The organism is Bacillus sp. FSL M8-0166 (assembly GCF_038008825.1).
Taxonomy (GTDB): domain Bacteria; phylum Bacillota; class Bacilli; order Bacillales; family Bacillaceae; genus Bacillus; species Bacillus safensis.
Genome location: NZ_JBBOZZ010000002.1, coordinates 1 through 56,927, shown reverse-complemented (window position 1 = coordinate 56,927; position 56,927 = coordinate 1). Strand labels below are relative to the sequence as shown.

Annotated in this window: 61 protein-coding genes and 3 pseudogenes (1 of these 64 running past the window's edge); 28 read left to right on the top strand and 36 right to left on the bottom strand. The window is 41.3% G+C overall.

All coding sequences use genetic code 11. The features are described from left to right. Both NSS92_RS18830 and NSS92_RS18825 read right to left on the bottom strand, forming a co-directional pair. A protein-coding gene (locus NSS92_RS18830) for a hypothetical protein (protein ID WP_340870202.1) crosses the window boundary here: on the bottom strand, positions 1 to 118 show its 5' portion. The gene continues 35 nt to the left of window position 1, outside the view; only the first 118 of its 153 coding nucleotides appear in the window; it begins with the start codon at positions 116 to 118; its stop codon lies off the left edge, out of view. Further along, on the bottom strand, positions 115 to 378 hold the full coding sequence (locus tag NSS92_RS18825; protein ID WP_340870198.1) for a helix-turn-helix transcriptional regulator: 264 nt from the start codon (positions 376 to 378) through the stop codon (positions 115 to 117). Before NSS92_RS18825 ends, NSS92_RS18830 begins: the two co-directional genes overlap by 4 nt. Before the next feature lie 159 nt (positions 379 to 537). On the opposite strand from NSS92_RS18825, the gene NSS92_RS18820 reads away from it, so the two are divergent. The 3 genes from NSS92_RS18820 to bioB all read left to right on the top strand — a co-directional run bounded on the left by NSS92_RS18820 (position 538) and on the right by bioB (position 2,653). Further along, on the top strand, positions 538 to 915 hold the full coding sequence (locus NSS92_RS18820; RefSeq protein WP_267586516.1) for a helix-turn-helix domain-containing protein: 378 nt from the start codon (positions 538 to 540) through the stop codon (positions 913 to 915). A 240-nt stretch (positions 916 to 1,155) separates the two neighbouring features. Beyond that, positions 1,156 to 1,506, top strand: coding sequence for a hypothetical protein (locus NSS92_RS18815; protein ID WP_048237272.1), 351 nt, complete (start codon positions 1,156 to 1,158; stop codon positions 1,504 to 1,506). 151 nt (positions 1,507 to 1,657) lie between these two features. Then, the gene (bioB, locus tag NSS92_RS18810) at positions 1,658 to 2,653 is read left to right on the top strand and encodes a biotin synthase BioB (RefSeq protein ID WP_340870269.1); all 996 of its coding nucleotides are present in this window, start codon (positions 1,658 to 1,660) and stop codon (positions 2,651 to 2,653) included. Between the two features lie 35 nt (positions 2,654 to 2,688). On the opposite strand, the gene NSS92_RS18805 is transcribed toward bioB, so the two are convergent. The 4 genes from NSS92_RS18805 to NSS92_RS18790 all read right to left on the bottom strand — a co-directional run bounded on the left by NSS92_RS18805 (position 2,689) and on the right by NSS92_RS18790 (position 5,894). Beyond that, a complete protein-coding gene (locus tag NSS92_RS18805) occupies positions 2,689 to 3,162 on the bottom strand; it encodes a stress protein (protein WP_340870195.1) in 474 nt (157 codons plus the stop codon). A 170-nt stretch (positions 3,163 to 3,332) separates the two neighbouring features. After that, positions 3,333 to 4,166, bottom strand: coding sequence for an undecaprenyl-diphosphate phosphatase (locus NSS92_RS18800; RefSeq protein WP_267586518.1), 834 nt, complete (start codon positions 4,164 to 4,166; stop codon positions 3,333 to 3,335). A 127-nt stretch (positions 4,167 to 4,293) separates the two neighbouring features. After that, on the bottom strand, positions 4,294 to 5,436 hold the full coding sequence (locus NSS92_RS18795; RefSeq protein WP_024423275.1) for an AI-2E family transporter: 1,143 nt from the start codon (positions 5,434 to 5,436) through the stop codon (positions 4,294 to 4,296). Between the two features lie 65 nt (positions 5,437 to 5,501). After that, a complete protein-coding gene (locus NSS92_RS18790; protein ID WP_340870191.1) occupies positions 5,502 to 5,894 on the bottom strand; it encodes a DoxX family protein in 393 nt (130 codons plus the stop codon). A 197-nt stretch (positions 5,895 to 6,091) separates the two neighbouring features. Between NSS92_RS18790 and NSS92_RS18785 the strand changes: the two genes are divergently transcribed. Continuing rightward, on the top strand, positions 6,092 to 7,084 hold the full coding sequence (locus NSS92_RS18785; protein WP_340870188.1) for a Gfo/Idh/MocA family protein: 993 nt from the start codon (positions 6,092 to 6,094) through the stop codon (positions 7,082 to 7,084). A gap of 72 nt (positions 7,085 to 7,156) precedes the next feature. Here NSS92_RS18785 and NSS92_RS18780 read toward each other — a convergent pair whose 3' ends face one another. The 8 genes and pseudogenes from NSS92_RS18780 to NSS92_RS19490 all read right to left on the bottom strand — a co-directional run. Continuing rightward, positions 7,157 to 7,681: a type 1 glutamine amidotransferase domain-containing protein gene (locus NSS92_RS18780; protein WP_340870185.1), complete on the bottom strand. Its 525-nt coding sequence runs from the start codon at positions 7,679 to 7,681 to the stop codon at positions 7,157 to 7,159. Between the two features lie 90 nt (positions 7,682 to 7,771). Beyond that, positions 7,772 to 9,760: a methyl-accepting chemotaxis protein TlpB gene (gene tlpB / locus NSS92_RS18775; protein WP_340870184.1), complete on the bottom strand. Its 1,989-nt coding sequence runs from the start codon at positions 9,758 to 9,760 to the stop codon at positions 7,772 to 7,774. Between the two features lie 326 nt (positions 9,761 to 10,086). Further along, the gene (locus NSS92_RS19515; protein ID WP_410972996.1) at positions 10,087 to 11,034 is read right to left on the bottom strand and encodes a methyl-accepting chemotaxis protein; all 948 of its coding nucleotides are present in this window, start codon (positions 11,032 to 11,034) and stop codon (positions 10,087 to 10,089) included. Next, a pseudogene (locus NSS92_RS19510) lies at positions 11,026 to 11,922 on the bottom strand (HAMP domain-containing protein); the annotation flags it as partial. The gene NSS92_RS19515 and the pseudogene NSS92_RS19510, both read right to left, overlap by 9 nt. A gap of 314 nt (positions 11,923 to 12,236) precedes the next feature. Next, positions 12,237 to 13,187 carry a methyl-accepting chemotaxis protein gene (locus NSS92_RS19505; protein WP_411353418.1) on the bottom strand — a complete coding sequence of 317 codons (951 nt, stop codon included), beginning with the start codon at positions 13,185 to 13,187 and terminating at the stop codon, positions 12,237 to 12,239. Then, a pseudogene (locus NSS92_RS19500) lies at positions 13,182 to 14,072 on the bottom strand (HAMP domain-containing protein); the annotation flags it as partial. The pseudogene NSS92_RS19500 and the gene NSS92_RS19505, both read right to left, overlap by 6 nt. 281 nt (positions 14,073 to 14,353) lie before the next feature. Continuing rightward, positions 14,354 to 15,181, bottom strand: coding sequence for a methyl-accepting chemotaxis protein (locus NSS92_RS19495; protein WP_445661657.1), 828 nt, complete (start codon positions 15,179 to 15,181; stop codon positions 14,354 to 14,356). Between the two features lie 114 nt (positions 15,182 to 15,295). Beyond that, positions 15,296 to 16,162, bottom strand: a pseudogene (locus tag NSS92_RS19490) (cache domain-containing protein); the annotation flags it as partial. A 339-nt stretch (positions 16,163 to 16,501) separates the two neighbouring features. Here NSS92_RS19490 and NSS92_RS18755 point away from each other — a divergent pair. Next, positions 16,502 to 17,242 (top strand): protein-glutamine gamma-glutamyltransferase, encoded by a 741-nt coding sequence (locus NSS92_RS18755; RefSeq protein ID WP_034282523.1) that lies wholly within the window; start codon positions 16,502 to 16,504, stop codon positions 17,240 to 17,242. A gap of 21 nt (positions 17,243 to 17,263) precedes the next feature. On the opposite strand, the gene NSS92_RS18750 is transcribed toward NSS92_RS18755, so the two are convergent. From NSS92_RS18750 to NSS92_RS18725, 6 genes are all read right to left on the bottom strand, one after another. Continuing rightward, a complete protein-coding gene (locus NSS92_RS18750; protein ID WP_340870176.1) occupies positions 17,264 to 17,512 on the bottom strand; it encodes a hypothetical protein in 249 nt (82 codons plus the stop codon). 24 nt (positions 17,513 to 17,536) lie between these two features. Beyond that, the gene (locus NSS92_RS18745) at positions 17,537 to 18,568 is read right to left on the bottom strand and encodes an NAD(P)H-dependent flavin oxidoreductase (protein WP_340870173.1); all 1,032 of its coding nucleotides are present in this window, start codon (positions 18,566 to 18,568) and stop codon (positions 17,537 to 17,539) included. 16 nt (positions 18,569 to 18,584) lie between these two features. Further along, positions 18,585 to 18,986 (bottom strand): secondary thiamine-phosphate synthase enzyme YjbQ, encoded by a 402-nt coding sequence (locus NSS92_RS18740; protein WP_340870171.1) that lies wholly within the window; start codon positions 18,984 to 18,986, stop codon positions 18,585 to 18,587. Positions 18,987 to 19,123: 137 nt separating this feature from the next. Further along, positions 19,124 to 20,416, bottom strand: a complete 1,293-nt coding sequence (locus NSS92_RS18735) for a hemolysin family protein (protein ID WP_044332481.1) — start codon at positions 20,414 to 20,416, stop codon at positions 19,124 to 19,126. Between the two features lie 48 nt (positions 20,417 to 20,464). Continuing rightward, complete coding sequence (locus NSS92_RS18730; protein ID WP_024423288.1) at positions 20,465 to 21,139, bottom strand: zinc metallopeptidase; 675 nt, start codon at positions 21,137 to 21,139, stop codon at positions 20,465 to 20,467. Positions 21,140 to 21,219: 80 nt separating this feature from the next. Further along, complete coding sequence (locus tag NSS92_RS18725) at positions 21,220 to 21,444, bottom strand: hypothetical protein (protein ID WP_340870166.1); 225 nt, start codon at positions 21,442 to 21,444, stop codon at positions 21,220 to 21,222. 126 nt (positions 21,445 to 21,570) lie between these two features. On the opposite strand from NSS92_RS18725, the gene NSS92_RS18720 reads away from it, so the two are divergent. Then, complete coding sequence (locus NSS92_RS18720; RefSeq protein ID WP_340870164.1) at positions 21,571 to 22,557, top strand: potassium channel family protein; 987 nt, start codon at positions 21,571 to 21,573, stop codon at positions 22,555 to 22,557. On the opposite strand, the gene NSS92_RS18715 is transcribed toward NSS92_RS18720, so the two are convergent. The 5 genes from NSS92_RS18715 to NSS92_RS18695 all read right to left on the bottom strand — a co-directional run bounded on the left by NSS92_RS18715 (position 22,554) and on the right by NSS92_RS18695 (position 27,254). Beyond that, positions 22,554 to 22,955, bottom strand: a complete 402-nt coding sequence (locus tag NSS92_RS18715) for a YugN-like family protein (RefSeq protein WP_024423291.1) — start codon at positions 22,953 to 22,955, stop codon at positions 22,554 to 22,556. The two genes, NSS92_RS18720 and NSS92_RS18715, sit on opposite strands and share 4 nt — an antisense overlap. Positions 22,956 to 22,984: 29 nt before the next feature. Beyond that, positions 22,985 to 23,203, bottom strand: a complete 219-nt coding sequence (locus NSS92_RS18710) for a hypothetical protein (protein WP_267586533.1) — start codon at positions 23,201 to 23,203, stop codon at positions 22,985 to 22,987. A gap of 112 nt (positions 23,204 to 23,315) precedes the next feature. Then, positions 23,316 to 24,671 carry a glucose-6-phosphate isomerase gene (locus NSS92_RS18705; protein ID WP_323650615.1) on the bottom strand — a complete coding sequence of 452 codons (1,356 nt, stop codon included), beginning with the start codon at positions 24,669 to 24,671 and terminating at the stop codon, positions 23,316 to 23,318. 126 nt (positions 24,672 to 24,797) lie between these two features. Continuing rightward, positions 24,798 to 25,970, bottom strand: coding sequence for an iron-containing alcohol dehydrogenase (locus NSS92_RS18700; protein WP_340870158.1), 1,173 nt, complete (start codon positions 25,968 to 25,970; stop codon positions 24,798 to 24,800). A 120-nt stretch (positions 25,971 to 26,090) separates the two neighbouring features. After that, complete coding sequence (locus NSS92_RS18695; protein ID WP_267586536.1) at positions 26,091 to 27,254, bottom strand: iron-containing alcohol dehydrogenase; 1,164 nt, start codon at positions 27,252 to 27,254, stop codon at positions 26,091 to 26,093. Positions 27,255 to 27,398: 144 nt separating this feature from the next. Between NSS92_RS18695 and NSS92_RS18690 the strand changes: the two genes are divergently transcribed. Beyond that, positions 27,399 to 27,635, top strand: a complete 237-nt coding sequence (locus tag NSS92_RS18690) for a DUF378 domain-containing protein (RefSeq protein ID WP_003212952.1) — start codon at positions 27,399 to 27,401, stop codon at positions 27,633 to 27,635. Between the two features lie 69 nt (positions 27,636 to 27,704). Here NSS92_RS18690 and yugI read toward each other — a convergent pair whose 3' ends face one another. The 3 genes from yugI to NSS92_RS18675 all read right to left on the bottom strand — a co-directional run bounded on the left by yugI (position 27,705) and on the right by NSS92_RS18675 (position 29,990). Further along, positions 27,705 to 28,097, bottom strand: a complete 393-nt coding sequence (yugI, locus tag NSS92_RS18685) for a S1 domain-containing post-transcriptional regulator GSP13 (protein WP_007500519.1) — start codon at positions 28,095 to 28,097, stop codon at positions 27,705 to 27,707. A gap of 198 nt (positions 28,098 to 28,295) precedes the next feature. Next, entirely contained in the window at positions 28,296 to 29,489 is a 1,194-nt protein-coding gene (locus tag NSS92_RS18680; protein WP_340870153.1) for an aminotransferase, read from the bottom strand. Beyond that, the gene (locus tag NSS92_RS18675) at positions 29,490 to 29,990 is read right to left on the bottom strand and encodes an Lrp/AsnC family transcriptional regulator (RefSeq protein ID WP_003213765.1); all 501 of its coding nucleotides are present in this window, start codon (positions 29,988 to 29,990) and stop codon (positions 29,490 to 29,492) included. 175 nt (positions 29,991 to 30,165) lie between these two features. Between NSS92_RS18675 and NSS92_RS18670 the strand changes: the two genes are divergently transcribed. Then, entirely contained in the window at positions 30,166 to 30,990 is an 825-nt protein-coding gene (locus NSS92_RS18670; protein WP_041107616.1) for an alpha/beta fold hydrolase, read from the top strand. Here NSS92_RS18670 and NSS92_RS18665 read toward each other — a convergent pair. Further along, the gene (locus NSS92_RS18665; protein WP_041107617.1) at positions 30,987 to 31,247 is read right to left on the bottom strand and encodes a YugE family protein; all 261 of its coding nucleotides are present in this window, start codon (positions 31,245 to 31,247) and stop codon (positions 30,987 to 30,989) included. The two genes, NSS92_RS18670 and NSS92_RS18665, sit on opposite strands and share 4 nt — an antisense overlap. A gap of 83 nt (positions 31,248 to 31,330) precedes the next feature. On the opposite strand from NSS92_RS18665, the gene NSS92_RS18660 reads away from it, so the two are divergent. Together NSS92_RS18660 and NSS92_RS18655 are read left to right on the top strand one after the other, a co-directional pair. Further along, complete coding sequence (locus NSS92_RS18660; RefSeq protein WP_340870148.1) at positions 31,331 to 32,506, top strand: MalY/PatB family protein; 1,176 nt, start codon at positions 31,331 to 31,333, stop codon at positions 32,504 to 32,506. Between the two features lie 133 nt (positions 32,507 to 32,639). Next, positions 32,640 to 33,932: an ATP-binding protein gene (locus tag NSS92_RS18655; protein WP_267586539.1), complete on the top strand. Its 1,293-nt coding sequence runs from the start codon at positions 32,640 to 32,642 to the stop codon at positions 33,930 to 33,932. Here NSS92_RS18655 and NSS92_RS18650 read toward each other — a convergent pair whose 3' ends face one another. Continuing rightward, on the bottom strand, positions 33,933 to 34,112 hold the full coding sequence (locus NSS92_RS18650; RefSeq protein WP_034282549.1) for a hypothetical protein: 180 nt from the start codon (positions 34,110 to 34,112) through the stop codon (positions 33,933 to 33,935). A gap of 90 nt (positions 34,113 to 34,202) precedes the next feature. On the opposite strand from NSS92_RS18650, the gene NSS92_RS18645 reads away from it, so the two are divergent. Beyond that, entirely contained in the window at positions 34,203 to 34,595 is a 393-nt protein-coding gene (locus tag NSS92_RS18645; RefSeq protein ID WP_095409449.1) for a kinase-associated lipoprotein B, read from the top strand. Here the strand turns inward: NSS92_RS18645 and kapD are convergent. After that, complete coding sequence (kapD, locus tag NSS92_RS18640) at positions 34,592 to 35,209, bottom strand: 3'-5' exonuclease KapD (RefSeq protein WP_095409450.1); 618 nt, start codon at positions 35,207 to 35,209, stop codon at positions 34,592 to 34,594. The genes NSS92_RS18645 and kapD overlap by 4 nt on opposite strands. 218 nt (positions 35,210 to 35,427) lie before the next feature. Between kapD and NSS92_RS18635 the strand changes: the two genes are divergently transcribed. The 3 genes from NSS92_RS18635 to NSS92_RS18625 all read left to right on the top strand — a co-directional run bounded on the left by NSS92_RS18635 (position 35,428) and on the right by NSS92_RS18625 (position 39,044). Beyond that, entirely contained in the window at positions 35,428 to 36,606 is a 1,179-nt protein-coding gene (locus NSS92_RS18635; RefSeq protein ID WP_269466388.1) for an MFS transporter, read from the top strand. Between the two features lie 107 nt (positions 36,607 to 36,713). Next, positions 36,714 to 38,615, top strand: a complete 1,902-nt coding sequence (locus NSS92_RS18630; RefSeq protein WP_340870143.1) for a transglycosylase domain-containing protein — start codon at positions 36,714 to 36,716, stop codon at positions 38,613 to 38,615. A gap of 18 nt (positions 38,616 to 38,633) precedes the next feature. Then, positions 38,634 to 39,044: a thiol-disulfide oxidoreductase DCC family protein gene (locus tag NSS92_RS18625; RefSeq protein ID WP_024423304.1), complete on the top strand. Its 411-nt coding sequence runs from the start codon at positions 38,634 to 38,636 to the stop codon at positions 39,042 to 39,044. A 42-nt stretch (positions 39,045 to 39,086) separates the two neighbouring features. On the opposite strand, the gene NSS92_RS18620 is transcribed toward NSS92_RS18625, so the two are convergent. Beyond that, positions 39,087 to 39,644: a YufK family protein gene (locus tag NSS92_RS18620; RefSeq protein WP_024423305.1), complete on the bottom strand. Its 558-nt coding sequence runs from the start codon at positions 39,642 to 39,644 to the stop codon at positions 39,087 to 39,089. 185 nt (positions 39,645 to 39,829) lie between these two features. Here NSS92_RS18620 and malK point away from each other — a divergent pair, with 185 nt between their 5' ends. The 7 genes from malK to NSS92_RS18585 all read left to right on the top strand — a co-directional run bounded on the left by malK (position 39,830) and on the right by NSS92_RS18585 (position 48,813). Next, positions 39,830 to 41,428 (top strand): malate sensor histidine kinase MalK, encoded by a 1,599-nt coding sequence (gene malK / locus NSS92_RS18615; protein ID WP_340870138.1) that lies wholly within the window; start codon positions 39,830 to 39,832, stop codon positions 41,426 to 41,428. Then, positions 41,421 to 42,128, top strand: a complete 708-nt coding sequence (locus NSS92_RS18610) for a response regulator (protein WP_024423307.1) — start codon at positions 41,421 to 41,423, stop codon at positions 42,126 to 42,128. The genes malK and NSS92_RS18610 overlap by 8 nt, the downstream gene beginning before the upstream one ends. Before the next feature lie 394 nt (positions 42,129 to 42,522). After that, a complete protein-coding gene (locus tag NSS92_RS18605) occupies positions 42,523 to 43,605 on the top strand; it encodes a BMP family lipoprotein (RefSeq protein ID WP_234107340.1) in 1,083 nt (360 codons plus the stop codon). A 159-nt stretch (positions 43,606 to 43,764) separates the two neighbouring features. Next, complete coding sequence (locus NSS92_RS18600; RefSeq protein ID WP_340870132.1) at positions 43,765 to 45,300, top strand: ABC transporter ATP-binding protein; 1,536 nt, start codon at positions 43,765 to 43,767, stop codon at positions 45,298 to 45,300. Continuing rightward, positions 45,293 to 46,339 carry an ABC transporter permease gene (locus NSS92_RS18595; protein WP_095409459.1) on the top strand — a complete coding sequence of 349 codons (1,047 nt, stop codon included), beginning with the start codon at positions 45,293 to 45,295 and terminating at the stop codon, positions 46,337 to 46,339. Before NSS92_RS18600 ends, NSS92_RS18595 begins: the two co-directional genes overlap by 8 nt. Further along, positions 46,340 to 47,299, top strand: a complete 960-nt coding sequence (locus NSS92_RS18590; RefSeq protein WP_048237319.1) for an ABC transporter permease — start codon at positions 46,340 to 46,342, stop codon at positions 47,297 to 47,299. It begins immediately after the preceding gene. Positions 47,300 to 47,475: 176 nt separating this feature from the next. Beyond that, positions 47,476 to 48,813 (top strand): 2-hydroxycarboxylate transporter family protein, encoded by a 1,338-nt coding sequence (locus NSS92_RS18585; RefSeq protein ID WP_024423312.1) that lies wholly within the window; start codon positions 47,476 to 47,478, stop codon positions 48,811 to 48,813. A 74-nt stretch (positions 48,814 to 48,887) separates the two neighbouring features. On the opposite strand, the gene NSS92_RS18580 is transcribed toward NSS92_RS18585, so the two are convergent. Then, complete coding sequence (locus NSS92_RS18580) at positions 48,888 to 49,097, bottom strand: hypothetical protein (RefSeq protein WP_024423313.1); 210 nt, start codon at positions 49,095 to 49,097, stop codon at positions 48,888 to 48,890. Positions 49,098 to 49,316: 219 nt separating this feature from the next. Between NSS92_RS18580 and NSS92_RS18575 the strand changes: the two genes are divergently transcribed. From NSS92_RS18575 to mnhG, 7 genes are read left to right on the top strand one after another with little or no spacing between them, the layout of a single operon-like run. After that, the gene (locus tag NSS92_RS18575; protein ID WP_041107625.1) at positions 49,317 to 51,722 is read left to right on the top strand and encodes a Na+/H+ antiporter subunit A; all 2,406 of its coding nucleotides are present in this window, start codon (positions 49,317 to 49,319) and stop codon (positions 51,720 to 51,722) included. Beyond that, positions 51,719 to 52,150 (top strand): Na(+)/H(+) antiporter subunit B, encoded by a 432-nt coding sequence (locus tag NSS92_RS18570; protein WP_267586546.1) that lies wholly within the window; start codon positions 51,719 to 51,721, stop codon positions 52,148 to 52,150. The genes NSS92_RS18575 and NSS92_RS18570 overlap by 4 nt, the downstream gene beginning before the upstream one ends. Next, positions 52,150 to 52,491 (top strand): Na(+)/H(+) antiporter subunit C, encoded by a 342-nt coding sequence (locus tag NSS92_RS18565; protein ID WP_024423316.1) that lies wholly within the window; start codon positions 52,150 to 52,152, stop codon positions 52,489 to 52,491. The genes NSS92_RS18570 and NSS92_RS18565 overlap by 1 nt, the downstream gene beginning before the upstream one ends. Continuing rightward, positions 52,484 to 53,962, top strand: coding sequence for a Na+/H+ antiporter subunit D (locus tag NSS92_RS18560; protein ID WP_340870122.1), 1,479 nt, complete (start codon positions 52,484 to 52,486; stop codon positions 53,960 to 53,962). The genes NSS92_RS18565 and NSS92_RS18560 overlap by 8 nt, the downstream gene beginning before the upstream one ends. Positions 53,963 to 53,968: 6 nt before the next feature. Next, positions 53,969 to 54,448: a Na+/H+ antiporter subunit E gene (locus tag NSS92_RS18555; protein WP_340870120.1), complete on the top strand. Its 480-nt coding sequence runs from the start codon at positions 53,969 to 53,971 to the stop codon at positions 54,446 to 54,448. After that, a complete protein-coding gene (locus tag NSS92_RS18550; RefSeq protein WP_024425942.1) occupies positions 54,448 to 54,729 on the top strand; it encodes a Na(+)/H(+) antiporter subunit F1 in 282 nt (93 codons plus the stop codon). The genes NSS92_RS18555 and NSS92_RS18550 overlap by 1 nt, the downstream gene beginning before the upstream one ends. Next, positions 54,713 to 55,087: a monovalent cation/H(+) antiporter subunit G gene (gene mnhG / locus NSS92_RS18545; protein ID WP_142945429.1), complete on the top strand. Its 375-nt coding sequence runs from the start codon at positions 54,713 to 54,715 to the stop codon at positions 55,085 to 55,087. Before NSS92_RS18550 ends, mnhG begins: the two co-directional genes overlap by 17 nt. Positions 55,088 to 55,185: 98 nt before the next feature. Here mnhG and NSS92_RS18540 read toward each other — a convergent pair whose 3' ends face one another. The 3 genes from NSS92_RS18540 to NSS92_RS18530 all read right to left on the bottom strand — a co-directional run. Continuing rightward, positions 55,186 to 55,575 (bottom strand): hotdog fold thioesterase, encoded by a 390-nt coding sequence (locus tag NSS92_RS18540; protein ID WP_095409463.1) that lies wholly within the window; start codon positions 55,573 to 55,575, stop codon positions 55,186 to 55,188. A 23-nt stretch (positions 55,576 to 55,598) separates the two neighbouring features. Continuing rightward, on the bottom strand, positions 55,599 to 56,240 hold the full coding sequence (locus NSS92_RS18535; RefSeq protein WP_252056613.1) for a response regulator transcription factor: 642 nt from the start codon (positions 56,238 to 56,240) through the stop codon (positions 55,599 to 55,601). A gap of 80 nt (positions 56,241 to 56,320) precedes the next feature. Next, on the bottom strand, positions 56,321 to 56,927 hold a 607-nt coding region (locus NSS92_RS18530), incomplete at its 5' end, for a sensor histidine kinase (RefSeq protein ID WP_340870117.1).

The window sequence follows — 56,927 nt, the reverse complement described above, 5'->3', positions numbered from 1 at the left end:
CCTCCAAACTGTCCTCAATTTCTGTTTGGTATCCATATCGTTTCATGTCATATAACCAACAGCTTTTTGGATAGCCAAAGTCATTCATCTGTGTCACTATTGGATGTTCAATATTCATTCTGCTCGTCTCCCCTTTTCTAAGAACCGATCTTCTTTCAAGTAATTACTCTTTTCGTGTAACTTTTGGCCAAAAAAAAGCTCTTGAACACCGATATTCAGCAGATCTGCAATATGCTTTGCCATTTCTAAGCTAGGCTTTGTTCTGCCCATTTCGATATTCGCATAGCCGCTTGTGTACTTATATCCCAATTTTTTCGCCATATAGGTTTGTGTTTTTCCTTGCAATATGCGCTCTTCTCGTAAATTTTCAAGTTTCATCTTTCCACCTCTTACTCAATATGTGTAAGTTATATTCATTATGATAATATACACGAATCGAGTAAGTCAATCACATTTTTATTCTTTTTGTGTATTTATTTATCTTTTCCGTGTAATTCATGATAAAATTTACTCATAACATGAAAAAAGGTGTATCCGATGGATAATTTAACTGGGAAGATTTTAACTGAATTAAGAGAGAAGCATGGATGGAGCAAGTCAACAGTTGCTAAAAAACTCGGATTAAAGGCGATGTCCACCTATGCAAACTGGGAATATGGCTTGAGAAAGCCCGACGGTGAAATGATTGTGAAAATTGCCGAGTTATATGGAGTCTCAACCGATTATCTTCTCACAGGTAAGGACAAAGACAGGCCCGCCCATGATCTTGCAGACGATCCTGATTTGCAAATTGCGTTTAAAGCAGCCTCAGATTTTTCCGAAGAAGCACGAAGACAAACCATCGATTTTATTAACTACATTAGAGAGAAAGAGAAGCAAAAAGGCCGTCAGCCAAAACAGCGAGACGACCATTGATCATCTCTTTTCATCATGATTTACGTTGCTGGGATGATCCCAGCTTTTTTTATACCTCTTTTTTCCCCTAAAAAAGAAAAAGCATATGAATAAAAAATCATATGTTTTTTTAATATCATGCTTTTCCCAACATAATATATGACAATTTTCACCACAATTACTCTTTTTTCACATATTTTAATTGACATATAATTCTATTAATATTAATATATGTATATACCAAAAAAAGGAGTGTTACCGATGAAAAAATTCATGAAAGTCTGTACATTGTCTTTAGCTGCTTTAGGTGCTCTTACGTTCTCCCAAACTGAAGGTGCTCATGCAGCTGCACAGCCAAAAGAACCAGTCATAGCAAAAGCTCCTATTATGAATAAAGTAATTACGGTGAACCGTACGCTTTCTGTAGGTTCTTCAATCGCCGTCTCTCTTCCAGCAAGCCAAATTTCTGTGTCGGGTGCAACGTATGCGATTCAATTAGATCAAACAGCTCCAAACTTCACTTGGATTCGCGCTGTACAACGCGGTTCTGTGACAGTTTCCTACTATAATTCACTAGGCGAGCTTGTGATTAACTATATTACTGTTCGATAAACAATCTAGCTTTACATATCTAAAGGCGATGACATGAAGTCATCGCCTTTTGGTGTTTAGAGTTGGTTTCATCCGAATCATGATTGCCAACATCCGCCCAATATGTTAACTTTTAATAAAAATAAGTTAACATATTAAGGGGGCATTAATGATGAGAGAGCAGCTGTCTTTGTCTTGGGAAGCAATAGCGGAGAAGGCGATGAAAAATGAACCAATCACGGCGCAAGAGGGTTTAGACATTCTTGAAGCTGACGATAGTGAATTGTTACCTATTATGCATGCAGCCTATCAAGTACGATTTCATTTTTTTCAAAAAAAGGTGAAATTAAATATGATTTTTAACGCAAAAAGTGGATATTGCCCTGAGAACTGTGGATATTGTTCACAGTCGATGATTTCAAAAGCACCAGTTGAAAGATATACAATGCTTGATCAAAAAACCATTGTGGCTGGCGCGCGTGAGGCACTCAATAGAAAAGCCGGAACTTATTGTATTGTGGCAAGCGGGAGAGCGCCTTCTCATAGGGAATTAGATGAAGTCACTGCAGCAGTCAAGGAGATCACTGAAACGATGCCTTTGAAAGTGTGTGCCTGTCTTGGATTATTAAATGAAGACAAAGCGAAGCGGCTGAAGGAAGCGGGTGTTCATCGGTATAATCACAATATCAATACACATCATGATCATCATGCTCAAATTACGACAACTCATACATACGATGACCGCGTGTCGACCATTGAGCAGGTCAAACAGTCTGGCATGTCACCTTGCTCAGGAGTCATTATTGGAATGGGTGAAACCAATCAGCAAATCGTTGAAATGGCCTTTGCGCTTAGAGCACTTGATGCGGATTCAATTCCAGTCAACTTTCTTCATGCCATCGAAGGAACACCGCTTGAGCACCAAAAACGAACACACCCGATCAAAGCATTGAAAGTGCTGGCAATGATGAGATTTGTCAACCCAACAAAGGAAATTCGAGTATCCGGAGGCAGAGAGTTTAATTTACGGACGCTCCAGCCGCTCGCACTTTATGCGGCAAATTCCATTTTTGTTGGTGATTATTTAACAACAAAAGGCCAGCAAGTCCAAACGGATCATCACATTATTGAAGATTTAGGGTTTGAAATAGAAGAATGTGCGTTATAAAAAAAGTCTGCCGATTCACCGGCAGACTTTTAAGATTAGAATCTTTTATGAAAATCGACAGTTCCACTTCCATCTTCTCGATCAAAGCTGCCAACAAACGTCCAGTTAATATATCCACCGTCACCATTGTTAACAAACGTACCATCTTCAAATACCCAAATACCAAATGTAATACCGTCATATTCAACACTATCATAGTAGACAACATTGTTCAGACCGCTAAAATCATGATCTTGGCTTAAGTTTTGGACAACAACGTTGTAGTTTTGACCTGCTTCATAGAATGCACTGTACGCCGCGTTTTTAACGAATCCATCACGATTTTGAGATGATTTTACTGCTTGTTCAATTTTATCGGCAATGGCTACTGGATCAATAGAGACACTTCCATCAACACCTGTTGTTGTAGCAGCTTCAGCCGTTTGACCAAAAATCGTAAGAGATAGAGGGGCAGCAATCATTGACGTAGCGATGACAGAACCAACAAACATTTTGCTTGTTTTTCTCATTATTTCTAACTCCTCCTTTAATTGGTATGTTTATGTACTACCCCTTTCTCTGTCTCTTAAACACTAATTTATGAAAAAAATTCTTATTCTACCAATTAAGAGGGCATTTTTACTGTTTAATTAGGCGAAATAACAAAAAAACTACTCTTATAAAAGAGTAGTTTATAGTATTACATGAACAGGATAAATAAAATCACACCTAGGATAATTCGGTATATCGCAAAAGGCACCAGTTTGATTTTATTGATTAGTTTTAGGAAGAATCGAACAACAAAGAGAGCCACAACAAACGCACTCACAAAGCCGACGATAAAGAATGGCAGCATGTCTGTTGTTAAATATTCGGCATTTTTCACAAGGGTTAACAAGCTTGCTCCCGCCATAATCGGCATCGCCATGATAAATGTAAAGTCTGCCGCAGCACGGTGATTCAAACCAAGAATAACCCCGCCTGCAATCGTCGAACCTGAGCGCGAGAAGCCTGGCCATAATGCCAAACATTGAAACAGTCCGATATAAAGCGCCTGACTGTAAGTCATGTTATCGACAGAGCTTGTTTCTGTTTTACGTTTATTGATCCAGTCAGCGACAAGCATCAGCACTGCCCCTAAAATCAAACCGACAGCGACCGTTCTGACGTCAAACAGGTATTTATCAATATAATCTTCAAATAAGAATCCTAAAATGACGGCTGGAACAAGTCCAACAGCAATTTGGGCAATGGTCAGTTTATGCCCGCTGCGCTTTTGTTCTTCGGTGATATTTTTCTTTAAGCCCAATAAGTTTAAAATACGATCTTTAAACACGATCATGACAGCTAAAATAGAGCCTAACTGAATCACGACTTTAAATGTGTTAGCCGCTTCTGGCGTAATAATTTCCTTTGATTTTAACCAAAGATCATCGACAATAATCATGTGACCTGTAGATGAAACAGGTGCGTACTCTGTTAATCCTTCGACAATTCCTAAAACCAGTGCCACGAATAAATCCCATAGATTCATGATTTTCTTTCCTTTCAATTCTGATCTTTTGAACACGCCAAACATCTATGTCCACATAAAGACAAGCTTCCTTCATCGAAAGCTCGTCTTTATGATACTATATTTTTTTCAAAAAAAGATTATGACATCAAACCTTTTCTTCTTTATACAAATTGGACCGCATTTTGAACCAATCAAATAAGTGAGTCGTGATGACCTTCAGAACGGCATACGTCGGAATAGCGACAATGATGCCGACCACGTTGAACAATTTACCGGCTGTTAATATAACAAAAATAATCGTAATGGGATGAATATGAAGGTTTTTCCCCATCACCTGAGGAGAAATGAATTTCCCTTCAACTAGCTGAACCACTGTCCAGACTATAATGAGTTTTAACAGCATTACTGGTGACGTCACAAGTGCAATCACAATCGCTGGTGTAATCGCAATTGTTGGACCAAGGTAAGGCACTATGCTTGTACATGCAGCAATGATAGCGAGCAGCAGCGCATAGTCAAGTCCAATGATCATATAACCGATTAACAGAAGAACACCGATACAGAAGCTGACAATGATCTGTCCGCGAATATACGAGCTCAGACGGTGGTTCATTTCGTGAAGCATGATATGTGTATGTTCCCTCATTTTACTTGGAAAAAATTTCAATAGATAGTCAGGCAGCTTTTTGCCGTCTTTTAATAGATAAAACAGAATAAATGGCACAGTCACGATCGAGATGATGACTTCTGTGAGCGCCCCTAAGAATGTTCCTACACCGGTAAAGGTGCTTTCCAAAATCTTCGTCGCTTGACTGGATGCTTTACTTACCAATTCAGACACGTTAAAGTTCATCGAGTTTTGCACTTGATTAATAAAGTTACTTCCTGTTAATTGTCTAATTTGATCTTCTACCGTATCGACGTATTTCGGAAGATTATGAAATAGACTCATGGTTTGAGCTTGTAAAAAAGGAATAATGGACACGATGGTCACTGTAATAATCCCAATAATGACAATATATAAAAGCAAAATGGAATAGATCCGCTTGATTCTTGCTTTCTCTAACAAGTTGACAATTGGATTTAATAAATAATACACGACCCCCGTTAAAATAATCGGTAAGGCAATGGTTTTGACGAGTACAATGAGCGGTGTGAAAATAAATGATGTCTTCATGAAAACAAGGATATTCAATCCAATTAATAACAGGACGAGTAAAAAGAGAACAAACTTGTTATCAAGAAAAAATTTTCTAAATCGACTGCTCCACATTTGCATAGAGTTCATATCGTTCCTCCAAACACGGGCTATTTTATGAGTAAATTGTACACTACTTGATCATGATATGGTGATCATTGTTTCAGCTTTTTTTCCCATTTTGCAATAGACATCGCCCATACAATGAGAATCGGCTGTCCAATAAGCCTTATCCATAGCAAGGCTTGTTCTGTATTTTCTTGACCTGGAAATGGTATTCCCTCACGAGCAGCAAATAAGTTTGCAGGGAAAATGAGTACAAGATAGACAGCAATGGATTTTGCCGCTGCAATCCTGACATTTGGCAAAAGCAGCAGCATGGCCAGCAGCCATTCAAGACATGCAGTTGCATAGACCATTACATATGGAAATGGCCAGCCTGGCATCATGCGGGCAAAGCCGCTCGGCTCTATCACATGAAAAATACCAGCCACTATGAATAAAAGCGCAAAGGTGTATGTACTTCCTATATGCAGGACGCGCTTCATGTTTCCTCCTCTCCCTTCTATCCTGAGTATTACCCGAAGAAGGAAGAAACTACCCACTTTTCGTACATTTATATCCTTTATGTAAGACGCATCAGCCTATATAAAGGTTTCATCGGCTTTTCAATAAAAAGAATATTCTTTCATACAAACGCTTTCAAAGCATGTATAATCAGAGAAAAGCAGAAGGAGGGAATGACATGATTCGATTTGCTGTCATCGGAACGAACTGGATTACAGATCGATTCTTACAGGCTGGTGAAGGAATTGCTGATTTTACATGTACAGCCGTCTATTCACGGTCCGCTGAAAAAGGACAGGCCTTTGCCGAAAAATATGGGATTGATACAGTTTTTACAAACTTACAACAAATGGCGGAAAGTGATACGTTTGATGCCGTGTATATTGCGAGTCCAAATGCACTTCATAAAGAGCAAGCCATGTTGATGATGGAGCATCAAAAACATGTTTTATGCGAAAAACCATTCGCCTCTCATCGAAAAGAAGTGGAAGAAATGATTGCCGCAGCGAAAAAACATCAAGTGTGTTTGATGGAAGCGATGAAAACGACATTTCTGCCAAACTTTCTTCAAATCAAACAGCATCTTGATCAGCTTGGACCTATCAGGCAAGTGGTCGCGCATTACTGTAAATATTCCTCAAGATACGATGCCTATCGAAACGGCGAGCTTCCAAATGCCTTTAAGCCTCAGCTATCCAATGGTTCTTTAATGGATATCGGTGTGTACCTCGTCTACCCAGCCATATACTTATTTGGTCTGCCGAATCAAATCAACGCGAAAGGCTATAAGCTTTCTTCTGGTGTGGATGGGAACGGTTCAGTCCTTTTACAGTATGACGGGCATCAAGCACTTCTTTTTCATTCTAAAATTTCAACGTCTCATTTATCTGCTGAAATTCAAGGCGAGGATGCCACGATGGTGATTGATCAATTCCACCGTCCTTCACGAATCACGATACATGACCGTGACGGACATCAAACTGACGTCTCTCTCAAAGATGATCAGCCAGCTATGTCTTATGAAATCAATCATTTTATTGAGTGTATTCAGCAGGGAATGGGGCAGTCTCCGGTCAATACTTTTGCGCTATCTGTTCAAACCATGTCCGTCATGGATGAAGCGAGAAGACAAATGGGCGTGATGTATCCTGCCGACAGACAAAATGTATAGGACATGAAATGATGAACAAAGGGCGAAATTTGTTTGTTCGCCCTTTGTTTTTTTACGTTTCGTGTCAGTCGTTTATTTTGCCGCTAACACATCCGCAAATGCTTTCACATACGGCGGAAGGTCCGGCGGACGTCTGCTGGAGATGAGGTGGCCATCTGTGACCACTGCCTCATCGAACCATTCCGCACCAGCATTTGTCATATCATCTTTAATACCAGGTGTACTTGTCACTTGTCTGCCTTTCAGGATTCCTGCTGAAATCAGCACCCAGCCGGCATGGCAAATCTGCCCGATTGGTTTTGCCTTCGCATCAAATGTACGGACGATCTCTAATACTTCTGGATAGCGGCGCAGTTTATCAGGCGCCCATCCGCCAGGGACTAGCACAGCATCATAATCATCAGCTTGGATGGAATAAAAATCTGCATCAGATACCGCCGGCACACCATACTTCCCGATGTACTCATGATTTGCTTTTTCACCTACAAGATGGACAGTCGCCCCTTCTTCTCTTAAACGCAGAACCGGATACCATAGCTCTAAATCTTCAAAATCATCACTGACAAACGCAATGACCTTCTTATCTGATAAACGCATACTATCTCTCCTCTTCTTTTGATTACCTCTATTGTACGAGATGACCTCTTAAAAAGAAAAGCGGTTCCCCTTGAGGAGAACCACTTAACCTTATTCGCTGATCTTGAATTTTTTAATTAAATCACGTAATTCTTCCGCCATTTGGGAAAGAGTCGTGGATGAAGAACTAATCTCTTCCATAGAAGCAAGCTGCTCTTCAGCAGATGCTGCGATATCTTGGATACTTGCTGAACTCTCTCTTGATACATCTGCAATTTCATTCACTGCTTTAGAAATTTGCTCAGATCCTTTTGAAAGCTCTCGCACCGTTGTATTCATTTCATTCATTCTTGCTGCGATTTCCGATGTTTGCTCATTTATTTGTGAGAAGCTTTCTTTCGTTTGATCTGTAATAGTAAGACCATTCTTCACTTCTTCATTCACTGCTTTGAACATATTTTGAGATGTTTCAATTTCAGAGACAATTTCATTCACAAGCTTTTCAATCTCTTTTGCTGAATCCGATGATTGAACCGCTAGTTTACGCACTTCTTCCGCAACAACAGAGAAGCCTCTGCCTGACTCGCCTGCACGCGCTGCTTCTATGGCAGCATTTAGTGCAAGTAAATTCGTTTGATCCGCAATGCCGTTAATCACACCTAGGATGTTTGTAATATCTTTTGATTTATGCTCTAGTCCGTTGATCACGCCTTCAGCTTCTTTCACTGAATGGTCAATCGTCTTCATTTGGCCAACAGTTTGCTCCACAAGCTGTCCGCCTGTTTCCGCGACTGTTTTTGATTGAACAGATGACGCTGTGATGACATCAGACGTTTCGGCAACTTCGTTCAGTCCTTCATTCATTTGTTTTAAATGAGCCGCGCTTTGTTCCACCATTTCGCTTTGATTTTCGTTGCCGTTTGAGAATGTTTCAATAGATGATGTAATATGTTCGGTTGCTTTTGTTGTTTGACCTGCGCTTGCCGTCAGTTCTTCAGATGATGAAGCCACATTCTCAACAGATGTTTGTACAGCTTGAATGACATCTCTTAGGGACTCACTCATTTCATTAAAGCTTGTGCCAAGCTGTCCAATTTCATCTTTTGAGCGGACATCAATTTTTTCTGTTAAATCTCCCTGACTGATCTTCTTCGAAGAAGAGACAAGAGTGGAAAGTGGTTTTGTAATGGAACGGATGATAAAGAAGATCAGAATCCCGCCAATGATAAGAGCGCCGGCTAAAATGATGGCGGCCATGTTAAAGACTGGCTGTGCAGCTTCTTCTACTTCACTGACAAACATCGTCCCGACAATCTTCCAGCCAGTCGCCTTGTTTGTGGTGAACTCCATTTGCTTTTCTTTTCCTTCAAACATATAGCTCATCGATCCGTTATCTTGTGAATACATCTTTTCTAACCATTCACCAGATAATTTTGTTCCCGCTTTTTTCTTTGGATGTGCCACATATGTACGATCTGGACTTCCAATAAAGGCATAGCCTTGTTTCCCAATGTTAATGCTATTGGACTCTTTTACTAGATTCGCAATGTCTAGGTTCATCGCGATGACGCCTGATCCATCCTCTAGTTTTTTAGAAATGGTTACCACAAGTGTACCGGTTGAAGCCGTTGCATATGGTGCTGAAACAGACAGCTCACCGTTTTTCGCCCAGCCGTCTTTATACCAATCCCGCTCAGTTGCGACATAACCTGCAGGCATTTTTTGATTAGGATATCTTGAAAACACTTTGCCGTCACTTGAAGCGACAAAAATGCCTTCTGTGTCATCATTCATACTCATGAACTGCTCAAAGCGTCCTTGAATATCGGTCGTTCCTTTTTGCTTGAGCTTTTTCTCCGTGATCCATTTGCTAAAGAAATCGGCTGCGTCTGTTTTCACTTTTACAACCTTCGTAATATTTTTATCTAGCTGCTCTACGTTTTCCTTTGCACTTTGCATAATTTGATCATTTAAGGAGGTGCTAGCCGTATGATATGAAGAGAATGCCAATACGATGATTGGGCATAAAAGAATAAATAAGAAAGAAAATACGAGCTTTTTTGAGATAGATGGCTTTCTGAAATACTGTATGAATTTCATAAAAAAGAAAACTCCTTTTAGTAAGATAGTATATATATCGGAAGTACTACTAGGTTGTTTACTTTTTTAACTTATTAAAGTCTAAATAAGTCCAAATTACCCAATTTATATGCATCGAATGGAAAAACACCTGACGTTTTCGCGTCAGGTGCTTAAGATTGTTGACAAATGGCTAAAATGTTCTTGATTTTAGCCATTTGTCTTCTTTTTCAGTGTGATAGAAAACCTTTGGACTAGTACCGGAGCGCAGACCTGACACCGAATGCGAGGGTTTGTCTACACGCTGAAACACCTGACGTTTTAGCGTCAGGTGTTTCGCTACTCTCTTACATTTTAAATTGTTTAATGAGCTCTCTAAGTTCTTCTGCCATCTGAGATAAAGTGGCAGAGGATGAGCTGATTTCTTCCATAGATGCCAGCTGCTCTTCTGCGGAAGCCGCGATATCTTGGAAGCCTGCTGAGCTTTCTCTTGAGAGCTCTTTGATTTGATTCACCGCATGGGAAATATCATTTGAGCCATGCGATAGTTCTTTGGCTGTTCCGTTCATTTGTTTCATTTGTTCTGTCATTTCTGATGTTTTATCAGTGATTTTCTCAAAACTCACTTTCGTTTCATCTGTAATGTTTAATCCAGATTGCACTTCTCCTGCTACTTGTTTAAACATTTTCTGCGATTTTTCTATTTCCTCCACAATTTCGTTCGTCAGGCTTTCAATTTCTTTTGAAGAGCTTCCTGACTGCTCTGCCAGCTTGCGGACTTCTTCTGCGACAACAGAGAAGCCTCTGCCTGCTTCACCTGCTCGTGCGGCTTCGATCGCAGCGTTTAAAGCAAGGAGATTCGTTTGATCCGCAATACCGTTGATGACCCCAAGAATGTTTGTAATATCTTTTGATTTCTGCTCTAAGCCTGCAATGACAAGCTCTGCTTCTTTTACTGCCTGCTCTATGGTTTGCATTTGACCTGCTGTTTTTTGAACGAGTTCTCCTCCAGCCTGAGCGGTTTTGCTCGATTCGATCGACGATTCCATCATATGAGAGGTTGTGTCGACCATATGCGATAGGCTGCGATCCATTTCGTTTAACTGGACCGAGCTTTTTTCGATCATATCATTTTGATGTTCAGTGCTGTTTGAGAACTGTTCAATAGATGAAGTGATATGCTCGGTCGCTTGAGCTGTCTGCCCCGCACTTGCCGTTAACTCTTCAGACGAAGCAGCCACATTTTCAATGGAATTTTGGACAGCTTGAATGACTTGTTTCAACTTTGCTGACATATCGTTAAAGCTTTGCGCAAGCTTACCGATTTCATCGTGCGTACGAACTTCAATATGCTGGGTCAAATCACCTTGACTGATTTTCTCAGCCGATTCAGAGAGCTCTATCAGTGGCTTTCGAATCGATTTAATAATAAAATAAATCGCGATTCCGCCAATGACAATCGCAGCCGCAAGGATGATCATTGTTAAGTCGAGCACTGGCTGTGCGGCTTCTTTTACTTCATTCACATACATCGTTCCAGCAAGCTTCCAGCCTGTTGCTTCATTTGTGTCAAAAAACATTTGCTTCGGCTGGCCATTGTATTCATATTCAAAACTGCCTTCTTTTTTATCATACAGTTTCTTGACGAAGTCACCGGTCAGCTTTGTTCCAGCTTTATCAGTTTTATGGGCAACATAACGCTGATCTGAGGTGGCGACAAACGCATAGCCTTCTTGGCCAATTTTGATGCTGTTTGTATCTTTCACAACCGTATTTAATCGTACATTCACCCCAATCACACCAGATCCATCCGCTAATTGTTCTGATATTGTGATGAGCAGGTCATCAGATGACTTACTTGCAAAAGGATCTGAAATGATAAGTTTCTTATCTCCCATCGATTGCTGAAACCATGGTTCATTTTTTGCGCTTTTTGTATTATCTTTGTGGATCTCAGAATATTCAGTTAGTTTACCATTTTGATCTGCAACAAACACTTCTACTACATCGTCATCTGTTTCCGAGAATTGCTCTAATTTCACTTTGAGTAAATCTTTGTTTTTAGCAGCCAACTCACTCTTTTTGACCGATTTGGATAAGTAAGAAACAATGTCAATTTTAGGCTGTATATCTTTATTAATGAGTTCGTTTAATTGTTGAACACCATTTGCAGCGCTAGACATAATCTCATCATTGAGAGACTTTGATGCCACTTCATAAGAAAATGCGGCCAATACGAGAATTGGCACTAGGAGAATCGCTAAGAATGCAGTAATTAATTTCTTCGACATCGTAAAGTGCTTAAAAAAGTTGATTTTTTTCATTTCTCTACTCCTTTTGATTTATGATTTGTGGTCTTCCTCTTCTATTCTTAGGTAATATGAATTATTTTTCAAGGAATAATGTTCAAAAAACCCAAAAAATAAGTATAATTACCCATTTCTTTTGATTTATTCAATGAAAAAGAGCCTCTAGCTGGAGGCTCTTTTCTTCATGTCTATTCAACCTTAAATTTGCTAATTAAATCGCGTAATTCTTCTGCCATCGAAGAGAGTGTGGCAGAGGACGAGCTGATTTCTTCCATTGATGCCAGCTGTTCTTCTGCTGAAGCAGCAATGTCTTGAATATTTGCCGAGCTTTCACGTGATACGTCTGCGATCTCACGAACAGCCTCTGACACATGTGCCGAGCCATTTGAAAGCTGGACAACAGTTTGATTCATTGTTTGGAGCTGGTCAGAAATTTCTTTTGTCATGTCGAAAATATTGTGGAAGCTTACTTTCGTTTGTTCAGTGAAGCTTAGACCTGATTGAACTTCTCGATTCACCGCAGTAAATACTTCCTGTGATACATCGATGTCTTGCACGATTTCTTTGATCAAATTCTCAATTTCTTTTGCTGAGTTCGCACATTGAACCGCCAGTTTTCTTACTTCTTCTGCTACAACGGAGAAGCCTCTGCCAGATTCACCAGCTCTTGCTGCCTCAATCGCTGCATTTAGCGCAAGTAAATTCGTTTGATCGGCAATTCCATTGATGACACCGAGAATTTGGGTAATGTCTTTAGATTTACTTTCAAGTGCACTGATGACATTCTCTGCTTTTTTCACGGACTGATCAATGACATTCATTTGAGAAGCGGTTTTTTCAACAAGCTGGCCGCCTTCTCCTGCGATATCTGTTGATTTGATCGATGAAGCAGTAATAGATTCAGCCGATTCATTCATATTCTGAAGACCGCGGTTCATTTCTTCTAACTCTTCTGAGCTCAATTCCACTTTATCATTTTGGCTTTCATTTCCGCTGGAGAATTGTTCAATGGCTAGTGTAATATGCTCTGTTGCTTTACTTGTTTGTCCTGCGCTGGCAGTCAGTTCTTCTGATGAAGATGCGACATTCTCGACTGAAGTTTGAACGGCTCCAATGAGGGATCGCAATGAGTCAATCATCGTATTAAAGCCTTTACCAACTTGTCCAATTTCGTCATCTGACTGGATCTGAAGCTTATCGCGTAAATCACCTTCGCTGACTTTTTTCGAGAAGCGGGCAAGATTGGATAATCTTTTTGAAATAGAGCGGACGATAAAGAAAATGAGGGTTCCTGCTACAATGAGTGTGACACTGAATACGATAATGGCTGTATTGAAAACGGGCTTTGCCGCTTCTTCTACTTCAGATACGAGCATCGTTCCACCAATTTTCCAGCCGGTTAATTCATTGGTTACATATGCAACCTTTTTATCTGTTCCTTTGAGGGTATAGCTGCCGCTTCCTTCTTTGTTTTTAAAAATAATACTGGCCAGATTCTCATTGACCTGACTCCCTGACTTTTGGGTTGGATCTGCTAAAACCGTTTTATCTTTCTCCATGATGAAAGCATAGCCTTTTTGCCCAATTTTGATTTCTTTTAGTTTTTGGAGCAGGCTGTCAATTTCCATATCAAGACCAATGACACCTGAACCATCTTTCATTTTTTGGGCAATTGTGATAACCATTTTGCCTGTGGATGCTGCTACATATGGTTTTGTGATGACTTGTTTGCCGTTTTCTGCTTTCAATGCCTCTTGATACCATGGACGTTCTCTTGGATCATAGCCATCTGGCATCTTTTGAACTGGGTATTGCATAAACAATCCCTTTTCAGAGCCTGCATAGATCGCGGATACATCTTTTTCATTAATTTTTCCAAATTGCTGTAATTCTTTAATGGTCGCATTTCTATTTTTTTCTTGAAGGTTAGACGCTTTGAGCGAGTCTGTAAACAGTGTCACAGCATCTGATTTGTTTCCAATATTCTCATTGATTAAGGTATCAAATGCATTGACCTGACTCATCGCACTGCCCATAATCTGTTTGTCTAGCTCTGTCTTTGATGTAAAAAACGCACTAATTGTCAGTGCCACAGTTGGCAGGATAAGGACGACCAAAAAGGCAATGATTAATTTTTTTGAAATGGATGGTTTTTTGAACCATTGGATCATTTTTCCCATTTTAACTTTCCCCCTTTACTTCTCTAAAGTTATTATCGGATGAAAGGTGTATTTTTAGAGGCTGGAAATGACGTTTAAAAATAAAAAAAATACCCAGACAATTCTGGATATTTTTTCATCATTATTTAATTAATTTTAAATTGACTTGTGAGCTCTTTTAATTCTTCTGCCATGTTGGCAAGTGTCACAGAAGAAGAGGTGATTTCTTCCATAGATGCAAGCTGCTCTTCTGCGGAAGCCGCAATGTCCTGAATGTTTGCTGCGCTTTCTCTAGAGACTTGGCGCATCTCCTGCATCGCTTGTGAAACAAGCTTTGAACCGCTCGATAGGTCAATTGCTGTATCGTTTAATTGCGACAGTTTTTTCGACATTCCTTCTGCCGCCTCATAAATGTGCCGGAAGCTTTCTTTTGCTTCTTCTGTCATACCGAGTCCTGCGTTTACTTCTCGATTGACTGCTTTGAACATATCTTGAGATTTAGCAATTTCTAACACAATTTCCTGAATGAGCTTCTCAATTTCTTTCGCTGAATCTGCGGATTGGACAGCTAATTTCCTCACTTCTTCTGCAACGACGGAGAAACCGCGTCCTGATTCACCTGCTCTTGCTGCTTCAATTGCTGCATTAAGCGCAAGTAAGTTTGTTTGATCCGCAATGCCGTTAATGACATTTAAAATACTCGTAATATCTTTAGACTTGTATTCTAATTCTTTCATGACCTGCTCTGCTTCTTGTACGGATGTATCAATATGTTTCATTTGGCTTGCTGTGCTTTCAACAATTCGCCCGCCTTGACCAGCCGCCTCTGTTGATTGAAGTGAGACAGCAGCTACTTCAGATGAAGTGTGTGACATATCTTGTAATCCTTCGTTCATTGCCACAAGCTGATTCGTACTAGATTCGACTTTCTCGTTTTGTGCTTCATTTCCATTTGAAAATTGTTCAATCGACATCGTAATATGCTCTGTTGCTTGACTTGTTTGGCTGGCACTTGCCGTCAGCTCCTCTGAAGCCGAAGCCACGTTGTCGACAGATTGCTGTACAGCGCGAATGACGTCACGAAGAGATTCACTCATCTTGCTGAAGCTTCTTGTGAGATCTCCTATTTCATCCTTCGATTTGGTTTCGAGGGTTTCTGTTAAATCCCCTTCACTCACCTTTTCTGAGAAATCAACAAGCCTTCTCAGTCCAATAGTGATGGAGCGAACGATGAAGAAGATAGTGATACCGCCAAGGATAAATGAAGAAATTAAAAGAATAATGGCAGAATTCCAAACTGGCTGTGCTGCTTCTTCTGTTTCTGATACAAACATCGTTCCAGCAATTTTCCAACCTGTTAAATCATTTGTCACAAAAACGAGACGTTTTTGTTCTCCTTTATTCTCATAAGTTGATGTTCCTTCTTTTCCGCTGTAAAGGATAGATGAAATATTTCCTGTGACCTTAGATCCTGACTTTTCTTCTGGATGGGCTACAATTTGTTTGCTTTTATTTGCAATAATTGGATATCCTTCTCGTCCAATTTTAATTTCTTTTATTTTATCAACAATGTCTTGCACATCAATGTCGATTCCGATCGCTCCCGACCCGTCCTTCAGGCGCTGGGCAATCGTGACCACCATGCCGTTTGTTGTAGCAGAAATGTATGGATTGGTGACAACTGGCTCACCTTTTTCATCCTGCATCGCTTGCTGATACCAATCGCGTGTTGTTGGGTCATAGCCTTTTGGCATGTCTACTTTAGGAAACTGAATGAAATCACGATTTTTACTTGCTGCATAAAATCCAACCACATCATCTTCGTTGATTTTGCTGTATATTTCAAAATGCTCATACAGTTCGTCCTGGTTTTTCTTTTTAAAGTCTGCAGCAGTAGTTGTTTGAGTAAAAAGTTTCACCGCGTTTTCTTTATTCAAAAGCTTTTGCTCGATCATGTCATTCATCTCATTGACTCTTGCTTTTGCTCCGTACATGATTTCATGATCTAATTCTTCTTTGGCAATCTGATATGAAATCGTACTGAGTGTAATGATTGGCAAGACGAGAACAAGTGTGAATGAAATAATCAGCCTTTTGGAAATCGATGGTTTTTTCAACCATTTTATTGCATTTTTCATGTTTTTCCTCCTTTTAAACGATATGTTTTATATCGGACAGCTTCATAGTATTTTCATGTTTTTCAAATAAAAAGGATGCTATTTTGTTTATTTTCACAAATTGATTCCTTGCCCAAGCACCCTGCATACGCTAATACAAAAGGGGGCGCTTTTCATATGATTATCCTTTCAGGACAGCCAGTGACAAATGAGCAGCTGGCATCGTTTCAGCTAGAGGGACAAAAGCGGATTATTTTGATGCAGTTACAGGCCTCGAATGATACGTTCCGCTATAGGCAAGCATCTGATTTGCTATTTGAGGTCACTTTAAGATCGAACATTATGAATGCTGCAAGAGATTTGAATAAGAGTGGTGCCTCATTTGCCATCTTTCAAAGATCGCGTGCAAATGATGCGTTTTGGCGTGTATCGGAAGCAGGAGCACTAGAGCTGCGCTATCAAGTGGAGCCATCTAGAGGCATTAAAGACATTTTTGAAAATGGTTCAAAATATGCATTTGAATGCGCAACGGCGATTGTCATTGTGTTTTATATGGGGGTCTTGCAAACAGTAGGAGAGGAGAAGTTTAATCGAAGACTCCGCAGTTTAACACTGTATGACTGGCACTATGATACTTTGTCGATTTATACAGAGCGCGGGAATGATTTTATCTATGGGGATTGCTTATATTTCGAAAATCCAGAGTTTAGCTATCAGCAGTCGCAATGGCGCGGGGAAAATGTGATTTACTTAGGAGAAGATCAATATTACGGTCATGGGCTTGGGATTTTAACAGCGGCAGAAATTATCGACAAACTGAATAAGAGAAGACGTCCAGGTGCAGTTCAATCCGCTTATTTATTACCGCAGACTACCCGGATGGATGTGATTTATCTCAGGCAAATGTTTGGCAGCTAAAAAAAGCCTCTTGTCTATTGGTTATGACAAGGGGCTTTTGTATGCCTTGCGTTTACGATAATTTTGTAGTGTTCCTAGCATCGTGTTCGCAAGGATCTCCATCTCTTCTAAATCTTTTCTTGTGACCGGCGAGTCGTGCCGGCTCCATTTCACGTATCGAACAAAATAGTAATGACGAATGGGCGTAAGGACAGCAGGAGATTGTGGAAAGTCATCAAACCAAAATTCAATCTGGCCTTTTTTTCGGTAGGAATGTTTTAAGATGTCCATCCTGTCACACCACCCATCATGATTTTATGTCTGCGTCAGTTCGTGCATGATGTCTTCAACGCTTAAAATCGAGTGAATACGTCCAACGCCCTGTCCTGCCCAAAGAGCCATTTGATCAGGGTTACCGCCGGCAGCAGCTGCTTTTCGCATCGGTGTTGTGCATACATGCTGAACTGGATAAGGAAGAACCCTATCTTCATGCAGGCTTTCACCCTCCATCCACTGATTCACAATACCTCTCGCTCTTTTCCCAGAAAAAAGCCTTGTCACCCTTGTTTCACTGCCTTCTGCCTGTAAAATAGCCTTCTTGTATACCTCTGCTGCAGCACTTTCCTGGCTGGCTAAAAACCGTGTTCCGATTTGAACCGCATCCGCTCCAAGCGCTAGCGCTGCTTTCACACCTGATCGGTCCGTAATGCCTCCTGCGGCAATCAAAGGCAAACGACAGAGCGGTTTGACATCAGAAAATAGACTGATTAGTCCCAGCAGGGCGTCTCCTTTTGCATGTAAAAATGTGCCGCGGTGCCCCCCTGCTTCACTTCCTTGCAGAACAATGGCATCCATTCCTTTTTCCTCTAGAAGCAGTGCTTCCTCTTTTGTTGTGGCAGTTCCAATCAAAAAGATTCCCTTTTGTTTTAAGCGATGAATCGTTTGTTCATTTGGACAGGCGAATGTAAAGGAAACGATCGGAACGTCTTCTTCCAGAAGAATGTTGATTTTCTGTTCAAAATCATCCCACAATTCTTCTTCGCTTGGCATCCTATGAGCTTCGGGCCATACAGGCAGTCTCTTCTCCCAGAACGCCACATCCTCTTTTTTGACATCTGGAATTGGCTCTGGTACAAACACATTGACCTGAAACAGGCGAGATGTCAGCTGTTTGACCTGTCTAATCTGCTGTCTCAAATCGTCAGGCTGCACATATCCACTTGCCAGGCTGCCAAGCCCTCCGTATTCTGAAACAGCGGCTGCCAGCTGCGGTGTCACAGCCCCTCCTGCCATTGGCGCTTGAATGATTCCATGTTCGATTTTCGGTAACCTTTTGATATCCCCCATTTATTCCCCTCATCTCTTACTCGTTTGCTGACACTTGTACATAAAAATGACGATGTCTTGGCCCGTCAAACTCACAGAAATAGATTCCCTGCCACGTGCCAAGCACAAGATCCCCATCATGAATGAGAACATGCTGAGACGCCCCCATATAACTCGCTTTCATATGTGCTGCCGTATTTCCTTCCATGTGGCGGTCCTTTGGATGTTCCCACGGAAAGACTTCATCAAGCCGGCGGAGCATATCCCGTTTCACATCTGGGTCTGCATTTTCATTAATGGTCATCCCTGCTGTCGTATGTGGACAATAGACGATGACAGTTCCGTTTTGTATGCCTGTTTCTCTGACATAATGGCGAACCTCGTGTGTGACGTCGATCATGTCATCGCGTCTGTCTGTTTGTATATTGATTTTTTTCATTTGAGCTGCTCCTTTTTGAAGTTTCTATAAAACCATACCCTTTTTATGTGAAATCAATCAACGGCAATCAGCAGAAAACAAATCCTCTTACATAAATTTTACCAAGCAAAAAAACCTCGTCAAGCAATGCGAGGTTTTTAAGAAAAGTGAACCTTTTTGACTTCAATGGTTCGAATATGGTGGTCTTCAGCATCCATGATGGTAAATTCACAGCCTTCTGCTTCAATCGTATCTCCAATGTCAAAATCAAATTTATGTGTCATCATCCAGCCAGCAATTGTATCAACATCATCATTTTCAATGGCTAAATCCAATAAATCATTTACTTCATCAATCAATGCTTTCCCATCCATCACATAATGGAAATCACCTTTTTTAACGATGTGAGGTGTTTCATCCTGATCATATTCATCTCGAATCTCTCCGACAATTTCCTCTAATATGTCCTCCACTGTGACAAGTCCTGCTGTTCCTCCGTATTCGTCTACGAGCACTGACATATGAATCCGTTCCTTTTGCATCAAAATGAGCAATTCTTGAACGGGCGTACTTTCAATCACTCGTATCACTGGACGCATTAAGTCTTCAATCGATACATCTTGATTTAGGAAGCTGGCCTTAAATACATCTTTGCTATTAATAACACCAATCACATGATCTTTGTCTTCTTTAATAACAGGGTAGCGTGTGTACCTTTCGTTCAGCATATAATGGGTCACGTCTTCTAGGGTCTGTTCAATCTCTATGGCTGAAATTTCTGTACGCGGGATCATAATCTCTCTCGCCACTCGGTTATCAAATTCAAAGATTTTATTCACATATTTGTACTCAGATTGGTTAATCTCACCCTTCTCATAGCTTTCAGATAAAATGAGACGCAATTCTTCCTCACTGATCGCCACTTCATGTTCTTTGACAGAATGATAACCAAATAATTTCACGATGCTTCGTGCAGCCCCATTTAATGCTTTAATAAACGGGTACATGACTTTATAGAAAAAGATGAGTGGTTTTGCTGTTACAAGGCTGACCGCCTCTGCCTTTTGAATGGCAATTGTTTTAGGCGCGAGTTCTCCAACCACGACATGTAAAAACGTAATGATCACAAATGCGATGATAAACGAAAGGATGTCAGTCAATGCGGAATGAAGCCCGATTTTTTCAAACAGCGGATGCAGAAAATGCTCCACCGTCGGCTCGCCCAGCCACCCTAAGCCTAAAGCCGTGATGGTAATTCCAAGTTGACAGGCGGATAAATATTCGTCGAGATTTGATATCAGCTTTTGAACATGGATGGCTCTCTTATCACCGCTTTCGATCAGCTGGTTGATTTTAGAGCCTCTAATTTTCACAATCGCAAATTCAGTGACAACAAAAAATGCTGTCGCAGCAATGAGTAATATGACTAAAAATACGTTTAAAATATACAAAAAAACCCTTACCTAACACTGGTAAGGGCTCACCTCCTCTGGCATCAATTAATCATTACGGCCATTTAGGAAGATCATTACAAAACGGAGCAATTCAAACAGGGAGACAAGGGCCGCTGCCACGTACGTCAGAGCTGCAGCATTTAACACCTTGTTCACGCCTCTTTCTTCACTGCTTCTAATGATTCCTTCTGAAACAATGATATCTTTTGCACGAGAACTTGCATTAAACTCGACAGGCAATGTCACAAGCTGAAAGAATACAGCTGCTGAGAACAAAATGATCCCAAGCCCGATTAAGTTAAGGCTGCTGAGCAAAATTCCACCAAGGAAAAGAAGCGGAGCAACACCAGATGCAAAGTTCACGACAGGAAAGATCTTATGTCTCAAAACAAGCGCACCATAGGATTCCTGATGCTGCAAGGCATGTCCAACCTCGTGTGATGCGACTGAAATGGCCGAAATGGAGTGGCCGTAGTACACAGGTTCAGATAAACGAACCACACGCTGCGTCGGGTCGTAATGATCAGTCAAAGTTCCTCTTACCGGTTCAACAGGCACGTCGTATAACCCGTTGCGATCTAAAATATATCGAGCGGTTTCAGCACCTGTTTTCATACTGGATGCTTCAACCTTTGAATACTTTTCAAAATTATTCTTTACTTTAAATTGTGCCCAAAATGATAATCCCAATGCGGCAAATGTTAAAAAATAAAAAAACAGCATGCTCATCAGCTTCCTTTTATTTTATATATTTATTTACAATTTTAATGACTTTTATGTACCATGTACAGCAAAAAGCACTAGGTCTTTTTCAGGGGAATAACCGCACCAATGATAAAGAAGAACACACCTAAGCAAGCTGTATAAAAAGTCACTGTACCATAAAGGTCTTGAAAAAAGTGCAGCCATGAAAAATCATTCATAAAATGATTCACAGCATTTAAATCAAACACGAGTAAGATGACAGCTGATGATAAAAAGTGCGCGCCAATAAAAAGAAGTACGGTCTTTTGAACGAACGTCATTCGAATTCCCTCCTTCTTCTCCCTTATTTTAAGATATGGGTTCTATTTCAATACATGACGAAGATGAAAAAATGTTTCCTCAATCGGGCATACTGACATTAGCAGTCTCCTGAAAGGAAGAGTTCGATGAAATCAAACCGTATCTTTATTGCTTGGCTAAGGTGGCCGCTTTACCTTCGAATTGCCATCATCATCTGTTTCTTGCTTCTCTTTTTTGGACAATTAATCGTTTTACTTGAACCGAAGCAGTATCATACGATCTTTGATGGGATCTGGTGGGCGCTTATTACAGTCTCTACGGTTGGCTACGGTGATTTCGTGCCGCAAACCATGCCAGGGCAGTTGGCGGGTATGGCGCTCATTTTTATCGGTGCCAGCTTTGTTACCGCTTATTTCGCCACTCTTGCCGCCGCTGTGTTCAGCAAGCAGCACCATTATGTTGAGGGCAAGGTAGCCTTTAAGGGGAAAGGACACCTGATTATCGTCGGCTGGAATGAGAAGACGAACAAACTGCTTCAGTCGTTTCAAACGATTGATCCAGCCATGCCGATTGTGCTGATTGATGACTCCTTGAAAGAGGGGCCTCTTTTGGAAAATGTTCATTTTATTAAAGGACATGGCACCGAAGATGTCACACTGCGCAAAGCCAACATTACCGGTGCAGATGCACTGATGATTACCGCGGATCAGCATGAAAATGAAGTGACAGCCGATATGCAGAGTGTTTTAACCTTACTTGCAGCAAAAGGATTAAACCCTTCGCTATATTGTTTAATTGAAATCTTAACAGATCGTTACGTTAAAAATGCCGAGCGTGCCGGCGCCAACCAAGTCATTCATACCTCTGATGCCGTCAATCATTTAATGGTTGAACATTTTCTTATAAAGGAACAGCTTACGGCGTTAACGAAAAAACGACAAATGACCTTGCATAAACACGTCACGATCATACCTGTACCGGCTTCATTGGCTGGAGAAACATTCTTAACAGCGCTCCATCACTTTTTAGAGCATCATGTAATTATCGTCGGCGTACAAAAAAAAGAAGGACCCATGATGAATCCTCCCTTTGGCTATGAGCTTCATCCAGAGGATGAACTGATCAGCCTTTAAAGCAGTGCGTCTTCTAATTCCTTGACGAGCGAAAAGCCAATCTCAGCATAAGCCTTTGATACATCTCCATCTTTCTCTTTTGGTTCTTGGAACTGGTTAAAGGATGCGCCCACATTTCCAACCATCGCATGATCATCTAACTTGTCTTGATATACATGCTTTAAGAGAAATGGATGTCCCATTTTCACCACAACACCTGGCTGATCGAGCTGGCCTTTCTCGGCTGTAAAAGGAACTCTGAGAAAGGTATAGCCATCACGATTATCAATTTTATAATCAAAATACCCGTGATCATAATCCCAGTTGCCATTAATGACATAACCGAGCGGCTTCATCGTTTCTTCTAAATGGTAAAGTGAAAAGCTTTCACCAGGCAGCCTGGATGGTACATGAATCATACGAAACCCTCCTTTTTGTATAGGGTTCGTTAAAGAGAGGAATTCATACATTTCCCCCTCGTGATTTGTACATTGTTTGAAAACGCGGCATCAAATAGGCTTTGATTGAATGATTGATTCGTCTCGTTATCACTGCCGGAACCTGCTGTTTCCTTCGTAGCACTAATAGAACAAATGCGTCCGACATTGCCAAAGTTAACGATCGCCTGGCCAGAAATATCATGAATATAAATATGATTCGTCCTCATTTTTCACCCTCCTCCATTCATTATTCTATGTACAGAACACAGGGAAGCTTGCACAGGAACCTGAAGAAAACAAAAAAGGCACACCCTTATGAAAAGGTGTGCTTTTTCGTTCTTATGATTGTTTTAAACGGCTTTCAAGCTCTGCTTTTTTCTCTTCGAAGCCTGGTTTTCCTAGTAAAGCAAACATATTCACTTTATAAGCTTCTACTCCAGGCTGATCAAATGGATTGACGCCTAGTAAATATCCAGACATCGCACATGCTTTCTCAAAGAAGTAAACAAGGTATCCGAATGTATAAGCATCCATCTCAGGAATTGTCACGATGAGATTCGGTACTTTTCCATCTGTATGGGCAAGCATTGTTCCTTCAAATGCTTTTTTATTGACGAAATCAACCGTTTTTCCTGCCAGGTAGTTCAAGCCATCAAGGTCTTGTTCTTCTGCTTCAATCACAAGCTCATGTCGAGGCTTGTCTACATTCACGATTGTTTCAAACAAGTCTCTTCTTCCTTCTTGAACATATTGACCAAGTGAATGAAGATCTGTTGAGAAGTTAGCAGATGAAGGATAGATTCCTTTTTCATCTTTCCCTTCACTTTCACCGAATAATTGCTTCCACCATTCTGAGAAATATTGAAGGCCTGGCTCATAGTTAATCAGCATTTCAATTGTTCTGCCTTTATTGTAAAGGACATTGCGGACGACAGCATATTGGTAAGCCGCATTTTCAGAAAGCTCAGATGAAGCGAAGTCTTCGCTTGCTTTTGCCGCACCTTCCATCATCTGATCAATGTCTGCTCCGCTCACAGCGATTGGCAAAAGGCCGACTGCTGTTAACACAGAATAGCGTCCACCAACATCATCAGGGATGATAAATGATTCATAGCCTTCTTCAGTTGCTAATGTTTTCAGTGCACCGCGTGCCTTGTCAGTTGTCGCATAAATACGTTTTTTCGCTTCATCAGCACCGTATTTTTCAATGAGGAGCTTTTTAAAGATGCGGAACGCAATGGCTGGCTCTGTTGTTGTACCAGATTTTGAAATCACGTTAATGGAGAAATCTGCATCTTCCAATAGATCCATCACATCTGTTAAATAAGAAGAACTGATGTTGTTTCCAATAAAAATGATTTGCGGTGTCTTGCGCTTGCCTTTTGGCAAAGTGTTATAGAAAGAATGGTTCAAAAACTCAATCGCCGCACGTGCACCTAGATATGACCCGCCGATTCCGACAACGAGCAGGACGTCAGAGTCAGACTTAATTTTGTCTGCACTTTTTTTAATGCGGGCAAATTCTTCGCGGTCATATTGCTTCGGCAAGTCCACCCAGCCTAAATAATCACTGCCTGCACCCGTTTGTTCATGAATATTATGATGGGCTACCTTCACAAAATCTTTTAAATATGTAAGCTCATGTTCTTGAAAGAAAGGTAACGCTTTCGAGTAGTCAAATTGAATATGTGTCATCGCTTGTAAGCCCTCCATTACGTTAGTTCTGTCCCTTTCACTTTAGCGGAACTAGCTTTTGAAATCAAGTGATCGTCACTGGCATGGCAAAAAGCCGCTTCTCTGGATGAGAAGCGGCAATCTGGATTATAAAGAAGCTTTCAAAATAGATAGAATGTCATCACGATTAAGTTTCATAAAGTTTCCAAAACCACCGTATTCCATTTCTTTTGCTGCAATGTCGGCAATTTTGTCCAGCTGATCTTCACCAATGTCATAATCCGCTAAACGGCTTGGTGCACCAAGGCTTGTCCAGAACGCTGACAGTTTGTCGATTCCTTCTAATGCGATGTCACGATCTGACTTTCCTTCTGTTTCGATGTCAAACATGTTCAGCATAAGGTTTTTAAAACGTTCTACATTATGATCGAGGGTGTGGCGCATCCAGTTTGGGAAGAGGATGGCAAGCCCGCCTGCATGCGGAATGTCATAGACAGCCGATACAGCATGCTCAATCGTATGGGACGCCCAGTCGCCAAAGTAACCCATTTGCAGCGTGCCATTTAGGGCAATCGTTCCTGCATATAGAATGGTTTCACGATGCTCATAGTTTTGTAAGTCCTCCAGCATCTTTGGTGCTGTTTCAATGACTGTTTGAAGAACAGCAAAACACATCCGATCCTGTAAAGGCGTGTTTTTCACATTGTGGAAGTATTGCTCAAAGACGTGGCTCATCATATCGACCATACCATACACCGTCTGGTTTTCTGGCACAGAATACGTATGCTCAGGGTCTAGAATCGAAAAAGCAGGGTGAGTGACTGAGCTGCCCCACACATATTTTTCATTTGTTTCCCAGTTTGTGATGACAGAGTCTGGATTCATTTCTGAACCAGTTGCTGCAAGTGTCAGCACTGTGCCAAACGGCAATGCTTTTTGAGCGGTTATTTTCTTTGAAATAATATCCCACACATCACCGTCATACTCTGCTCCGGCTGCAATCGCTTTTGTACAGTCGATCACACTTCCGCCGCCGACGGCTAATAAGAAATCAATGTTCTCATTTTTGCAGATATTGATTCCCTTTTTCACTGTTGTGAGGCGCGGGTTTGGTTCAACGCCAGACAGCTCATACACTTCAGCATCTGCTTCATTTAACGCACTGATGACATTGTCATAAAGACCATTTTTCTTAATGCTGCCTCCGCCATATACAAGTAACACTCGTTTTCCATAACGAGCGAGTTCGCTTTTGAGTCCTTCTAGCTGTCCTTTTCCAAACATCAATTTTGTTGGATTATAGTAAATAAAATTCTCCATCTGTTGAAACATCTCCTTACAACGAATATATCCAAAAACATGAAAGACTACTGTAACATATGTACACGATGAACTCAAAAAAAGATAACTGCCCGCAAGCAGCTATCTTTTGTTGTTCAATTATAAAGAAGCGTTCAAAATGGCTAAAACATCTTCTTTGTTTAGCTTTTTAAATTGACCAAATTCACCGCGTGCCATTGCACGGTCTGCAATTAAATCAATTTTCTCATCGTTGATGTCATAATCCGCTAAACGGCTTGGTGCACCAAGACTTGTCCAGAAAGCTGACAGCTTGCCAATTCCTTCTAAGCCGACTTCTTCGTCTGTTTTGCCCGCAGGGTCTACATCGAATACACGCACCGCTAATTGTTTAAAACGGCCTGGGTTTTCTTGAATCACATGTTTCATCCAGTTCGGGAACAAGATCGCAAGTCCGCCTGCATGAGGGATATCATAAACAGCAGATACTGCATGCTCAATGTTATGAGAAGCCCAGTCACCACGTGCCCCCATTGAAAGCATTCCATTAAGCGCAATTGTGCCAGTGAATAAAATCGTTTCACGCAGCTCGTAGTTCTCTAGATCGTTGATCAACTTCGGTGCCGTTTCAATGACAGTGCGAAGAAGTCCTTCACACATACGATCTTGGTAAGGTGTATTTTCTGTGTGATGGAAATATTGTTCGAACACATGTGACATCATGTCAACCATGCCATAAATCGTATGGTTTTTAGGCACAGTGAATGTGTTGACTGGATCAAGAATAGAGAATTTCGGGAAAACTGCTGGACTTCCCCAGCCATACTTCTCATTTGTTTCCCAGTTTGTGATGACTGATCCAGAGTTCATTTCAGAGCCTGTTGCGGCAAGTGTTAGCACAGTACCGAACGGAATAGCTTCCATAGGGACGTGCTTGCGTGTCACGATATCCCAAGCATCTCCATCGTACTTCGCACCAGCTGCAATTGCTTTTGTCGCATCAATGACACTGCCGCCGCCGACTGCCAAAATAAAATCAATGTCGTTCTCTTTGCAAAGCTCGACCCCTTTTCTTACTGTTGTTAAGCGCGGGTTTGGCTCCACACCAGCAAGTTCAGTGATTGCAGCTCCTGATTCTTTTAGGATGCTGACAACTTGGTCATAAAGGCCGTTTCGTTTAATACTGCCTCCACCATATACAAGTAATACGTTTTTTCCGTAGTGTTTGAGTTCATCTGAAAGGGCTGATACTTCTCCCTTTCCAAAAATTAATTTCGTTGGGTTCCAATAAGTAAATCGATCCATGTGATCTCCTCCTCGCGCTACATTATGCGCCTCATTCATTCCAAAAGTAAAGTAATTTGCTTTCATCCATTTTCTTACGCATAGTTTGGCTAAAAATCTGCAAAATATAAATGTATTGATGCTGTAGCGAAAGGAGGAATCACGATGAGTGCTATTCAGCGTATTGCCCTCGTGCTCACGATTATCGGTGCTATTAACTGGGGACTAATCGGCTTTTTTCAATTTGACTTAGTAGCAGCGATCTTTGGCGGACAAGGTTCTGCATTATCACGTATTATTTATGGTCTTGTTGGAATTGCAGGTCTTGTCAACCTTGGTCTGTTGTTCAAACCAAGCGAAGAAGCTGTTCGCCGTGACGAGCCGAATCCAGAAGTTCGTTAAATAAAAGGACATAAAAAAGGCTGCCTGTATGAGGCAGCCGAAGGCACCGTTTGAAGCGGTGCTTTTTTATTATTTCTTGATAAGGTCTTTACGGTTTGATTGCTCAATCCACTCTTCAAGTTTATCTTTAAGCGTATTGAAACCTTGTGGTGCAGCAGCTTCTTCTTTCACTTGCTGTGGTCTTTGTTTCTTTGGTTTGCTTTCTTTTCTTTCAGGTGCATCTTGTGTCGCACGGATAGAAAGGCTGATTTTACCTGCATTTTCATCAACAGAAAGAACTTTTACTTGTACTTCGTCACCAATTGAAAGGTGCTCATTGATGTCTTTTACAAAGCCATGTGTGACTTCAGAAATATGCACAAGTCCTTGAGTTTCTTCATCTAATGCAACAAACGCACCATACGCTTGTAATCCTGTTACTTTACCAGTGTAAACACTGCCTACTTCAAACTTTGTCGCCATGATAACAACTCCTAAATAAATGTTTTAATATTCGTTTATACGCAATTAAAAACTATATCACAGAACGGGCAGTTACGCAAAATATTTTTTAAATGGGTTTAGATGAGATCAAAAGGGGGAATACCTGAAAACAAGAATGCTTTCTAGTATTCCCCCCTAATTTGTGAGGCATGAGTCCATTTGGATTGATGCCTTTTTTTATTTTAAGATGGCTGATGCTTCTTCCTTCACTTGTCCAGCCTGCAAAAAGCGCTGAATTCTTGAAAGTGATTCCTGAAGATGATCAAGTGACGAAGCATATGAACAGCGAATATGACCTTCACCGCTCGGTCCGAATACATTCCCGGGAACAACGGCCACTTTTTCACTTAGGAGCAGTTCCTCAGCAAATTGTTCTGATGTCATGCCTGTGCTTTTAATCGATGGGAACGCGTAAAACGCTCCGTTTGGTTGGTGGCATGTGAGTCCTAGTTCATTAAGGGAGCCGACAAACAAATTACGGCGCCTTCTGTAGCTTTTCTTCATTTTCTCTACATCTTCAAGTCCATTTTTTAATGCTTCTTCTGCCGCATATTGTGCCATCGCCGGCGCGCACATCATAGAATATTGATGTATTTTCAGCATGGCATCGCGCAGTACAGGTGGTGCTGCCACATATCCTAAGCGCCAGCCCGTCATGGCAAACCCTTTAGAAAAGCCTGAAATCAAGATCGTTCTTTCCTTCATATCTTGAATGGCCGCGACGCTTGTAAAAGCTTCATCGTACGTCAGCTCTGCATAAATCTCATCCGTAATAATGAGCAGGTCATGCTCTTTCGCAAATTGAGCAATATCTTCAAGCTCTTCCTTTGAATAAACAGACCCAGTTGGATTTGATGGTGAGCAAAGCAAAATTGCTTTTGTCTTCGGCGTCAGCTTTGTGCGAAGATCCGCAGAATCTGCTTTGAAATCTTTTTCAGCGGATGTACTTAAATAGACAGGCACTCCGCCTGCAAGTGTCGTAAGTGCCCCGTATGCTACGAAACAAGGCTCTGGAATGATCACTTCATCCCCGCTGTTTAAAATCGCACGAAAGGCCAAATCAAGTGCCTGGCTTCCGCCAACTGTGATAATGAGTTCCTCTTCTGGACTGTAGTCAATGTGAAACCGCTTATATAAATAGTGGCTCAGTTCTTTTCGCAAAGAAATTAAACCGGCATTCGCTGTATAAGAGGTCAGTCCTTGTTCTAATGACATAATACTTGCTTCTCTGACATTCCAAGCTGTCACGAAATCTGGCTCGCCGACACCAAGGGAGATAACCCCTTCCATTGTGGCAGCCAAATCAAAGAATTTCCGAATACCTGACGGCTGAATGCTTTGTACCGTTTCAGATAAATAAGACTTTTTCATTTAAGGAGACACCACGATTCTTTTGTCATCGTCTCCTGTTTCAAACACTTTCCCATCATGTTTATATCTTTTCAAAATAAAGTGGGTAGTTGTTGAAACAACGGAATCTAGTGTCGATAATTTTTCAGATACGAAGCGGGCAATATCAGACATAGATCTTCCGCGGATTACAACGGATAAATCGTAAACACCTGACATGAGATAGACAGACTCCACTTCCTGAAACCGATAAATTCGTTCAGCAATTTCATCAAATCCGACGCCTCTTTTTGGTGTCACTTTTACATCAATCATTGCTGTAACGCCTTCATGACCATCCACTTTTCGCCAGTCAATCATGGTTGAATAATCAATAATGACTTTTTGATCTTCAAGTTTTTGAATGATGGCTTCGGCTTCTTCTGTTGTCACGCCTGCCATTTTTGCAATTGTATTTAAGTCGGCGCGGCTGTTTTCATCTAAAATCTCTAATATTTCAGTTTCTTTTTCTGTTAGTTTCATTTGATTTCACACCTCAGATTATAAAAGCTAGTTTTAAAAAATCTTCTGAACATTATAGCACGTTTTTCCCATTATGCTAAGCAGGGAAAAGATTCTAATAATAGCTTAAAATCCACTTTTTAGGGTACAATACAGTCACCTAACAGAGAGAGTATCAAGTATCGGAGTGAAGAATGTGGACATTGTTCAGCCAGCTTATATGAAAAGTACATTCGGTTTAGATATCTATTACGAGCACTATCCAAATGAGGGCAAGAAGACTTTGATCTTAATTCACGGTCTCTTCTCTTCTACCTTCAGCTATCGAAAGCTCATCCCGCTTCTAAAACAGGACTTCAATTTAATTGCGATTGATCTGCCGCCATTTGGACAGTCCGAGAAGTCGAATACGTTTATTTACAGCTATCGCAACATGGGGAAAATTATTATTGAGCTAGCTGGTTATTTACAGATTCAGCATGCGATTCTAGTGGGTCATTCAATGGGTGGACAGATCGCCTTATACGCTGCTTCTGAACGGCCGGACCTATTTGAAAAGGCGGTTCTTTTGTGCAGCTCTGGATATTTGAATAAGTCAAAAAGATCACTTGTTTACAGCACATATATTCCTTATTTTTATCTGTATCTAAAAAGAAAGCTTTTAAAGCAGGGCATTATGAAAAATTTAACGGCTGTTGTGCATGATCATTCCATCATTGATCAAGAGATGGTCGATGGATATTTAAAGCCGTTTTCAGATGATCAAATCTTTCGGGGGATATTTCGTTTGATTCGGCACCGGGAAGGAGATTTAACCTCGGACGTTTTAAAGAAAATGGAAACACCCGTGCTGCTCATTTGGGGCGAGGAAGATCGAATCGTTCCCATTCAAATAGGCGAAAGACTGCACAAAGATCTGCCAAATTCGACCTTACATGCATTAAAAAAAACCGGGCACCTCATTCCTGAGGAAAATCCGGTCTTTGTGTCTGATCAAATCGGACATTTCAGCCTGTCTTAGCGTGAACAGGAGCTGCTGTCTCGTATGACAAAAAGCTGATTCGCTGTATGCTGACAGCTCTCTATCGGAAGAAGCTGTTCAAATGAGTGATGGTAGATGGCTTGAATCTCTTTTGCTAAAGATAACGGGTCTTCTGCGTCGTATAATGCACTGATGACGTCAGCAGGCTCCGTTTCATAAAAATCCTCTCCATAATGAAAAGGGTCCCATGCCTTAATAAATTGAATCATCTCTTCTACAGCTTGACTATCTTTCATCGGTATCACCGCTTATAATAAATTTTGTGATGTTTATTTTAGCACAACCAAGAATGGTTGAAAAACAGCTAGAGGTGGGTTTCATGAATTTCGACGAACAGATCATACGTAAAGGTTCAAAATCAGTGAAATGGGATCAGGCAGAGTCTTTGTTCCTGACAACAGATGCCCTCCCGATGTGGGTGGCCGATATGGATTTTAAAGCACCTCAGGTCGTCCTTGATGCATTGAAAGAGCGATTAGATCATGGCGTTTTTGGCTATGCATTTCAAGATCAGGATACGCAGCAGGCAGTAGCTGGCTGGCTCAAAAGAAGACATGGATGGACAATTCAGACAGATGCCGTCACCTTCACACCAGGAATCGTAACGGCACTTAGTTTTGCTGTTCAAGCCTTTACAGCACCGCATGACGAAGTAGTTATACAGTCACCAGTGTATACACCTTTTTATCAAATGATTGAGCGAAATGGACGTACAGTCTTAGCCAATCCCTTAAAAATAGAAAACGACCGCTATATGATGGATTTTGATGATTTAGAGAAAAAGCTGAGCAGACCACAAGCAAAGCTCATGTTCCTATGCCATCCGCATAATCCGTCCGGAAGAGCATGGTCAAAAGAGGAATTAAAGCGAGTCGGAGACCTATGTGTGAAGCATGGAGTCACAGTCGTTTCAGATGAGATTCACTCGGATTTGATGCTTTACGGGAAGCAGCATGTGCCCTTCGCCAGCCTTTCTGACGACATTGCACATATCACGGTAACGTGTATTGCGCCGAGTAAAACCTTTAATCTAGCGGGGCTTCAAGCATCTGCCATTATCATTTCAGATGAAGAAAGAAGAACCCTTTTCACCAATGAATTGCAAAGAAACGGACTGTCCAAACTGAATGCATTTGCGATTCCTGCGATGGAAGCAGCATACCGCCACGGGGATGAGTGGCTTAATGCCCTTGTTCTTTATCTCGAAGGCAACATGAAGATGGCGATGGACTATATTGACGAATATCTTCCAAATATGCGTTATATGAAACCAGATGCTTCTTATTTATTGTGGCTGGACATTCGGGATTATCAATTCAGTCAAGCGGAATTGAAACGGAATCTGCTGAAAAAAGGGAAAGTGATCCTAGAGCTTGGCCACGTGTACGGACACGAAGGAGACGGCTTTATTCGGATAAATCTCGGCTGTCCTGCTTCAACAGTAAAAGAAGGACTGAAACGTCTTCATCAAGCATTCACGCTATCAGCTGAATAAGACCTATACGATAGAAAGAACATCCTAACGGGTGTTCTTTTTAAAGAAAAAAACCCTCCTTTTATCATATCTACTTTGTACATGAAATGATATAATGAGAGGAATTACAATTATTTACGAGGAGAGCATTTAAATGGAAATGTTCAAGGATTTTCTGCTCCATGTATCTTTTATTCTATTTCCAATCTTTTTATATCATGCGCTATGGCTAAGCCGGACCCCTGCTCATTTCCCAAAAACGAATAAACTGCTTATCACAGTATTCGCATCCATCTCTTCAGCACTATGTATTATGTATCCAGTTGGTTCGATTTTAGATTTGCAGACTGGGCTTCAATCCATTCCCCTTGTACTTGCTATTTTATACGGAGGATACATGGTGGGGATCGTTGCCATCTTGATAAGCATCATTGTCAAATTCGTGATGTACGGCTCTTTCTTATGGATTGGACTCATCGTTGTCCCAATTTACTTTTTCATCCCATTCCTGTTCTACCGAAAATGGTATCAATATTCGAAGCTGAATAAGCTTTTTTACGGAGTGCTTATCGGTTTATCCAAAGGATTCTTTATTTACATTGGACTGCTTGCGGTCAGCTTAATGGCATACAGCCCAGCTTTTATTATGCAGCAAAAGCTCCTTGAGTTATTTTTCTCAACTCTTTACTACATATTCTTTCTTGTGCTCAGTATCTATTCTATTGAATTCGTGAAAGAAAATGCGGAAATGAGAACACAGCTTGTCCAGTCAGAAAAACTGACCATTGTAAGTGAACTTGCTGCAAGTGTCGCCCATGAAGTACGCAATCCGCTGACAGTTGTGAGAGGCTTTATTCAATTGCTCTTTTCGAGTGATCATACGAAAGAGCCACCTGCCAATAAAGATTATAAAAATCTCGTTCTGTCCGAATTAGACCGGGCGCAGGACATTATCACGAGTTATCTTGACATTGCAAAACAAAACTATTATCAAATTGAATCTCTCAATCTATCTAAATTACTTGAGGAATGTGCATCACTGATGACATCCTATGCGAATTTTAAATCGGTCACGATTCATCAATCCATTGAACCTGACTTATACATTCAAGGTGACGTAACGAAGATCAAGCAAGTCATGATTAATTTAATCAAAAATGCAATTGAAGCAGCTCCTGAACATGAAGGGAAAATTGAACTTTTTGCTTCAAAAGAAAATCATAAGATCTGCCTTTATTTCGTTGATAACGGTGTAGGTATGACAGAAAGCCAAATGAAAAAGCTTGGCGAACCCTATTATACCTTGAAAAATAAAGGGACTGGGCTTGGGCTGACAGTGACTTTTTCTATTATTGAGAATCACCATGGAACCATTCGTTTCAAAAGCTCGCTGCAGTCTGGAACAACCGTCACCGTGAAATTTCCTGAAGATACAAGAAGAAAATGATTAATCCATTTTTTTTGTTCTTTTTTCATCTATGCGCTCCTGCTTCTTAGACGCACGAACGATGAGACGAAAACAAATAAACGCAGCAATAAAGAAAATCACCGTGGTGATAGCCGCTGGGATGTACTCCCTTTTATCTTCAGGAAAATATAGTAGAAAAAGTACGATGAACGACATCATTCGCCATTCCCCCTTTTGCTCGTTTACTTCACTATATTGGCTAAAAGAAATGAAATACCTTCCTATGAGAAGGAAATGGAGGAATTTCACATGACAGACATTCAAATTGGACAAGTTGTGAAAGGTTTTTATAAAACAGGTGTATACGTTGGGGAAGTGACAGCAGTGAAACCATCGACCTATCTCGTTCAAGTAAAAGCAGTTCTGACACATCCCACTCAAGGCGACTTGCATCATCCAAAAGAAGCAGACGTGCCTTTTTTCCAGGAAAGGCGGGCTTTGGCCTATAGAGAACAGACAAATATCCCTCATCATATGGTGAAGCCTTATGATGGTGATATACCTGATTATGAAGTATCACTGAAAGAAGCTGTTGATAAATTGAAACAAGCACTCCGTGCGGATGATTCCAAATGGGCTGAAAAATCAAGAGCGTGCCTATCTTCTCTTGAGAAAGATTATTTTCCAGAAGACGTCCGCTAATCAGCCGAATCAAAAAAATGCGAGAAATCGATAAGCTCACCAATTTTGGTTGTTTGCGGATTTTCCACATAGGCTCTGTCTTTTTCAAAGAGGGTTAACAGCTGATAAGTCGTCATGGCATCATCGAGTGCTTTATGATGCTTACCAGCTCCTTCACTGCCGTATTCCTTTGCCGCTTTTCGAAGCCCTGTCAGTGTGCGGTCACCAAAAAAGGTTTTATATTCAAAGGCAAGATCCCTCAGCTTCCCCTTAAAAGGAAAGGTAATATGATTGAGCATACAATTTTGTTTCAATACCTTCATGTCCATGTTGCCCCACGTAATAATCTCACAATTCTCTCCCCCATCAAGTGTCACAAGCTTCTCGATAAACGCCTCAAATGAAATCCCGCTCTCTACATCCTCCTGCGTAATTCCGAGGAAAGATTTACAGCGCTTCGTCAGCTTCGGGAACTTTTTCGGTTTGACGTAGCTAGAGAATGTGTCTATGATCGTTTCATCTGCTGCTTTCACTACCCCAGCTTCAATAATTTCAGGAAAAAAGTTTTGTGGATGATATTTTCCATCAGGCATCGTAAATTCAAAATCGACCACAAGCACCGTCTTCTGTTCCACCAGTCTCACCTCACTTTTTCATCAGTTTTTCATTCTCATACCATTATATTAAGACGGACCTTGAAATCACTTCATTTTCGTGAAAATAATGCAGATTCACTATGCCCAACCTATTCATCAGATGAAAGATCGTTTATTTTCCTTTATAATTATTAAGGAACACGAAATAAATAAAGAAGGTGGTCTCTATCACAAACAGGAAGAAAAACTTGTACATCATGTGGTTTGTGAACTTTTTTGTATCAGCCAGCATTACAATGATCGTCCCTTTTTTATCACTTTACATAGAATCTCTTGATAGCAGCTATTCAAATGAATTTGTTCAAAGATGGAGCGGCTATGTCTTTGGGGTCACGTTTTTAACGGCCTTCCTGATCTCTCCGATTTGGGGGCGGATTGGCGACCGGCATGGCTATAAAAAGATATTATTAATTAACGGTATTGGCATCGCCACAAGTATTCTATTAATGGGGCTTGTGCACACCGTGTATCAGCTATTCGCATTAAGGCTCTTCATGGGGCTTGTCACAGGCTTTATCTCGACTTCAATGGCACTGATTTCTGCACAGACTGAAAAGGCAACTGCCGGTAAAACCCTTGGAACGATGCAGATGAGTAATGTCGCCGGAGGATTGTTTGGTCCGTTAATGGGCGGATTCATGGCAGACAGCGTCGGATTTATTTATACGTTTTTCCTCACAGCGGCTGTCATTTATGTGTCAGCTATTGTGATTATCTTCGGAGTGAAGGAACAGCCGATCCGGTCAAAAGAAGCAAAGCGTGTTTCTTACTCACGGAAGGATGTACTCATTCACATTTTCAAACAGCCTTTACTTGTGGTCACGATGCTTTTAACGTTTATTACACAAGTAGGGAACTTTAGCATTCAGCCGCTTTTGGCTTTATACATTCATGATTTACATGGTCCTGTCAATCTCGCTTTTTATGCGGGGCTAGCATTTTCTGCAACTGGACTTGGCAATTTGCTGTTTACGCGAAAATGGGGAGATCTCGGAGATCGAATTGGTCACGACAAGGTGCTGCTTGCCCTTCTCATTCTCTCCTCTATTTTATTCATCCCGCAAGCGATGGCGGATTCCTACGTGATGTTAGTTATTTTCCGTTTTCTATACGGGATGGCACTTGGCGGGATTATTCCGTGTACGACGGCGTACATCCGGATCAAAGCACCTGCTTCTATGCAAGGAGAAGTGCTCGGATACAATGTCAGCTTCCGCTTTCTTGGGAATGTCGTCGGTCCGGTAATCGGCGGCATTGTGGCGAGTCATTACGGGATTCCAGCTGTCTTTTATGTCACTGCCGGCATTTTTCTGTTTGGCGCGTTATTTTTATGGGCGGTCCGCTCGCATGCGAAGACAAAGGAAAGGAGTGTCTGATCATCTTCAGATACTCTTTTTTCTTGCGTAAAAGCCTTATTCACTAGACTTCACGCCCATTCTTTTCTAAAAATAACCTTCTCGTATTCGCAAAAGAATGGTACGATATGGCTAGAAAATTGAAGAAAGTGAGTGACCTCATGTTTCGTGCAATTATTGGTTGGTTATTACTTGCTGCCCTCATCCCATTATTTGTTCTGACTTTTTATCTATCAAAGGAAGAAGCTGCAAGTGTAAAGCCTGTTAACGAAGTGCTTGATCAAAAAATCAAGCTGGAAAAGATAGATTTTTCCCAAAACAGTTATATGTATGACCGGGATGGTTCTCTTATCTCCGAGATCGTCTCAAACGATGAGAACCGAGTGTTCGTGAAATACGATAAAATCCCTGAACCTGTGAAGGAGCTGTTCCTTCGCTCAGAGGACCGCAACTTTTATGACCATAAAGGCATTGACTTTATGGGAGTTGTTCGTGCCCTTGCCGCAAACGTCAAAAACCATGGCATCAGCCAAGGAGCGAGTACGATCACACAGCAGCTGTCCCGCAACTTATATTTAAGCCATGAACGTTCGTTCAGCAGAAAGTTTACGGAGCTGCTCTATTCCTATGAACTTGAACGGAAATTCTCTAAAGATGAAATTCTCGAAAGCTATTTAAATACGATTTATTTCAGTAATGGTGTTTACGGTGTCGGTTCTGCGGCTAATTACTATTTTGATAAGCCGCTTAGTTCTTTAACACTTGCACAAATGGCATTTATCTCTGCTATTCCAAACAACCCAACACTGTATGACCCATTAAAACAGTTCAAGCACACAAAGAAACGCCAAGAACGACTGCTTGGTATTTTGAAGAAAGATGGCGTCATCACCAAAAAACAATACAAAAAAGCCGTCAAAGAAAGAATCAGCCTGTCCTTAAGTGAAAAGAAAAACCTTTACCCTGACTATGTGACATATGCCAATGAAGAGTTTACCGATCTTGTGTCTGACCAGGAGGGCTTTACAAAACGATTGAAGAAGGCCAAAACGGGTGAAGCAAAAAAGGCGATACAAAAAGAATTATCTGAAAAGGTCAGTGCCCTGCTCCAGGATGGCGTGAAAATTTATACGGCGCTTGATCCTTCCTTACAGCAAAGAGCCGTCTATCAGCTCAATGCTCAATTGCCTTACCAAGGTGTGGAAGGCGGATCAGCCGTCATTAATCATGAAACGCATCAAATTGTTGCACTTGCTGGCGGGAAAAATTATAAGAAATTTGATTTCAACTATGCTTATCAAGCGCAAAGACAGCCTGGTTCTGCGATTAAACCGCTTTTAGACTATGCGCCTTATATTGATCAAACCGGCGCAACGGCTTCAAGCACCATCAGTGCCGGCAAGTTTTGCAGCAGCGGATACTGTCCGCAGAACTATAACCATAAAACGTATGGAACGGTCACACTTGAAACAGCCTTTAAACATTCTTACAATACCCCTGCGATCCGAATGCTGGATACAGTAGGTGTCAAAAAAGGCTTCAGCTATTTAGAGAAGTTCTCATTCGAGCATATCGTAGCGGATGATTACCGCCTTCCTTCTGCACTTGGCGGATTTACGAAAGGCTTCTCACCGCTAGAAATAACAGATGCGTATACCGTCTTTGGCAACCAAGGAGCCTACACACAAAGTCATTCGATCACAAAAGTGACAGACTTAAACGGTAAGACCCTTTACAAGTGGAAAGAGTCGCCAAAACAAGTATATTCTCAGCGTACAAATGAAACGATGCGTAAGCTGCTTACCTCCGTTGTGAAAAGTGGTACAGGGAAAAAAGCGAATTTCAATGCCCCTTACATCGGTGGTAAAACAGGGACATCCAATGACTACAAAGATATTTGGTTTGTGGGACTGACAGATCAGTACACAATGGGTGTCTGGGTCGGAAGAGATAGAGGAACGGTCGAATCGATTTACAATTCAAGCCCGCACTTACGTATTTGGAAAAATACGATGCAATACGCCAGATAAACAGGAGGTTTGATTGCGATGCATTCAACACATCCACCCCATTTAATTTTATTTGACGGTGTCTGCAACGTGTGCAGCGGCGCTGTTCAGTTTGTGATTAAGCGCGATCCGAATGAACGGATGATGTTCGCTTCATTACAATCAGATACAGGGCAGCGTATTTTAAAAGAAAACGGTTTGCCTTTAGATGAGTTCAATTCATTCATTTATATTGAAAAAGGGACCCTTTATACGAAGTCGACAGGCATCTTAAAAGCCGCGCGGCATTTAAAAGGGATATACAGATGGAGCTTTTTACTCCTTGCCATACCTCGCCCAATCCGAGATTGGTTTTATCAGCTGATTGCAAAAAATCGCTACAAATGGTTTGGTCAAAAAACATCTTGTATGATGCCTACACCCGATATTCAAAAACGGTTTCTTTCATAAAAAAAGCATCCTCCATCATTGGAGGATGCTTTCTTTGTCTGCTTATGAAGGCAGACTTGCCATCACACTGTTATAAAGCTTAATAAATAAGTACAAAATACCGATCAAAAACGTCGCCCAAAACAGCAGAATAAACATCATAAATCCAATCAAATTCAGCATAGAAAGCGATTGATAAATGCGAACCACAACCCAGATAAAATAGACAAGACTTGCTAATGCAAAAAGTCCGACAAGCAGAATGAGCTGCTGCGTCAACAGAAATGCAAGCAAGCTGGCAAATAAATAAACAACGGATGCAATCCGGATTTTCTTTAAGTTCTCCCCTTCAGGGTCCTTAGCGAAAAAGAGCAACGCCAGCTCTAATACCGTATCTGCAATCAGTTTTAAGGCAGATAAGATCATAAAATAAACAAGTGCAAAAGCAGCAAAGAGAGCAAGACGGATGCCCTGTTCTGAGAAAAATTCCAGCATTCCTTTTAAAATACCTGCTTGAGTCAAGAAATCAGTTGTGATACCTACTGTAAAAATCGAAAAAGCAGAGCTGAATAGTAAAATTGAAATCAGCGGAAAATATCCAGTCAAATATGTATTTTTCATAAATAGTTCCTTTCTCATAAGCTCACATTTATTATGGCTCACTTAAAACGGATTGACAAGATGCTTTCAAAGTAAACTGACAGCAAAATCAAATTTATGATTTTGCACGTACATTCCTTCACAAACTTACATTTTCCCGTTAAAGTATTACTGTTACGAAAAAATCGTGCGTTAGGGGTATACTCGTGAAAAAAACTTTAAGACTGCAAACACGGCTGACGATTTTTGTGTGTGTCGTTGTCCTGATCTCCCTTTGTATCACATTCTTTACGATATGGTCGGAAACAGCCAAAAACATTCATCAGCAGGAGCGTGACATTGCTCTCTCTACTGCCAAAATGGTCGCAGAAGCACCGATCACCTCACAATCATTAGAAGATCATTCATATTCAGCATTACGAAAATATACAACAAGTGTTCAGCAAATCACCAAAACCGAATTCGTTGTCGTCATGGATATGAACGGTATCCGCAAAACACACCCGAATCCGCAGAAGATTGGAAAGCGCTTTGCCGGCGGTGATGAAAAAGCAGTATTACAGGGAAAAGAACATATTAGTACGGCTTCTGGAACACTCGGCAGATCCATGCGTGCTTTTGTTCCTGTTTATGATCAAAATGGTAAGCAGCTCGGGGCTGTGGCTGTAGGGATTACGTTAAAGGAAATTGACTTGATTATTCATCAAAGCTTACTTCCACTCTACTTCGTCACATCACTCAGCCTTCTATCCGGCATCATCGGAGCACTCATTGTTGCAAGAAAAGTGAAGAAAATTATGTTTGGACTTGAGCCGGATGAGATCGCCACATTGTTAAAAGAAAGAAGCGCCATGCTAGAATCAACAAAAGAAGGGATTCTTGCCGTTGATCAGCACGGTAAAATCAAGCTGGCCAATGCAGAGGCCAAACGGCTCTTTCATAATATGGGCATTATGGTTGATCCTAGAGAACAAGATGTTCAAACTCTCCTCCCTTCAAGCGGCTTAAAGCAAGTCATTAAAACACGCAAGCCGCTGCTTGATCGTGACGTGAGAATGAATGGACTGGAGCTCGTCTTTAATGAAGTGCCAATTACGGTAAAAGGTGAAATTGTCGGGGCCATCGCCACCTTCCGTGACAAAACAGAAGTGAAACATCTGGCTGAGCAGCTTAGCGGGGTCAAAATGTATGCGAATGCGCTTCGTGCCCAGTCACATGAATTTATGAACAAGCTGCATGTCATTTTAGGATTGGTTCAGCTCAAAAACTACGATGACCTTGGCACTTATATCAAAGATATTGCGATCTATCAGCAAACGGAAACAAATGAAATCATCAACCATGTGAAAAACTCTGTTTTAGCAGGATTTTTACTAGGAAAACAAAGCTATATCAGGGAACAAGGCGCTGCCTTGGAGGTTATTTGCAGCACACAAGTGCCAAATACGGAGGACCCGGCAGTGACGCATGATCTCATTACCGTGATTGGCAACCTGTTAAATAACGCACTCGATGCTGTTTCACATACTGAGACGAAAAACATCTCGATCTCCTTCAGATACGTCCATCAGCAGCTTCACATTGAAATCACGGACACAGGTGTTGGTCTCACAAAAGAAGAACAAGACATCATGTTTGATCAAGGCTTTTCAACTAAAGGAGAAGACAGAGGGTTCGGACTCTACTTCGTTGACCAAAGCATCAAGAAATTGAACGGACATATGATTGTCACGAGTGAAAAAGGAGAAGGAACGACCTTTAGTCTCCGCATTCCGTATAAACAAAAGGAGGATTCACATGATTAATGTGTTAATAGTAGAAGATGATCCAATGGTTGGGGAGCTGAACAAACGCTACCTGACCCAAATCGACGGCTTTGAGTTAAAGGGGATTGCCACCTCCTTTCAGCAGGCACTTGAAGTGTTAAAAACAGAAGTCATTCACCTCGTACTGCTCGATATTTATATGCCTGGACAAAATGGACTGGCATTACTAACAGAAATTCGCCAGCAAAATCATGCCGTTGATGTCATTGTCATTTCGGCTGCAAATGAAGTCGATGTTGTACAGCAAACGATGCGAAATGGAGCAGTTGATTATTTAATCAAGCCTTTTGAGTTCGAACGATTCCAATCAGCACTGGCAGAGTATAAACGGAAACACGCCCTGTATCAATCCATGAACAGCATTTCGCAAAATGATTTAGATGCGAAGCTTTTTCATAAAAAAGCAGAGGCGGAAAAAGTCCTTCTGCCAAAAGGCCTGACCAAAAGCACACTCAAACTCATCTGGACAAGCATTCAATCATTTGGTCAGCAGGCTTTCACGACTGAAGACCTAGCCAATCATACAGAAATCTCTCAAGTCTCCATTAGAAAATACTTGAAATTCCTTGAGGATATCGAAGTGGTGGATGTTGAAATGGCGTATGGGACAATTGGACGTCCTGTTTTCCAATATAAACTGAACACAAGCAATATGAATTTGATTCAGCAATATCTTTAAACTGCTACATCTGACCTTTCACAAAGGCCAGATGTTTTTTTATGGCATACGATGTAACAAACCCCTTGATATCAGCTGTTCTCCTGTAGTAGAGCACATCACAAAAGCGGCATTATATCATATTTCAGCAGATAAAAAGACATCAAATAAAGCCATTTAACATTTTTTTAAAAATAAAACAAATTTCTATTTATTTATTCGATTGGAAATGATAAATTATGATTGATTAGTTCACCGAGATATAAGTCTGATGTCTTACATCTTCTCTCCTGCCCTCCATAAGTTTCATGAGAAAGCAGGATAAAATACCCTTTTCAGAAGGGTGAGAAGAGATAAGTCGGTCTTTTTTCGCGAGACTTTTCTGAAACTTTTAAATTTTATAGGGGGTTATGTTTTGAAGAAGCGCAAAATTGGACTAGCATTGTCCTTAGTCGTAGCAGCAGGAACCATCCTTGGAGCATGCGGCAACTCTGGCTCAAACAGCGGTGAAAGCAAAAAAGATAAAGATCAATTCACTGTTGCAATGGTAACTGATGTCGGTGGTGTCGATGACAAATCGTTTAACCAATCAGCTTGGGAAGGTTTACAAGCATTTGGGAAAGACAACAATTTAAAAAAAGGTAAAAACGGCTTTGATTACTTACAATCTAAATCAGATGCTGACTATACAACAAACTTAAACACACTTGCTCGTGAGAAATTCGACCTGATTTACGGAATTGGTTTCTTAATGGAAGATGCTATATCTGAAATTGCGGATCAACGTAAGAAAAACCACTTTGCTATCGTTGATGCAGTCGTGAAAAAAGACAACGTGGCCAGCATTGTGTTTAACGAAAACGAAGGATCATTCCTTGTGGGTGTTGCGGCTGCTCTTTCTACAAAATCAAACAAAATTGGTTTTGTCGGCGGCGTTGATTCTGAATTAGTCAGAAAATTCGAAGTCGGTTTCCGCGCAGGTGTTGAAGCAGCTAACCCGAAAGCAAAAGTTGAAGTGAAATATGCTGGTGCATTCGATAAGGCTGACATCGGGAAAGCAACAGCTGAAAGTATGTACAAATCCGGCGTCGACATCATCTATCATGCTGCTGGCGGTACTGGAACTGGTGTCTTCACAGAAGCGAAAAACCTGAAAAAAGCGGATCCTAACCGTAAAGTTTGGGTCATCGGTGTAGATAAAGACCAGTATGACGAAGGAAAAGTACCTGGAACAAAACAAAGTGTCACCCTTACTTCTATGGTTAAGAAAGTAGACACAGCGGTACAAGACTTAACAACGAAAGCAAAAGAAGGTAAGTTCCCTGGCGGCGAAGTGATCACATACGGTCTGAAAGAAGGCGCTCTTGACATCTCTCCATCTAAGGAAAACCTTGATAAAGATGTATTAAAGAAAGTTGAAGAATGGAAACAAAAAATCATCAAGGGTGAAATTAAAATCCCTGCAACACGTGATGAACTAAAAGATTTTAAAGCTTAATTTGAGCATCGGGATAAGCGCACCTTATCCCCTTGCCTCTCCTTTACCTCCTCTTTATTCGTAAAAGGTGGTAAAAGAAAAGCTGCAGCCTCGTTTTGCAGCTTTTCTTTTGCTAGTTTTTATCTTCATCAGCACCCTAAAAAAGGAGCGGTTAAACCTGTGGATTATGTCATTGAAATGTTGAATATACGCAAAGAATTCCCTGGCATTGTAGCAAACGACAACATTACGCTGCAGCTAAAAAAGGGCGAAATTCATGCGCTGCTTGGTGAAAACGGCGCTGGAAAATCAACGCTCATGAACGTGCTTTTCGGACTGTACCAGCCTGAAAAAGGTGAAATCAAGGTGCACGGAAAACCCGTGACTATCTCTAGTCCAAATGATGCTAGTGATTTAGGCATCGGAATGGTGCATCAGCACTTTATGCTTGTCGATACCTTCACTGTTGCTGAAAACATCATTTTAGGTAAAGAGCCAAAGAAATTTGGAAAGATTGACAAAGAACAAGCCATACAGCAAGTACAAGAGCTTTCTGACCGCTATGGTTTGAAAATAGATCCTGCCGCAAAAGTATCTGACATCTCTGTCGGCATGCAGCAGCGTGCAGAAATCTTAAAAACACTTTACCGCGGCGCTGACATTTTGATCTTCGACGAACCAACGGCCGTTTTAACACCTCAAGAAATCAAAGAACTCATACAAATTATGAAAAACTTAATCAATGAAGGTAAATCCATTATTTTAATCACCCATAAGCTGAAAGAAATTATGGATGCCTGTCATCGCGTGACCATTATCCGAAAAGGCCAAGGCATTCGTACACTTGATGTGGAAAGCACAAATAAAGACGAACTTGCAAGCCTCATGGTTGGCCGTGAAGTGTCATTTAAAACAGACAAAAAAGCTGCTTCTCCTGCTGAGGAAGTTCTTCAAATTCAAGACCTCACAGTAAAAGACGCCAGGGGAATTGAAGCGGTCAAACAGTTGAACCTCTCAGTGAAGGCTGGCGAAATTGTCGGAATTGCTGGGGTAGATGGCAATGGCCAGTCTGAATTAATTGAAGCCATTACCGGTCTAAAAAAATCAGAATCTGGCACAATCATGCTAAACGGGAAAGCCATTCAAAATCTCCCGCCTCGTAAAGTGACCGAATCTGGGATTGGACATATCCCTCAGGACCGTCATAAACATGGGCTTGTGCTCGATTTTTCAATTGGAGAAAACATTTCCTTACAAACATATTATCAGCGTCCTTATTCAAAATTCGGCTTATTGAATATAAAAAATATTTATCAAAAAGCAAAACGAATCATTGCGGAATATGACGTCAGAACACCAAGTGAATATACAGAAGCGCGCGCTCTGTCAGGCGGTAACCAGCAAAAAGCCATTATCGGCCGTGAAGTTGACCGCAATCCTGATTTATTAATTGCCGCTCAGCCGACACGAGGACTTGATGTTGGTGCAATTGAATTTGTTCATAAACGTCTAATTGAGCAAAGAGACTCAGGCAAAGCCGTTTTGCTCATCTCCTTTGAACTTGATGAAATTATTAATGTCAGTGATAAGATCGCTGTCATTTTCGAAGGCAGCATTGTGGCCATTGTTGATCCAAAAGAAACAACAGAGCAAGAGCTTGGTTTATTAATGGCTGGAAGTACGCAACAGGAAGTGGGGAAAGAAGCAAATGTCTAATCGCTTAACAAATCTGCTGATTCCGCTTATAGCCATTGTACTTGGCCTTTTCGTTGGGGCCATTATTATGCTGGCAAGCGGTTATAGTGTCATCGAAGGCTATAGCGCCCTTTGGAATGGCGTTTTCGGTGAAACCTATTATATGGGAGAAACCATCAGGCAAGTGACACCTTATATTTTATCAGGTCTTGCTGTTGCCTTTGCATTTCGGACAGGCCTGTTTAATATCGGTGTAGAAGGCCAAATGCTCATTGGCTGGGTAGCTGCTGTATGGATCGGAACAACTGTCCATGCACCTATGTATATCCATCTCCCGCTTGCACTCATCACAGCAGCTGCTGCTGGTGCATTATGGGGCTTTATTCCTGGGTTTTTAAAAGCTCGTTTTTATGTGCATGAGGTCATCGTCACCATCATGATGAACTACATTGCCCTTCATGTCACAAACTATTTAATCTCAAATGTCTTAACAGATAATAAAGATAAAACAGATAAAATCGATGCCACTGCCTCGCTCCGCTCTGGATTTTTTGAGCAGATCACTGATTTTTCCCGGATGCATAATGGTATTTTTGTTGCCATTATTGCTGCGGTCGTGATGTGGGTCATTATTCAAAAAACCTCTAAAGGGTTTGAATTACGTGCTGTTGGAATGAACCAGCAGGCATCACATTATGCTGGTATGAACGTTCGCCGCAATATCATTTATGCGATGCTCATTTCAGGTGCTTTTGCAGGTCTTGCAGGCGCTATGGAAGGCCTTGGTACATTTGAATATGCCTCTATTAAAGGCTCGTTTACAGGCGTAGGTTTTGATGGAATCGCCGTTGCTTTATTAGGTGGAAATACGGCTGTTGGTGTTGTTCTTGCTGCATTATTGCTTGGTGGATTGAAGGTCGGTGCTTTAAATATGCCGCTTGAATCAGGCGTACCGACTGAGGTTGTTGATATTGTCATTGCGATCATCATTCTTTTCGTCGCCTCAAGCTATATTATCCGTCTTGTGATTCAACAAATGAAGAAAAAGGGGGGAAAATAAGTGGGATTTCTGCAAATACTTGAAATCATCGTCCCAGCTACACTTGTTTATGCTGCACCACTTATTTTAACCGCTCTTGGAGGCGTCTTTTCAGAAAGATCAGGTGTTGTCAATATCGGTCTTGAAGGTTTGATGGTCGTCGGAGCATTTTCCAGTATTATCTTTAACTTATTTTTTGCTGATACGTTTGGAGCCTTGACCCCGTGGCTTGGGCTTCTCATCGGAATGGCCGTTGGCGGATTGTTCTCACTGATTCATGCAGTGGCGACCATTACCTTCCGAGCTGATCAAACGGTCAGTGGTGTGGCCATTAACATGCTGGCTCTTGGTGCTACATTGTTTGTCGTAAAACTGATTTACGGAAAAGCACAAACTGATAAAATTACAGAGCCTTTCTATAAAGGAGATATTCCCCTTTTAAGTGACATTCCGATCATTGGTGATATTTTCTTTAAAGATGTTTATTATACGTCCATACTCGCCTTAGCTCTTGCAGTTGTTGCTTGGTTTGTTTTATTTAAAATGCCGTTTGGTCTTCGTCTTCGTGCAGTCGGAGAGCATCCAATGGCAGCTGATACAATGGGAATCAAAGTGTATCGGATGCGTTATATCGGCGTCTTCATTAGTGGACTGTTTGGCGGTCTTGGCGGAGCTGTTTATGCCTCAACGATCGCGCTTGATTTCTCCCATGCCACCATTACTGGACAAGGCTTCATCGCACTAGCTGCGCTTGTATTCGGTAAATGGCATCCGTTTGGCGCAATGGGCGCTGCGTTATTCTTTGGATTTGCTCAAAGTTTAAGCATTATTGGCTCTCTCCTGCCGCTGTTCCAAGATATACCGAACGTGTATATGCTCATAGCACCATATGTGCTCACCATCTTAGCACTTACTGGCTTCATCGGACGTGCTGATGCACCGAAAGCACTTGGTACGCCTTATCTAAAAGGAAAACGATAAATACGATGTATGATCAATCCCCTGAAGGACAAACTACCTTCAGGGGATTTTTGTATGATAAAAAACACAAAAACTCCTGTTTATTTTACTTTTATTACACTTATTTTAGTTTAATAAATAGAAGAGAGTCATTGAATCTTCTACAATTGAGACAAATAGCATTTGGGGGTGTTTATGTGGCTAATGCACAACAATTGAAATCGATTACAGACGATTCTGACAATAATAAAAGCGTTTTCCGTAAGATCATGTCTTGGAAAATTGGTGTTATTGATTTACCTGTGTATTTAGTACTTGCAGCGATTATTTTAACTGCCGCTTATTTCAATAAAATTCCAGCAAATATGCTTGGTGGTTTCGCTGTTATTATGATTTTGGGAATTTTCCTTGGAGATGTAGGACAACGTATTCCAATCTTAAAAGATATTGGTGGACCGGCGATTCTTTCTTTATTCGTACCATCGTTCCTGGTCTTTTTTAATGTTCTGAATCCGAACTCATTGGAAGCGGTTACGTCTCTTATGAAAACGTCGAACTTCCTTTACTTCTATATCTCTGCTCTTGTAGTAGGTAGTATTCTTGGGATGCAGCGAACTGTTTTAGTACAAGGCCTTATTCGTATGTTTGTTCCTCTCGTTGCAGGTACAATTGCAGCTGTGAGTGCTGGTATCCTTGTTGGCCTTTTAGTTGGTTACACACCGCATCATTCATTCTTCTTTATTATTGTACCGATTATTGCCGGTGGTGTTGGAGAAGGGATTTTGCCATTATCTATCGCTTATTCACAAATTCTTGATGTATCAGCAGAGTCATTAATTTCTCAATTAATTCCTGCGGCTGTCATTGGGAACGTCATTGCCATTATCTGTGCTGGCGCATTGAAGAAGCTTGGTGAAAAACGTCCTGAGCTAAACGGAAATGGCCGTCTTGTGAAATCTAAAGAAGCAAACGAAATTTTCGAGCAGCCAGATTTGGATGCAAAAGTTGATTTCGGGTTAATGGGTGCTGGTGTACTCGTTGCTTGTACAACCTTCATCTTTGGTGGTCTGTTAGAAAGCTTTGTTCATATTCCAGGTCCAATCTTAATGATTGTTCTTGCTGCTTTAATCAAATACTTAAACGTGATGCCTCAGCATCTTCAAAACGGCTCACAGCAGTTCTACAAGTTTGTATCTAAAAGCTTTACATGGCCGCTAATGGTTGGTCTTGGTATTCTATACATTCCACTTGATGATGTAGCAACTGTCATCTCCATTCCATTCGTATGCGTATGTATCGCTGTTGTACTCGCAATGGTTGGTTCTGGTTACTTCGTTGGAAAACTAATGAACATGTATCCAGTAGAATCTGCTATTGTCACTGGCTGTCACAGCGGACTTGGCGGTACTGGTGACGTTGCGATTCTTTCAGCTTCTGGAAGAATGGGTCTTATGCCTTTCGCACAAGTATCTACACGACTTGGCGGAGCAGCAACTGTTATCTGTGCAACGATCTTACTCAGAGTGTTTAGTTAAACTACCACACATAAAAAGCATGGGCTCTCACATGGGCCCATGCTTTTTTTATATTTCTTTTCTCCTATAAGATCTTATTCATCAGCTAATACAATTCGTAAATATTCCCTGGGCTGAAAAGGATACAGCTTGGTTTCTTGATAGCTCATGTGAAGAAGATGCTCAGAAAACAGCGGCCATTCACTCCCGGCCTGCCACCTTTTTTGATCATTTCGGTCAATCAAGAATGCTCCTCCTAAAATCGTGCAGAATAGGCTTAAGCTGATGGCGATCTTTCGTTTCATTTGATCAGCTCCTTTAGGAAAAGCATGTACGAAAAACAAAACAATATACAATGAGTATCATTTTTGATAAAATTATTTTTGTGGTCAAAAGAACCTAAAACAAATACAGTTTGCTTGAAATCGTTTCAAACCAATGCACTATGGCTGTATTTACGCTATAATTTTAATTACCAGTTCTTTAGAACGTGAATTTATATTGATCAAAGGAGGTTCATTTTCTTGCAGCTTATTCACTTCGCCATCCTATCACCTTTTTTACTCGCTTTTGTTGTACCTTTCCTTTACAAATATGTGAGGCGTATACATACAGGATGGTTTGTTCTCATCTTGCCGATTCTTTTATTTACCTATTTCATCCAAATGTTACACATCACTTCGAATGGACGAACGCTTTTCTCACAGGCTGAATGGATTCCATCTTTAGGGATGAATTTCACTGTGTATGTCGATGGTCTCAGCCTGTTATTTGCTTTATTAATTACAGGTATCGGCTCACTAGTGGTGCTGTACAGTATTTTCTACTTATCAAAGGAAAAAGAACAGCTTGGCTCTTTCTACACGTATTTGCTCATGTTTATGACCGCGATGCTGGGTGTCGTTCTTTCTGACAACATGGTGGTTTTATACTTGTTTTGGGAGTTAACGAGTATCTCTTCCTTCCTCTTAATTGGGTATTGGTATAAGCGGGAGCGCTCTAGATATGGAGCAACGAAATCACTGCTTATTACTGTTTTTGGCGGATTAGCTATGCTTGGTGGCTTCATCCTCATTTACCTGATTACTGATTCATTCAGTATTCGTGAAGCAGTCAATCAGCTTCAGCTCATCATGGCATCCCCTTACTTTATCCCTGCCATGATCCTAATCTTACTAGGTGCCTTTACGAAATCAGCGCAGTTCCCATTCTATATCTGGCTGCCTGATGCAATGGAAGCACCGACCCCTGTGAGCAGTTATCTGCATTCTGCTACGATGGTGAAAGCCGGTATTTATCTTGTTGCCCGCTTCAGTCCAATCTTTGCTATATCAGAGGTATGGTTCTGGACCATTTCCATCGTTGGGCTTGTCACATTATTCTGGGGATCATTCCACGCCGTCCGGCAAAACGATTTGAAAGCCATTCTGGCCTATTCGACAGTGAGTCAGCTCGGCATGATTATGCTCATGCTTGGCGTCGGCGCAGCTGCGATTCATGAAAACAATCCTGCCTTTTTTGGCGCAGCCGTTCTTGCAGCTATTTTTCACCTCATTAACCATGCTACGTTTAAAGGCAGTCTCTTTATGGCAGCTGGTATTATCGATCATGAAACAGGAACTCGTGACATTCGGAAATTAGGCGGATTAATGACGATCATGCCGATTACCTTCACAATTACGTTAATCGGTACATTTTCAATGGCCGGATTACCGCCATTTAACGGTTTCTTAAGTAAAGAGCTATTTTTCACAAGTATGATACGGATTTCTGATATCAGCTTTACGGACGTTTCAACATGGGGTGCCATCTTCCCGACACTCGCTTGGCTCGCTAGCGTCTTTACGTTCATTTATAGTATGATGCTCCTCTTTAAAACTTTTAGAGGCCGTCTGAATATAGACCAATTGGAGAAAAAACCGCATGAAGCACCGATCGGCATGCTCATTCCGCCCATCATTCTAGCTGCACTTGTGGTCACCTTCTTCTTTTTCCCTAATATTCTTGCCTATTCTGTCATTGAACCTGCAATTGCGGCGATCATTCCTGAAGCGATTGAAACAGGAAGCCGTTTTTCTGTGAAAATTGAAGCATGGCATGGCTTCCAGCCAGAGCTCTATATGACAATAGGTGTTGTTGTACTCGGCACAATCGGCTACTTGACGCTTTCAAAATGGCGTCCTATGTACAACATCTTTAAGGAAAAATGGTCATTTAACGCTTTATACGACCGCTCTCTTATCGGTTTGGAAAAAGGTTCATATCGCCTGACAAACAGTTATATGACTGGTTTTCTTCGGGACTATCTTGTTTATGTGTTCGGGTTCATGATTATTGTCATTGGCGGTGTGATGTTTTATCAGCAGGCCTTTTCATTTCAAACAGATCAGGCTGCCTCAATTGGCACGTATGAGGTGATTCTTTCACTTGTGATGGTGGCGGCGACGATTGCAACTGTATTCGCAAGCTCACGATTAACAGCTATTATTGCTCTAGGTGTCATGGGCTACACGCTGTCATTATTCTTCGTGATTTTCAGAGCACCTGACCTTGCGCTGACGCAGCTGATTATTGAAACGATTTCAGTCGCACTGTTTTTGCTTTGCTTCTATCATTTGCCGAAGCTGAGCTTAAAGCAAAAAACGAGAAGATTCAAAATGACTAATTTCATCATTTCTTTAGGTGTTGGGGTTGTTGTCACTTGTCTAGCTTTTGCTTCCACAAGTCAGCAGTCACTTGACACCATCTCAACTTACTTTATTGAAAATAGCTACAAACTTGCTGGCGGTGACAATATTGTCAATGTCATTCTTGTAGATTTCAGGGGCTTTGATACCCTCTTTGAAATTACTGTGCTCGCCATTGCAGCACTTGGTATCTATGGGTTATTAAAAACACAAGCAAAACGGAAGAGAGGTGTGCGGCGATGAGAAAGATTGATACGAATGATATGCTTTTGCAAGTCACAACAAAAATCACAGCATTCATCATCTTGCTTTTCTCCCTTCACCTATTTCTTGCGGGACATAACAATCCTGGCGGCGGATTCATTGGCGGCCTGATGAGTGCTGCGGCTGTTGTTCTTCTGCTTTTAGCCTATGATCTAAAAACAGTAAGACGCATTTTGCCATTTGACTTTATTTATGTAGCTGGAGCCGGTTTGCTCGTTGCGATTCTGACAGGTATGGGATCCTTTCTATTCGGTGCACCTTTTCTATCCCATGCATTTGATTATTTCCAATTACCGTTTTTAGGGAAAACAGAACTGGCGACAGCCGTCCTGTTTGATATCGGTGTGTATTTAGTCGTTGTCGGTGTCACCATGACCATTATTCAAATGATTGGAGAGAAGGAATAATGGAGTTTCTAATGTCTATTATCGTCGGAATTATTTTTATGGCGGCGACCTATTTGATGCTGTCAAAGAGCCTTCTGCGGGTCATCGTCGGTACTGCTGTTTTGAGTCACGGCGTCCACTTGCTTCTTTTAACAATGGGCGGCTTAAAAAAGGGAGCACCTCCAGTTCTAAAAGAGGGGCTCACATCCTATGTAGATCCATTGCCACAAGCATTAATTTTAACAGCCATTGTCATTGCTTTTGGTGTGACATCCTTATTACTTGTCATGGCCTTCCGTGCCTTCCAAGAGCTGCGAACAGATGACATGGATCAAATGAGAGGAAATGATCAGCATGAATAATCTCGTGATCCTGCCTATATTAATTCCATTACTAGCTGCTACACTATTGATCTTTATGAATAAAAACATCATGCTGTCAAGAGTCTTTAGTGTCTTGGCATCTCTTTCAGCCATTATATGTAATGCATATTTGGTTCAAACGATTTTCACAAATGGGATACAAACCCTTTATTTGGGCGGCTGGAAAGCGCCATTTGGGATTGCCCTTGTGGCCGATCAATTTGCTGCACTCCTTGTGCTGACCGCTTCCGTTGTCGGGCTTGTGACAGTCCTCTTCTCCTTTCAAACGATTGGGAAAGAAAGAGAGCGGCTCTTCTATTATTCTGGCGTACAGTTTTTGTTAGCTGGCGTGAGCGGAGCCTTTTTAACGGGAGATATTTTCAACCTGTTTGTATTCTTTGAATTACTGTTGATGGCATCTTATATGCTCATTGTATTAGGCGGATCAAAGCCTCAGCTTCGTGAATCACTCAAATATATTGTGTTTAATATCATCTCTTCGGCATTATTTATTGTCGGAGTCGCCTGTTTATATGCAGTGACGGGTACGCTCAATATGGCTGATTTAAGTGTGAAAATAGCTGAATCAGGGCAAACAGGGTTAATCACTGTTATTTCCATCCTGTTCCTCATTGTATTCGGCTTAAAAGCTGGGATCTTCCCGCTTTATTTCTGGCTGCCAGGATCGTATCACGCGCCGCCAGCAGCGATTTCAGCTCTATTTGGGGCTTTGCTTACAAAGGTTGGCTTATATGCGATTGCCAGAGTCTTTACATTAATTTTTATACACGATACAGGCTTCACCCATACACTCATGGCGTGGCTTGCCGCACTGACGGTGATATTCGGTGTGATAGGCTCGATCGCCTATTCTGATGTGCAGAAGATCGTGATTTATAACATTGTCACAGCTGTTGGGGTCATTTTGTTTGGATTTGCAGCCAACACACCTGCATCACTCCAAGGTGCCATTTATTATCTCATTCACGACATGGTGATCAAAGGAGCATTATTTATGCTGGCAGGTGCCCTCTTTGTGTACGCTGGTACAAACCAACTGAAAAAAATGGGTGGACTGATTCAATCCCAGCCTCTATTAGGATGGATGTTTTTCATATCGGCTTTATCGCTTGCAGGAATTCCGCCGCTGAGTGGCTTTGTTGGAAAGCTGAAAATTGTGGAAGGTGGATTTTCTGCAGGACACATGACGTTTTCTATCCTGGTCTTACTGTCCAGCCTCCTTGTCCTCTACTCTATTATGAAGATTTTCATATCCGCATTTTGGGGCGAGGAACAGGATATGCGCAGAAGAAAGCCGTCAATTAAAGGAACGGTGTACCCTGGCGTACTGCTTGTCGTCTTATCGCTTGCCATTGGGTTAGGGACAGAGTTCATTGCCCCTTATATCAATCAAGCAGCGGAAATGCTCTCTACACCAGAAAAATATATTCAAGCTGTGCTGAAGGAGTAGATGAACATGGCCTTTCAAATATTACTAAACGCACTCCTCGCCTTTACATGGATGTTTATGAATGATACATACAGAGCCGCAGACTTTGTAACAGGTTTTGCATTAGGGATGATCGCCATTTTTATGCTGCGTCGATTTTTCCCGCAGCGTTTTTACGGCTATGCCCTTTATGCGATTTTCAAGCTTATCATCATTTTTATTCGCGAGCTGCTTCTTGCCAATTTAAGTGTATTAAAGACCGTATTATCTCCAAAGCTCACGATTAAGCCCGGTATTTTCGCCTTTCGTACGGACTTGAAAACAGATTGGGAAATCACCATACTGGCAAATATGATTACATTGACACCAGGTACACTAGTGATTGATATTTCTGATGATCGTTCGATTTTATACATTCATGCGATGGATATTGAAGATGCTGAAAAAGCCATTCACGATATCCGGGTTTCATTTGAAAAAGCGATTCAGGAGGTGAGCGGTAAGTAATGGAACTCATTTTGCAAATGTCACTTGGCATTCTTGCGCTGTCTACTTTGCTTTTTGTGATACGAGTGATCAAAGGTCCCTCTATTCCTGATCGTGTGAGTGCGCTTGATGCGATAGGAATCAATTTAATTGGGATGACAGCCATCGTTTCAATTTTACTGAAAACCACTGCATTCTTTGAGATTATTTTACTGCTCGGCATCCTTGCCTTTATCGGTACTGTCGCTTTTTCCAAATTCCTTGAGAAAGGGGAAGTGATTGAAAATGATCGTCATCGCTAAAGCCATCGTGATTTTCTTTATCATGCTAGGCGCTATTCTCTGTTTGATTTCAGCCATTGGTGTCCTCCGCCTGCCGGATGTTTACACACGTATGCATGCTGCATCAAAAGCATCGACACTTGGTGTTGTTCTGATTTTAGTAGGTGTGTTTTTTCACGAATGGTTTCTTGCAGGTGTTATTTCTGCAAAAATCCTTCTTGGGATCGTATTCATCTTTCTGACAGCACCAGTCGGCGCGCACTTGATCGGAAGAGCAGCTTACAATACTGGTGTTAAGCTTGACAAGCGCAGTGTCCAAGATGATTATGGCGGCTTCCGCAACTTTGTGATTAAGCGAAAAGAAGATTCTTATTTATAAAAAAAAAGCGAAAAAGAATGGCCTGACATGTTGGGCCATTCTTTTCTTTTATCGCTCAACAGCATATAAAAAAAGCTTCCGCTGCACCGGGAGCTTTTTTATATGCGATCAATGACAGCAAGTGTGCATCTTGACGTACAGATGTGCCGGTCTCGATCATCTTTTATATCGATTTGAAATACCATTGTACGCCGTCCTACATGTACTGGAACAGCTGTCGCTGTCACCACTCCATCGCGTACAGATTTTAAATGATTGGCATTGATTTCAATACCTGAGCAAACTTGCTGCGTTAAGTCTAAATGAGCAGCAGCCCCCATGCTCGCCACTGTTTCTGCTAGAGCAGCAGATGCTCCTCCGTGCAGCAGTCCAAATGGCTGTTTTGTTCTGTGATCGACTGGCATTGTTGCAACGCATCGTGACTCATTGCACTCTACAATCTCAATGCCTAGTGCCTCAAGCAGTGTATTTGATCCGCTCACATCCATTAAGGCCCTCTCCCTTCACACGTTTACAGCACACTTTCAGACTTGGCAATTAACACCGCTTCTGTACGAGATCCAACATTCAGCTTATTAAAGATGGATGTCAAACTGTACTCAATTGACCGTTTGCTCAAATGAAGCACATCGGCAATCTCCTGGTTTGTGTATCCTTTTTCTACTTCTCTAAGGATCAAACACTCTCGTTCGGTTAAGAGGTCGTGATCATTTTGCTGCTCCTGTTCTGGCTTTTCTTGCTGCTGTGAAATTAATTTCTTTAAATAGGACAGCTGAATGACAACTTCTCCTTGTAATGTGCGGTGTATGTATTCAATAATTTTGTCTTTCGTCTCTGTTTTACTAATTGCACCGTGTAATCCAGCCCGAATAGCCTCTTCAAAATAATCATCTACTTCATACCCTGTGTAAATGATAATTTTTACTTGATGGTTGGTTTCTAAGATTTGCTTCGCAATGTCCATTCCATTGATATCCCCGAGATTTAAATCCATCAAAATCACGTCATAGATGGAAAAGTCATGCGTCTTTAAAAAGGCGGCTTCTGCATCAGGACTTAAACAATCGACTGATAGCTGCTGGTCTGATTCTAATATACTTTTTGTCCCTTCCATGACAGCCGGATGATCATCAATGACCAATATCTTCTTCATGTCTTCCTCCCTTTAAATCACTCACTTCCATTTTATATAAAAAACTTGGCTGATGCCAAGTCTTAATCCTTAATAAATCGTTACAATTCCATTTCAATTTTCACCTTAAGCCCTTTTTCCGGGGCTGTGTGAATTTGAAGCTTTCCATTTAACGCTTTGACTCGTTCCCTAATTCCCGATAGCCCCATGCTCATTGTGTGCTGATCAAGATGACTTGCATCAAAACCGACTCCATCATCCTCATAGTGAAGAACAACCTGATCTTTAATACAAATCAGCATCACTAACACTTGAGTGGCTTTGGAGTGCTTCAGGGCATTGGATAACAGCTCCTGGACAATTCGATAAATATTCAGCTGTGAATCAATATCAATGTCCAGCTCTTTATCAAAGCGTGTCGTATTCAGCCTTATATGAAATGGCGCTTCCTCCTGAATTTGAGAAGTCAGCTTCGATATCGCCTTTACTAAACCTAAATCATACAGCAGCTGCGGCCGAAGCTCATGACACGTTTCTCTCGTCGTCTGAATCACTTTAGACATTTGATCGTTCCATGAGACAAGCGAATTTTCAATGGAGGTTGGGCATTGGTTGTTTTGGAAATTCGTTAAAAACATCTCTGACTGCCTTTTTAGTGATATCAAGTCCTGCAGCACGGAATCATGAAGATCCCTCGCTAAATCTGAG

Coding starts and splice junctions, on each gene's coding strand:
- NSS92_RS18550 (WP_024425942.1), top strand. CDS start 54,448: ATGGAACTCATTTTGCAAATGTCACTTGGCATTCTTGCGCTGTCTACT.
- NSS92_RS18700 (WP_340870158.1), bottom strand. CDS start 25,970: ATGGAGAATTTTATTTACTATAATCCAACAAAATTGATGTTTGGAAAA.
- NSS92_RS18795 (WP_024423275.1), bottom strand. CDS start 5,436: ATGAACTCTATGCAAATGTGGAGCAGTCGATTTAGAAAATTTTTTCTT.
- NSS92_RS18695 (WP_267586536.1), bottom strand. CDS start 27,254: ATGGATCGATTTACTTATTGGAACCCAACGAAATTAATTTTTGGAAAG.
- NSS92_RS19505 (WP_411353418.1), bottom strand. CDS start 13,187: ATGATTGACTCATTGCGATCCCTCATTGGAGCCGTTCAAACTTCAGTC.
- NSS92_RS18660 (WP_340870148.1), top strand. CDS start 31,331: ATGAATTTCGACGAACAGATCATACGTAAAGGTTCAAAATCAGTGAAA.
- mnhG (WP_142945429.1), top strand. CDS start 54,713: ATGATCGTCATCGCTAAAGCCATCGTGATTTTCTTTATCATGCTAGGC.
- NSS92_RS18680 (WP_340870153.1), bottom strand. CDS start 29,489: ATGAAAAAGTCTTATTTATCTGAAACGGTACAAAGCATTCAGCCGTCA.
- NSS92_RS18750 (WP_340870176.1), bottom strand. CDS start 17,512: ATGGACATCTTAAAACATTCCTACCGAAAAAAAGGCCAGATTGAATTT.
- yugI (WP_007500519.1), bottom strand. CDS start 28,097: ATGGCGACAAAGTTTGAAGTAGGCAGTGTTTACACTGGTAAAGTAACA.
- NSS92_RS18720 (WP_340870164.1), top strand. CDS start 21,571: ATGAAATCAAACCGTATCTTTATTGCTTGGCTAAGGTGGCCGCTTTAC.
- NSS92_RS18815 (WP_048237272.1), top strand. CDS start 1,156: ATGAAAAAATTCATGAAAGTCTGTACATTGTCTTTAGCTGCTTTAGGT.
- tlpB (WP_340870184.1), bottom strand. CDS start 9,760: ATGAAATTCATACAGTATTTCAGAAAGCCATCTATCTCAAAAAAGCTC.
- NSS92_RS18715 (WP_024423291.1), bottom strand. CDS start 22,955: ATGATTCATGTACCATCCAGGCTGCCTGGTGAAAGCTTTTCACTTTAC.
- NSS92_RS18610 (WP_024423307.1), top strand. CDS start 41,421: ATGATTAATGTGTTAATAGTAGAAGATGATCCAATGGTTGGGGAGCTG.
- NSS92_RS18790 (WP_340870191.1), bottom strand. CDS start 5,894: ATGAAGCGCGTCCTGCATATAGGAAGTACATACACCTTTGCGCTTTTA.
- NSS92_RS18755 (WP_034282523.1), top strand. CDS start 16,502: ATGATTATCCTTTCAGGACAGCCAGTGACAAATGAGCAGCTGGCATCG.
- NSS92_RS18540 (WP_095409463.1), bottom strand. CDS start 55,575: ATGGATGTGAGCGGATCAAATACACTGCTTGAGGCACTAGGCATTGAG.
- NSS92_RS18535 (WP_252056613.1), bottom strand. CDS start 56,240: ATGAAGAAGATATTGGTCATTGATGATCATCCGGCTGTCATGGAAGGG.
- NSS92_RS18675 (WP_003213765.1), bottom strand. CDS start 29,990: ATGAAACTAACAGAAAAAGAAACTGAAATATTAGAGATTTTAGATGAA.
- NSS92_RS18630 (WP_340870143.1), top strand. CDS start 36,714: ATGGCTAGAAAATTGAAGAAAGTGAGTGACCTCATGTTTCGTGCAATT.
- NSS92_RS18705 (WP_323650615.1), bottom strand. CDS start 24,671: ATGACACATATTCAATTTGACTACTCGAAAGCGTTACCTTTCTTTCAA.
- NSS92_RS18560 (WP_340870122.1), top strand. CDS start 52,484: ATGAATAATCTCGTGATCCTGCCTATATTAATTCCATTACTAGCTGCT.
- NSS92_RS18800 (WP_267586518.1), bottom strand. CDS start 4,166: ATGAATCTATGGGATTTATTCGTGGCACTGGTTTTAGGAATTGTCGAA.
- NSS92_RS18725 (WP_340870166.1), bottom strand. CDS start 21,444: ATGACGTTCGTTCAAAAGACCGTACTTCTTTTTATTGGCGCGCACTTT.
- NSS92_RS18645 (WP_095409449.1), top strand. CDS start 34,203: ATGACAGACATTCAAATTGGACAAGTTGTGAAAGGTTTTTATAAAACA.
- NSS92_RS18665 (WP_041107617.1), bottom strand. CDS start 31,247: ATGAAAGATAGTCAAGCTGTAGAAGAGATGATTCAATTTATTAAGGCA.
- NSS92_RS18620 (WP_024423305.1), bottom strand. CDS start 39,644: ATGAAAAATACATATTTGACTGGATATTTTCCGCTGATTTCAATTTTA.
- NSS92_RS18595 (WP_095409459.1), top strand. CDS start 45,293: ATGTCTAATCGCTTAACAAATCTGCTGATTCCGCTTATAGCCATTGTA.
- NSS92_RS18555 (WP_340870120.1), top strand. CDS start 53,969: ATGGCCTTTCAAATATTACTAAACGCACTCCTCGCCTTTACATGGATG.
- NSS92_RS19495 (WP_445661657.1), bottom strand. CDS start 15,181: ATGTCGATTGAACAATTTTCAAATGGAAATGAAGCACAAAACGAGAAA.
- NSS92_RS18625 (WP_024423304.1), top strand. CDS start 38,634: ATGCATTCAACACATCCACCCCATTTAATTTTATTTGACGGTGTCTGC.
- NSS92_RS18690 (WP_003212952.1), top strand. CDS start 27,399: ATGAGTGCTATTCAGCGTATTGCCCTCGTGCTCACGATTATCGGTGCT.
- NSS92_RS18825 (WP_340870198.1), bottom strand. CDS start 378: ATGAAACTTGAAAATTTACGAGAAGAGCGCATATTGCAAGGAAAAACA.
- NSS92_RS19515 (WP_410972996.1), bottom strand. CDS start 11,034: ATGTCAGCAAAGTTGAAACAAGTCATTCAAGCTGTCCAAAATTCCATT.
- NSS92_RS18635 (WP_269466388.1), top strand. CDS start 35,428: ATGTGGTTTGTGAACTTTTTTGTATCAGCCAGCATTACAATGATCGTC.
- NSS92_RS18580 (WP_024423313.1), bottom strand. CDS start 49,097: ATGAAACGAAAGATCGCCATCAGCTTAAGCCTATTCTGCACGATTTTA.
- NSS92_RS18655 (WP_267586539.1), top strand. CDS start 32,640: ATGGAAATGTTCAAGGATTTTCTGCTCCATGTATCTTTTATTCTATTT.
- NSS92_RS18785 (WP_340870188.1), top strand. CDS start 6,092: ATGATTCGATTTGCTGTCATCGGAACGAACTGGATTACAGATCGATTC.
- NSS92_RS18740 (WP_340870171.1), bottom strand. CDS start 18,986: ATGAAAAAAATCAATATACAAACAGACAGACGCGATGACATGATCGAC.
- NSS92_RS18570 (WP_267586546.1), top strand. CDS start 51,719: ATGAGAAAGATTGATACGAATGATATGCTTTTGCAAGTCACAACAAAA.
- NSS92_RS18805 (WP_340870195.1), bottom strand. CDS start 3,162: ATGAGAAAAACAAGCAAAATGTTTGTTGGTTCTGTCATCGCTACGTCA.
- NSS92_RS18820 (WP_267586516.1), top strand. CDS start 538: ATGGATAATTTAACTGGGAAGATTTTAACTGAATTAAGAGAGAAGCAT.
- NSS92_RS18745 (WP_340870173.1), bottom strand. CDS start 18,568: ATGGGGGATATCAAAAGGTTACCGAAAATCGAACATGGAATCATTCAA.
- NSS92_RS18650 (WP_034282549.1), bottom strand. CDS start 34,112: ATGATGTCGTTCATCGTACTTTTTCTACTATATTTTCCTGAAGATAAA.
- bioB (WP_340870269.1), top strand. CDS start 1,658: ATGAGAGAGCAGCTGTCTTTGTCTTGGGAAGCAATAGCGGAGAAGGCG.
- NSS92_RS18565 (WP_024423316.1), top strand. CDS start 52,150: ATGGAGTTTCTAATGTCTATTATCGTCGGAATTATTTTTATGGCGGCG.
- NSS92_RS18710 (WP_267586533.1), bottom strand. CDS start 23,203: ATGAGGACGAATCATATTTATATTCATGATATTTCTGGCCAGGCGATC.
- NSS92_RS18780 (WP_340870185.1), bottom strand. CDS start 7,681: ATGCGTTTATCAGATAAGAAGGTCATTGCGTTTGTCAGTGATGATTTT.